At 57.2% G+C, this 57,671-nt stretch carries 51 protein-coding genes, 1 tRNA gene and 2 pseudogenes (1 of these 54 running past the window's edge); 43 read left to right on the forward strand and 11 right to left on the reverse strand.

What is annotated here, in order from left to right; all coding sequences use genetic code 11:
• Window positions 1–32 precede the first annotated feature (32 nt).
• The 8 genes from AC0L3N_RS03130 (at window position 33) to AC0L3N_RS03165 (ending at window position 7,624) form a co-directional block, all read left to right on the forward strand.
• Complete coding sequence (locus AC0L3N_RS03130; RefSeq protein ID WP_473545515.1) at window positions 33–305, forward strand: P27 family phage terminase small subunit; 273 nt, start codon at window positions 33–35, stop codon at window positions 303–305.
• Window positions 302–1,909 (forward strand): terminase large subunit, encoded by a 1,608-nt coding sequence (locus tag AC0L3N_RS03135; RefSeq protein ID WP_473545517.1) that lies wholly within the window; start codon window positions 302–304, stop codon window positions 1,907–1,909. The genes AC0L3N_RS03130 and AC0L3N_RS03135 overlap by 4 nt, the downstream gene beginning before the upstream one ends.
• A 10-nt stretch (window positions 1,910–1,919) precedes the next feature.
• A complete protein-coding gene (locus AC0L3N_RS03140) occupies window positions 1,920–3,947 on the forward strand; it encodes a hypothetical protein (protein ID WP_473545519.1) in 2,028 nt (675 codons plus the stop codon).
• Between the two features lie 715 nt (window positions 3,948–4,662).
• Entirely contained in the window at window positions 4,663–4,902 is a 240-nt protein-coding gene (locus AC0L3N_RS03145) for a hypothetical protein (protein ID WP_473545521.1), read from the forward strand.
• 290 nt (window positions 4,903–5,192) lie between these two features.
• Window positions 5,193–5,369 carry a hypothetical protein gene (locus AC0L3N_RS03150; protein WP_473545523.1) on the forward strand — a complete coding sequence of 59 codons (177 nt, stop codon included), beginning with the start codon at window positions 5,193–5,195 and terminating at the stop codon, window positions 5,367–5,369.
• A gap of 303 nt (window positions 5,370–5,672) precedes the next feature.
• Window positions 5,673–6,461, forward strand: a complete 789-nt coding sequence (locus AC0L3N_RS03155; protein WP_473545524.1) for a DUF3102 domain-containing protein — start codon at window positions 5,673–5,675, stop codon at window positions 6,459–6,461.
• Window positions 6,458–6,655, forward strand: coding sequence for a hypothetical protein (locus AC0L3N_RS03160; protein ID WP_473545526.1), 198 nt, complete (start codon window positions 6,458–6,460; stop codon window positions 6,653–6,655). The genes AC0L3N_RS03155 and AC0L3N_RS03160 overlap by 4 nt, the downstream gene beginning before the upstream one ends.
• 738 nt (window positions 6,656–7,393) lie before the next feature.
• A complete protein-coding gene (locus tag AC0L3N_RS03165; RefSeq protein WP_473545527.1) occupies window positions 7,394–7,624 on the forward strand; it encodes a hypothetical protein in 231 nt (76 codons plus the stop codon).
• Window positions 7,625–7,949: 325 nt separating this feature from the next.
• Here the strand turns inward: AC0L3N_RS03165 and AC0L3N_RS03170 are convergent, their stop codons facing one another.
• Complete coding sequence (locus AC0L3N_RS03170; RefSeq protein WP_473545529.1) at window positions 7,950–8,864, reverse strand: hypothetical protein; 915 nt, start codon at window positions 8,862–8,864, stop codon at window positions 7,950–7,952.
• A gap of 161 nt (window positions 8,865–9,025) precedes the next feature.
• Here AC0L3N_RS03170 and AC0L3N_RS03175 point away from each other — a divergent pair, with 161 nt between their 5' ends.
• Window positions 9,026–9,475 (forward strand): hypothetical protein, encoded by a 450-nt coding sequence (locus AC0L3N_RS03175; RefSeq protein WP_473545531.1) that lies wholly within the window; start codon window positions 9,026–9,028, stop codon window positions 9,473–9,475.
• Between the two features lie 590 nt (window positions 9,476–10,065).
• Here AC0L3N_RS03175 and AC0L3N_RS03180 read toward each other — a convergent pair.
• From AC0L3N_RS03180 to AC0L3N_RS03190, 3 genes and pseudogenes are all read right to left on the reverse strand, one after another.
• Window positions 10,066–10,140, reverse strand: a tRNA-Gln gene (locus tag AC0L3N_RS03180).
• 143 nt (window positions 10,141–10,283) lie between these two features.
• Window positions 10,284–10,529 (reverse strand): annotated as a pseudogene (locus AC0L3N_RS03185) (VOC family protein); the annotation flags it as partial.
• Between the two features lie 109 nt (window positions 10,530–10,638).
• A pseudogene (locus AC0L3N_RS03190) lies at window positions 10,639–10,731 on the reverse strand (VOC family protein); the annotation flags it as partial.
• A 212-nt stretch (window positions 10,732–10,943) separates the two neighbouring features.
• Here AC0L3N_RS03190 and ppdK point away from each other — a divergent pair.
• Window positions 10,944–13,622 carry a pyruvate, phosphate dikinase gene (ppdK, locus tag AC0L3N_RS03195; RefSeq protein WP_473545533.1) on the forward strand — a complete coding sequence of 893 codons (2,679 nt, stop codon included), beginning with the start codon at window positions 10,944–10,946 and terminating at the stop codon, window positions 13,620–13,622.
• Between the two features lie 67 nt (window positions 13,623–13,689).
• Here ppdK and AC0L3N_RS03200 read toward each other — a convergent pair whose 3' ends face one another.
• Window positions 13,690–14,079: a DUF427 domain-containing protein gene (locus tag AC0L3N_RS03200; RefSeq protein WP_473545535.1), complete on the reverse strand. Its 390-nt coding sequence runs from the start codon at window positions 14,077–14,079 to the stop codon at window positions 13,690–13,692.
• Window positions 14,080–14,360: 281 nt separating this feature from the next.
• Window positions 14,361–14,717 (reverse strand): hypothetical protein, encoded by a 357-nt coding sequence (locus tag AC0L3N_RS03205; RefSeq protein ID WP_473545845.1) that lies wholly within the window; start codon window positions 14,715–14,717, stop codon window positions 14,361–14,363.
• A 179-nt stretch (window positions 14,718–14,896) separates the two neighbouring features.
• On the opposite strand from AC0L3N_RS03205, the gene AC0L3N_RS03210 reads away from it, so the two are divergent.
• Window positions 14,897–16,525, forward strand: coding sequence for a fatty-acid--CoA ligase (locus tag AC0L3N_RS03210; RefSeq protein ID WP_473545536.1), 1,629 nt, complete (start codon window positions 14,897–14,899; stop codon window positions 16,523–16,525).
• Between the two features lie 76 nt (window positions 16,526–16,601).
• Complete coding sequence (locus AC0L3N_RS03215) at window positions 16,602–17,387, forward strand: DUF1499 domain-containing protein (protein WP_473545847.1); 786 nt, start codon at window positions 16,602–16,604, stop codon at window positions 17,385–17,387.
• A gap of 104 nt (window positions 17,388–17,491) precedes the next feature.
• Here the strand turns inward: AC0L3N_RS03215 and AC0L3N_RS03220 are convergent, their stop codons facing one another.
• The gene (locus AC0L3N_RS03220) at window positions 17,492–18,541 is read right to left on the reverse strand and encodes a LacI family DNA-binding transcriptional regulator (protein ID WP_473545538.1); all 1,050 of its coding nucleotides are present in this window, start codon (window positions 18,539–18,541) and stop codon (window positions 17,492–17,494) included.
• A 42-nt stretch (window positions 18,542–18,583) separates the two neighbouring features.
• On the opposite strand from AC0L3N_RS03220, the gene AC0L3N_RS03225 reads away from it, so the two are divergent.
• Genes AC0L3N_RS03225 through AC0L3N_RS03245 form a run of 5 tightly spaced genes read left to right on the forward strand, consistent with a single transcriptional unit; the run spans window position 18,584 to window position 23,385 of the window.
• Window positions 18,584–19,729, forward strand: coding sequence for an ABC transporter substrate-binding protein (locus AC0L3N_RS03225; RefSeq protein WP_473545540.1), 1,146 nt, complete (start codon window positions 18,584–18,586; stop codon window positions 19,727–19,729).
• A gap of 27 nt (window positions 19,730–19,756) precedes the next feature.
• Entirely contained in the window at window positions 19,757–20,794 is a 1,038-nt protein-coding gene (locus AC0L3N_RS03230) for an ABC transporter ATP-binding protein (protein ID WP_473545542.1), read from the forward strand.
• Window positions 20,791–21,678: an ABC transporter permease gene (locus tag AC0L3N_RS03235; protein WP_473545544.1), complete on the forward strand. Its 888-nt coding sequence runs from the start codon at window positions 20,791–20,793 to the stop codon at window positions 21,676–21,678. Before AC0L3N_RS03230 ends, AC0L3N_RS03235 begins: the two co-directional genes overlap by 4 nt.
• Window positions 21,671–22,462, forward strand: a complete 792-nt coding sequence (locus AC0L3N_RS03240; protein ID WP_473545546.1) for an ABC transporter permease — start codon at window positions 21,671–21,673, stop codon at window positions 22,460–22,462. The genes AC0L3N_RS03235 and AC0L3N_RS03240 overlap by 8 nt, the downstream gene beginning before the upstream one ends.
• Window positions 22,463–22,476: 14 nt before the next feature.
• Complete coding sequence (locus tag AC0L3N_RS03245) at window positions 22,477–23,385, forward strand: phosphorylase family protein (RefSeq protein WP_473545548.1); 909 nt, start codon at window positions 22,477–22,479, stop codon at window positions 23,383–23,385.
• Between the two features lie 68 nt (window positions 23,386–23,453).
• Here AC0L3N_RS03245 and AC0L3N_RS03250 read toward each other — a convergent pair whose 3' ends face one another.
• The gene (locus AC0L3N_RS03250; RefSeq protein WP_473545549.1) at window positions 23,454–23,660 is read right to left on the reverse strand and encodes a hypothetical protein; all 207 of its coding nucleotides are present in this window, start codon (window positions 23,658–23,660) and stop codon (window positions 23,454–23,456) included.
• 8 nt (window positions 23,661–23,668) lie between these two features.
• Window positions 23,669–24,577, reverse strand: coding sequence for an MBL fold metallo-hydrolase (locus tag AC0L3N_RS03255; RefSeq protein WP_473545551.1), 909 nt, complete (start codon window positions 24,575–24,577; stop codon window positions 23,669–23,671).
• Between the two features lie 243 nt (window positions 24,578–24,820).
• Between AC0L3N_RS03255 and AC0L3N_RS03260 the strand changes: the two genes are divergently transcribed.
• The 15 genes from AC0L3N_RS03260 (at window position 24,821) to AC0L3N_RS03330 (ending at window position 41,947) form a co-directional block, all read left to right on the forward strand.
• Entirely contained in the window at window positions 24,821–25,405 is a 585-nt protein-coding gene (locus AC0L3N_RS03260; RefSeq protein ID WP_473545553.1) for a biotin transporter BioY, read from the forward strand.
• A 425-nt stretch (window positions 25,406–25,830) separates the two neighbouring features.
• Window positions 25,831–26,394, forward strand: coding sequence for a transcription termination/antitermination protein NusG (gene nusG, locus AC0L3N_RS03265; protein ID WP_473545555.1), 564 nt, complete (start codon window positions 25,831–25,833; stop codon window positions 26,392–26,394).
• A 146-nt stretch (window positions 26,395–26,540) separates the two neighbouring features.
• Window positions 26,541–27,839, forward strand: coding sequence for a sugar transferase (locus AC0L3N_RS03270; protein WP_473545556.1), 1,299 nt, complete (start codon window positions 26,541–26,543; stop codon window positions 27,837–27,839).
• A 149-nt stretch (window positions 27,840–27,988) separates the two neighbouring features.
• On the forward strand, window positions 27,989–29,083 hold the full coding sequence (gmd, locus tag AC0L3N_RS03275) for a GDP-mannose 4,6-dehydratase (RefSeq protein ID WP_473545558.1): 1,095 nt from the start codon (window positions 27,989–27,991) through the stop codon (window positions 29,081–29,083).
• 21 nt (window positions 29,084–29,104) lie between these two features.
• A complete protein-coding gene (locus tag AC0L3N_RS03280; RefSeq protein WP_473545560.1) occupies window positions 29,105–29,893 on the forward strand; it encodes a glycosyltransferase family 2 protein in 789 nt (262 codons plus the stop codon).
• Window positions 29,894–30,346: 453 nt separating this feature from the next.
• A complete protein-coding gene (locus AC0L3N_RS03285; RefSeq protein ID WP_473545562.1) occupies window positions 30,347–30,964 on the forward strand; it encodes a hypothetical protein in 618 nt (205 codons plus the stop codon).
• Window positions 30,965–31,061: 97 nt separating this feature from the next.
• On the forward strand, window positions 31,062–32,228 hold the full coding sequence (locus AC0L3N_RS03290) for a glycosyltransferase family 4 protein (protein WP_473545564.1): 1,167 nt from the start codon (window positions 31,062–31,064) through the stop codon (window positions 32,226–32,228).
• The gene (locus tag AC0L3N_RS03295) at window positions 32,225–32,833 is read left to right on the forward strand and encodes a DapH/DapD/GlmU-related protein (RefSeq protein ID WP_473545566.1); all 609 of its coding nucleotides are present in this window, start codon (window positions 32,225–32,227) and stop codon (window positions 32,831–32,833) included. The genes AC0L3N_RS03290 and AC0L3N_RS03295 overlap by 4 nt, the downstream gene beginning before the upstream one ends.
• A 478-nt stretch (window positions 32,834–33,311) precedes the next feature.
• Entirely contained in the window at window positions 33,312–34,754 is a 1,443-nt protein-coding gene (locus AC0L3N_RS03300) for a lipopolysaccharide biosynthesis protein (protein WP_473545567.1), read from the forward strand.
• 2 nt (window positions 34,755–34,756) lie between these two features.
• Complete coding sequence (locus tag AC0L3N_RS03305) at window positions 34,757–35,521, forward strand: class I SAM-dependent methyltransferase (protein WP_473545569.1); 765 nt, start codon at window positions 34,757–34,759, stop codon at window positions 35,519–35,521.
• The gene (locus tag AC0L3N_RS03310; RefSeq protein WP_473545571.1) at window positions 35,518–36,690 is read left to right on the forward strand and encodes a glycosyltransferase; all 1,173 of its coding nucleotides are present in this window, start codon (window positions 35,518–35,520) and stop codon (window positions 36,688–36,690) included. Before AC0L3N_RS03305 ends, AC0L3N_RS03310 begins: the two co-directional genes overlap by 4 nt.
• Window positions 36,687–37,439, forward strand: a complete 753-nt coding sequence (locus tag AC0L3N_RS03315) for a class I SAM-dependent methyltransferase (protein ID WP_473545573.1) — start codon at window positions 36,687–36,689, stop codon at window positions 37,437–37,439. Before AC0L3N_RS03310 ends, AC0L3N_RS03315 begins: the two co-directional genes overlap by 4 nt.
• 329 nt (window positions 37,440–37,768) lie before the next feature.
• The gene (locus AC0L3N_RS03320) at window positions 37,769–39,067 is read left to right on the forward strand and encodes an O-antigen ligase family protein (RefSeq protein ID WP_473545575.1); all 1,299 of its coding nucleotides are present in this window, start codon (window positions 37,769–37,771) and stop codon (window positions 39,065–39,067) included.
• Window positions 39,068–39,699: 632 nt separating this feature from the next.
• The gene (locus AC0L3N_RS03325; protein WP_473545576.1) at window positions 39,700–40,446 is read left to right on the forward strand and encodes a glycosyltransferase family 4 protein; all 747 of its coding nucleotides are present in this window, start codon (window positions 39,700–39,702) and stop codon (window positions 40,444–40,446) included.
• A 154-nt stretch (window positions 40,447–40,600) separates the two neighbouring features.
• Entirely contained in the window at window positions 40,601–41,947 is a 1,347-nt protein-coding gene (locus tag AC0L3N_RS03330) for a nucleotide sugar dehydrogenase (RefSeq protein WP_473545578.1), read from the forward strand.
• 44 nt (window positions 41,948–41,991) lie between these two features.
• Here the strand turns inward: AC0L3N_RS03330 and AC0L3N_RS03335 are convergent, their stop codons facing one another.
• Together AC0L3N_RS03335 and AC0L3N_RS03340 are read right to left on the reverse strand one after the other, a co-directional pair.
• Complete coding sequence (locus AC0L3N_RS03335) at window positions 41,992–42,867, reverse strand: hypothetical protein (protein ID WP_473545579.1); 876 nt, start codon at window positions 42,865–42,867, stop codon at window positions 41,992–41,994.
• 150 nt (window positions 42,868–43,017) lie between these two features.
• Window positions 43,018–43,191, reverse strand: a complete 174-nt coding sequence (locus tag AC0L3N_RS03340; RefSeq protein WP_473545581.1) for a hypothetical protein — start codon at window positions 43,189–43,191, stop codon at window positions 43,018–43,020.
• A 93-nt stretch (window positions 43,192–43,284) separates the two neighbouring features.
• Between AC0L3N_RS03340 and AC0L3N_RS03345 the strand changes: the two genes are divergently transcribed.
• The 11 genes from AC0L3N_RS03345 to cysN all read left to right on the forward strand — a co-directional run.
• Window positions 43,285–44,097 (forward strand): class I SAM-dependent methyltransferase, encoded by an 813-nt coding sequence (locus AC0L3N_RS03345; RefSeq protein WP_473545583.1) that lies wholly within the window; start codon window positions 43,285–43,287, stop codon window positions 44,095–44,097.
• A gap of 80 nt (window positions 44,098–44,177) precedes the next feature.
• Window positions 44,178–45,299: a glycosyltransferase gene (locus tag AC0L3N_RS03350; RefSeq protein WP_473545584.1), complete on the forward strand. Its 1,122-nt coding sequence runs from the start codon at window positions 44,178–44,180 to the stop codon at window positions 45,297–45,299.
• Window positions 45,296–47,536, forward strand: coding sequence for a mannose-1-phosphate guanylyltransferase/mannose-6-phosphate isomerase (locus tag AC0L3N_RS03355; protein WP_473545585.1), 2,241 nt, complete (start codon window positions 45,296–45,298; stop codon window positions 47,534–47,536). Before AC0L3N_RS03350 ends, AC0L3N_RS03355 begins: the two co-directional genes overlap by 4 nt.
• Before the next feature lie 416 nt (window positions 47,537–47,952).
• The gene (locus AC0L3N_RS03360) at window positions 47,953–48,606 is read left to right on the forward strand and encodes a hypothetical protein (RefSeq protein ID WP_473545587.1); all 654 of its coding nucleotides are present in this window, start codon (window positions 47,953–47,955) and stop codon (window positions 48,604–48,606) included.
• Between the two features lie 311 nt (window positions 48,607–48,917).
• Window positions 48,918–49,727: a tyrosine-protein phosphatase gene (locus AC0L3N_RS03365; RefSeq protein ID WP_473545588.1), complete on the forward strand. Its 810-nt coding sequence runs from the start codon at window positions 48,918–48,920 to the stop codon at window positions 49,725–49,727.
• The gene (locus tag AC0L3N_RS03370) at window positions 49,727–50,515 is read left to right on the forward strand and encodes a polysaccharide biosynthesis/export family protein (RefSeq protein ID WP_473545590.1); all 789 of its coding nucleotides are present in this window, start codon (window positions 49,727–49,729) and stop codon (window positions 50,513–50,515) included. The genes AC0L3N_RS03365 and AC0L3N_RS03370 overlap by 1 nt, the downstream gene beginning before the upstream one ends.
• 53 nt (window positions 50,516–50,568) lie before the next feature.
• On the forward strand, window positions 50,569–52,944 hold the full coding sequence (locus AC0L3N_RS03375; RefSeq protein WP_473545592.1) for a GumC family protein: 2,376 nt from the start codon (window positions 50,569–50,571) through the stop codon (window positions 52,942–52,944).
• The gene (locus AC0L3N_RS03380) at window positions 52,832–54,091 is read left to right on the forward strand and encodes a tetratricopeptide repeat protein (protein ID WP_473545594.1); all 1,260 of its coding nucleotides are present in this window, start codon (window positions 52,832–52,834) and stop codon (window positions 54,089–54,091) included. The genes AC0L3N_RS03375 and AC0L3N_RS03380 overlap by 113 nt, the downstream gene beginning before the upstream one ends.
• Window positions 54,088–55,407 carry an O-antigen ligase family protein gene (locus AC0L3N_RS03385; protein WP_473545596.1) on the forward strand — a complete coding sequence of 440 codons (1,320 nt, stop codon included), beginning with the start codon at window positions 54,088–54,090 and terminating at the stop codon, window positions 55,405–55,407. The genes AC0L3N_RS03380 and AC0L3N_RS03385 overlap by 4 nt, the downstream gene beginning before the upstream one ends.
• A gap of 397 nt (window positions 55,408–55,804) precedes the next feature.
• Window positions 55,805–56,710 (forward strand): sulfate adenylyltransferase subunit CysD, encoded by a 906-nt coding sequence (gene cysD, locus AC0L3N_RS03390; RefSeq protein WP_473545598.1) that lies wholly within the window; start codon window positions 55,805–55,807, stop codon window positions 56,708–56,710.
• Window positions 56,711–56,712: 2 nt separating this feature from the next.
• Window positions 56,713–57,671: the 5' portion of a sulfate adenylyltransferase subunit CysN gene (gene cysN / locus AC0L3N_RS03395; protein WP_473545600.1), read on the forward strand. It continues 979 nt past the right edge of the window; 959 of the gene's 1,938 nt are visible here — the first part of the coding sequence; it begins with the start codon at window positions 56,713–56,715; its stop codon lies off the right edge, out of view.

Raw genomic sequence — 57,671 nt, forward strand, 5'->3', positions numbered from 1 at the left:
GCGCGTTCGCTAAGGCCGAATGGGCGCGCGTCATGCCCCGCCTTATCGAAGATCGGATCATCACCAAGGCCGATCTTGGCGGCGTCGAGGATTTCTGTTTGGCGCGCGGTCTCGTTCGCGAGATCGACGCCATCATGCGCGACGATAGCGGCGCGATCGACCTGAAGCTTGTGCGAGCACAAGACAAGGCCATGCAGACGGCCCGGCAGCTTGCCGCCGAATATGGGCTGTCGCCCACGTCGCGGGCGCGCGTCGGTGGTCGCGACGATGACGACGACGACACAAACCCGCTGGACGTCAGATGACCGCCAGCACCTATCCCGAATGGATATTCGACGGCTCGCCGATAGACGACCCGCTCGGCTATGGCGACCGCGCCGTGCGGTTCCTGAGAAGCCTGAAGCATCCGAACAGCACCGCACCCGGTGGCGCATTCCAGCTTCACGATTGGCAGGAACGCATCGTAAGGCGGATCTATGGCCCGCGTCATCCAGACGGCCGGCGCATGGTCGAAACCGTGTTCTGGTTGATCCCCCGCGGTAACCGGAAAACCAGTCTCGCCGCGGCGCTGGCTCTGCTCCACACCATCGGTCCTGAGAAAGTCCCGGCCGGGCAGGTGATCTTTGCCGCGTCCGATCGCGAGCAAGCCGGGCTCGGCTTCAAAGAGGCCGCGAATATCATCCGCATGGACCGTCGGCTGATAGCCGCCACCAAGATTTACGACGCGCACAACAGCGTCAAAAAGATCGTCTACAAAAAGCAGGACGTATCGCTTCAGGCCATTTCGAGCGATGGCGCATCGCAGCACGGCAAGACGCCCGCGTTCATCCTGGTCGATGAGATACACGTCTGGAAAGGCCGCGACCTCTGGGAAGCGCTAAAGTCCGGTTTGGTCAAGACGCCCGGCACCCTTTTGGTGATCGCCACGACGGCCGGCCGTGGTTCGGAAAACATCGGTTTCGAGCAGTATGACTATGCCCGCAAGATCGCGCTCGGCACCGTCGACAACCCGGCTTTCCTGCCGATCATCTTCGAAGCTGCCAGTGACAACGGTTGGCAGGACGAAGCCCTATGGCATCGCGTCAACCCCGGCCTGAAGCATGGCTTCCCGAGCCTCAATGCCTTGCGCACGGCGGCAAAGGAAGCCGAACACCGGCCGGCGGAACGCCACGCCTTCAAGCAATTCAATCTCAATATCTGGCAAGCGCATAGCCGGACGCCGCTGTTTGACATGGCCGTCTATGACGAGGGCCGGTTCGAGTTCGAGCTTTCCGAGCTTGAAGATTTGCCGTGCTTCATTGGTGTTGATTTGTCTGTCAGTGGCGACCTAACCGCGATTGTCGCGGCTTGGCGACATGACGATGGCCGGATCACGGTTTACCCTTGGTTCTTCCTTCCCGACGACGACCTTGCCGGCCGTGCGGAACGCGATCGCGTTCCCTACGTCGAGTGGAAAGCCGACGGTCACCTTCAGACTAGCGCCGGCCCGATCGTTGAGCCGGAAGACATCGAAGCTCATATCCGCGAGTTGTGCGCCACCTACAACGTGCTTGAAGTCGCCTTCGATCCGCATCTTGCACGGATGGTGATGCAACGGCTTCACAACGAAGGCATCCCGGTCTTTGAGATGCGTCAAGGTCCGCTCTCCATGGGACCGGCGATCGGCGACCTGGAGCGCACCGTCAACGGTCGCAAACTTCGCCATAGCGGTCACCCGATCCTTCGACATCACTTCGATAGCGTCGTGGCATCTACGGGCGATACCGGCATCACGCGCATGCACAAGGCGTCGAACACTGACCGCATCGACGGCGCCGTTGCCGCCGCTATGGCGGTCAGCCGTGCGGCCGCCAACGACAACTCCCGCTCAATCTACGACCGAGACGATCTAGAAGAGCTATTTGCATAGGAAACGCCCCATGGCCGATGATCAGATTCTAGCCGTTGACCTTGTCGCTCGAGATAGCGATTTCCGGCGCACCTTCGAACGCGCTCGCCGTTCGGCCGTGTCGGACTTCGACAAGATCGAGCAGCGCGCCAAGACCATGACCACGCGCCTGGACGCATCCTTCGCCAAGATCGGCGGCGGACTGAAGGGGGGCTTGGTTGGCATGTTTACGGGTGTCGGTGTTGCCGCGACGGCCGCGCTGGCACCACTTGCGCTATTCAACAAAGCACTCGACACGATCGATATGGCTTCGCACTTGGTCGACACCGCCGACCGCATTGGCCTGTCGACAACTGCCTTACAGGAACTGGGCTTCGGCTTTGCACAGGCCGGCGTGGAGCAGTCCGAATTTGAAACTGGAATGGAGCAGTTTTCGAAGCGGATCGGCGAGGCAGCGATAAAGGGCGGGCGGCTTGCTGACATCCTGAAGGCGAACGGCATCGCCATTCGCGACAGCAACGGGCAGATAAGATCGTCGGAGCAGTTGCTAGGCAGCTATGCCGACCTGATTCAGAACGCGACGTCTGAGCAGGAAAAGATGCTCCTCGTAACCGAAGCATTCGGCCGGGGCGGCGGCGCAATGCTGGTCGGACTGAACGACGGCGCGCAAGGCATTCTCAACATGAAGAAAGCCGCCGAAGATGCCGGCGGCGTCATTGATGAGCAGCTGTTGCGCCGTGCCGAAGAGATGGGCGACCGATGGGACGCGGCCTGGCACCGCTTCACGGTAAGCTCGCAGTCCGCGATCCTGACTGCCGTCGAAGGCCTGGACAGCCTCAACGGCCGTATGGTCGAGTTTCTTAAGAACCGACAGGCTGCCGAAATGGGCAGCATGGCCGGCTCACTTGTCGGCAAGCCCGGCGACGTGCTTACCGGCCCGGGCAAGGGCGACAAGCCGGACGCCATCGATACGCGTATTGCACAGGCCTTCGGCGGCGAGATCACCAAGGCCGACGACAAGCTAGTTGAGCACCTTAAGGCCCGATACGGCAACGCAACGCGCCGGGCTACCATCATTCCCGGCGAGTCCAGCACCAGCGACAAGGCCGGCGGCACAGCGGCTAAGTCTTCAGCGCCAGACCGTCTTGAACGTGAGATCGCGCAAGCGGAAAGGCGCACAGCCGTCCTACGGGCTGAGACGGCAGCGCAAGCCGGACTGAATCCCCTGGTCGATGACTACGGCGCTGCGCTTACTGTTGCCCGCACGAAGCAAGACCTTCTCAACGCCGCACAGGAGGCCGGCAAGGCGATCACGCCGGAATTGGCGGCAACGATCGACCGGATAGCCAGCGCCTACGGTAGCGCCTCTGTAGAGGCGCAAAAGCTCGCCGATGATCAGGATGAAGCGAGGGAAGCCGCACAAGAGTGGTCCGGCCTTGGCCGTGACGTTCTCGGCGGCTTCATTTCGGATTTGCGCGCCGGCGCGTCGGCATCTGAGATGCTGGTCAATGCCCTCAACAAAGTCGCCGACAAGCTTGTCGACATCGCGATGAACGCCCTGTTCAACTCGTCGGGCGGCGGTGGCATTCTAGGAATGCTTGGAAGCCTGTTCGGCGGCACGTCGGCGTTTGCTCCTGGCATCATGTCGGGCTCGCTCGTTGGACTGTTTGCTAACGGCGGCCATGTTCGCGGCCCCGGCACGGCCACGTCGGACAGCATCCCGGCCCGGTTGAGCAATGGCGAGTTTGTCGTCCGGGCTAAGCAAGCAAGTAAGCACCGGGCGCTACTTGAAGCTGTGAACGACAACCGACTTCCCGGCTTCGCCGAGGGCGGGATTGTCGGCGGTGGCGCGCCTGTATTCGCCGGCAATAACAACCGCGCGCAACAGATCGCCATCAGCGCACCGATCACAGTCAATGGGAGTGCGGGAACACCCGAACAAAATGATGATCTGGCGAAAAAGATGGGCAGGCAGCTAGAGTCGACCATGCGCGGTGTTGTGGCCGATGAGCTAAGGCGGTCGACGCGTCCCGGAAACCCACTATCTAGGCGGCGATAGAACTTATTTAGGCATCTCGGCTTCGAGACTGCTATATTGTAATGCCTCGAATATTCGCAGCAGAAAAATGCCTGCCTCGTTGAGATTTCGTTAGGTGAACCGCCACCTTACGCGTATACTTTTGTGATCCGACCCGCTTGTCGTGACCATAGTTGCCAACATAGTTACATCGAAACACAAACCAAAGCTTGTTTGCGGATGGAGTTTCGACCAGGCATCACCAATTTGACCCTAAGCAGGCGCTGAGCTAATTGCCTCAACTTGCTACGAGACCCGGAATTGAAGGTAAGTTCCCTCTTGTGCATCTGCCTCGGCAGATAACCCTTACGTATGCGGCGAAGGCCGCTGGATTCGGACGATGATGATATGGCTAGGACGTGGCCGTGTCGCCCTTGAGCAAGGCAGTCGTCTCTCCCACCTGTTAAACGGTAACAGACAATCCCCCGGTTGAGGAACAGTCAGGCAGCCCATCGTCTTTCTTCGAATGGTTCATACAGCGCTTCTAGCGCCTATCGTTCGTTAAGTTCCTCAACCGGGGGATAGTCCTATTGCCGGTGTTGATTGGTTAAGCCTTCAAGAAACAACAACCCGGTCAAGAAAACAAAGACGACCGCGCGAAGCGCGGGCAAGGCCGAAGGCCGCGCAGGGAGGGCCGAAGGCCCGAGTAGACGTGCTTACCCCTTGACGGTAACGTTACCGTAGACCATACCGCGCTATGGCACTTACACCGGCAGAAAAGCAGGCACGTTACCGCGAACGACAGAAGCTGAAGCTTTCGGCTTTGGCTGAGGGTAACGTTACCGACATCTCATTGACGATCAAATCAGCGTCCGTCGAATGGCTCGAAACAACGCGGGCGATGATCGACGCCGAACTGGCCGGCCGTGGTAACGTCACCAGGGCGAAGCGCCAGCGCACAAGAATTGAGGATCATCCGGACTTCGGCCGGTTCTAGACGGTAACGTTACCTCGCCGGCTCCCGCCAAATCGCCGTGATAGGACTATTTACCTATTTTTCTCAACATCCCGGTTCAGAGTCTGCTATAATGTAATCAGTGGGGATTGGTCCTCTTCACTGGTCTACGACAAGCGTCAAACCGTCGGGGTTCTACTCCGGCGGTTTTTCTTTGGTGATAAGTCATCGATGACTTAGGCTAAGTATTTGAAATTATTGCGTTATATGTCTTGCGCGCCTTCGCGATATGACTCATACCTAGCGGGCAAACCGACCAATGGAGAACCCGCTTGGAAAACGTTTACATCGCTAACGACACTTACGCCCGGCTCACCCAGGCACTCGCCGTGATCGAGCCTTGCCCATTTACCGGCAAGCGGGAGCCATACCAGATGGTCGACGCGCTTATGGCGGTTTGGATTTGGCCGGCGAGCGTCCAGGCGGAAAACGCTAAGCCGTTGATCTAATTCAAGTTCATAAATAACCGCTTTTATTCACTTGTGATCCATCATCACATGTGACGGATAGGTATTCCCCGCAGCAATTACTGCCCCGGCCTGACGGCGCTCACACCGCTGTCAGGCTTCAGGCGGTTGGAGAACCAGCACATGACCGACCTACAGCTTAGCGACCCTTACGCGATTGACGAGCTTGACCTTGCCCGTGGCGCTATCCACGTCATTGACGACCTTGAACTTATCCGTGTCGCAATCGACGCCATCGATATTCCTGATACCAAGCCGGCCCCGGTTCCGGCTCTCGTCCAACCGGTGCTTGACGGCGAGGTGATCGTGCCGGTGCTTGACGGCGAGGTGATCGTGCCGGTGCTTGACGGCGAGGTGATTGTGCCGGCGACCGATGCCGAACTCGCCGACGCAGCCGACCGCATCCACAAACTATTCGACGGTATCGGTGGCAGCATGTTTGAGATCGGCGAGGAGCTGGTCGCGATCAAGGCCAAGCTCGATCATGGCGAGTTTGGCAAATGGATTAAAGCCTCCTCGTTCCCTATCACCGATAGGACAGCGCAACGCTATATGAGCGTTGTCGAGAAGTTCGACGGTGGGAAATACGACACAGTGTCGGTTTTGCCGATAACCCTCATTCAGAAGCTCGCCGCCCCGACCGTGCCGGACGTGCTTCGCGACCAAGTGCTCGCAGAGATCGGCGCAGGCAACACGCCGGCGCCGAAAGATATCTTGTTCCGGATCGCCGACGCCAAGGACAAACAGGAAAAAGAAAAAGCCGAAGCGGACAAGATCGCGCGGAAAACCGAAGGCAAGACGCCAGAGCATGCGGCCAAGATCAAGGCGAAGTTGAAGGCTAACAAGGCAAGCCAGATCGCAGCCGATACGGCCTTGAGGGAGAAGCACGAGCAGCAACAGAAGGACTGCGAGCAGGCCGCCAGTGACGCCGTCGTGTTCCTGCAGCAGCATCTCGGCGTGGAGTTCCTGAAGTTCCGGAAACTCTACAGGAAGTCCAGTTATTTCTTTATCCACGCCATGAACAAAGCGGCGAGCATGAAGGCCGAGAATGAGCTTGTGAGTGAGGCGGCGTGATCCACACCATCGAACTCGAAACCGCCTATGGGCGTGTCAAGGCTACTTGGCAGCAAGTCGGGCGCGTGATCGTGGTGCGCTACGGCGAGCGCGAGGAGAAAGCCAAGGCCGGCGTATCGGACGCAACGAATGAGTTTGTTGCGCGAAACGTCGTGCAAGGCTGGATCGCAGCCGACATGCGGGAAGGCGAGTAGCCTTCGACGGGCCGGACAGCCAGATGAAAAGGGCGCGGATCACACCGCGCCGTTTTGACCTGGGCGCGCCGACAGACCGCCAAGGGGTGCTGAATGCGTTATTGTATGGCCCTCTTGATCGTCACGGGGATACATTCAATGCGACTGGGCATATCAAACGGGGGATGGATTACGCTTCCATCGTTCCCGCAAGAACCAGTTAGATAAAAATCATCTCCCATCTTGATGCTTAAGCAATTGCGAAAGTCTCCGGCAACTGCGCAAGCTTGGCGGGCCTCGCCGTATTCGGTGCAGAGCGCCGACAAGTTACACAGGACATTTGTTCGCTCAGCTCTCTCCGCCGCTTTCTGAGAGGCGGCTAGCTGTTCATCGAGACGTCGTTGGGCCTGTTCCGCAGTTTCTATCGGTGGAGGTTTGTAGGTAGCCACTTGGTAGATCGTTTGACCCGCCCAAACGAAAATTCCAAACAACAAAACGAGCCAAAAAAAGTGAGCTTGGGAAAAACGGGCGAGCTTGGCAAAAGCAAAGTAAATGACCAAGCCAATAGGGTCCTTAGCGGGCGTGGGAGGCGGCGTTGGTGGTGCTTCGTTGCTCATTGACTTGAGTATTGCACCGAGATTTAGCAAAAGACCAGTGGGTCTATCTATGCGGCTAATGCGTCTAGATACGGCAAGGCCCTATCACGTCGCGATGCGACCGGGACTTGACTCTGGAGTTCCCTTTTTGTTCTCATAACGCATGGTGAAGCGTAGTGGCAGGCCGTCGCCGGTGCGGGCGTCCTGTCGGTGCTCAAAGTATCAGGAAGAACCGTCTCGCGGCATCATTCCGCTTCAGCCGCTTGAAATCGACTCGCGTAGCGCGCTGATCTACGAAGTTGCCGAGATCATTACCTGGGCACTCACCGGGCCGGCTATCTGCGTGTTGGAACTTGCCGAGATGATCGTGGACACGGTGCAGGAAGCAGCCTAGCCGCCTGACCCTCTCCGATCGACCACAAGGCCCCGGCTATTTCTTGCCGGGGCCTTTTTTTTCATCCTGCCCAAGGGCGGATGCAGAAACCCGTTTAATCTCGGAAGACGTTAGCTTGCCTGTCCGCAAACCCTTGGATGCAACTGACGAGACGCTTTGACTCGTCTGCTTGTGTCCACCGCCGCTCTTTTTTGGAGCCATCACAAAATCTCCTTTGTTGCCCGACTCACATTCAAGCACTCAAGAAGTGTATCCCTTTTGTTCTGCGCGTCAACGCGCCCCATTGACCGACCGGGAGCCCGCCGCTCACCCGGTGGGTTTTTCGTTATCGTGAGAACAGAGTAATCAGGATCAACGCCAGCAAAGCCAGAAATGTGTAGCGCTGATACTTCAAGAGCGCCTTGCCATGATCATGAGCGGCGACGCCCGCCTTTTCCTGACCGTCTATCCCTAGCATCTTGTCGATCACACTTGCGTCTTCGTCATTGTCGTCTTCGTTCAATTTCATCTCGCCGGTCGAAATGGCGATGGACTCAATCCGTGCATTGGCGCTGGCGATGCTGGAACCCTTCATAAGCAGACCGTAGTCGTGAGACATCCACGGTTCGGAAAGACTCGCCGACACTTCAGACTCGAACAATTCCGCCAGGATGCAGAGTTTCACGGACTTCAGGGGGCGAGGGCTGATCGAAATTGCGGTCACCAGCCTTGAGAACTTGTCTTCATCCAGAAACAGCGAGGCCATCAGTGATGCCTCATGCTTCTCGCCGCCTCCCGATTCCTCATACGCGGAAAGGAACGTGAGCGCTCCCGGCTCATCTTCCATCAAGCCGCCTTCAGGAACTTCCTTCGACGACATCCCTGAGAGACCTATTCCGTCGAAGACGGTCGCCTTGTTCTTCCCGCCGATTTGCCCCGGCGGAAGCGGCCTGATCGTCGCGTCGGTCACAGTCCGGTAAGATGCGATTTCGCCGCCTTCCATACTGAATACAATAATCTTGTCATGAAGATCGCCGGAAAACTTGATGTAGCTGCGATCAGCGTAGGCATCAGGCTTAGCCGCCCCATAGTTCGACGGCCATTCGACAAATCTAATTATCTCAAATGAGATGATTTCAACGTCTATCGTCTTCGGCACACATGTCCGCATGAACGGACGACCGCTGTTGAGCAGCTTGTCTTCATGGATTGTGAAGTCGTTGACCAACTTCCACTTAGGACTACCTGAAAAATCCCCCATATCCCCCCCGTCGGTTCAAGGCTCTCACAGTAGCGTATAGGCCAAAGGGCTTTGTCCGTTCTCGTTTGTTTATAGACTCGGCCCCTTTGCCGCCCTGACCTTTTCTTTACGTCGCCGATGCGTCAATCATAGATTCGGGAGCAGGGGGGATAACCATGCCAATGACACGTGAAGAAGCTATTGAAGTCCGGAAGCTGGCCTATGATGATTACCAGAAAAGCAAGCGCCACGCGTATCAGTTGAACGCCGATTATGGGAAATGGCTGATAGCATCCCTCTTGTTGGTGCATGGCGCTGCCGTCGCCTTCCTCGCACAAAGCGACCGGCTATCTAAGACGGTGCTGCCCTCGGTGTTCTGGTGGCACATTGCCGGGCTACTTCTGGCCTTTCTGTGCGGCTTTCTGGTTTGGGCGAATTGGAGCTTTCACGCTCGCATCTATGAAGCCGTGAACCCCGGCATGATCTACGATGATGAGCATTGGCCGAATTTCGATGATGGCACAAACCGATGGATTAACTGGACCCATTGGACCGGCATCGGTGCGGGCGTCCTGTCGGTGCTTTGTATCCTGGCGTCGTCGCTCGCGGCTTATCGTTTGATGACGCCGTGATCCTCGCGAATAGCGTCTTGGCTGGTCGTGATGTTGTAGAAGTTGCGCATGCAAAGAGGCTTACTCGTCTTTGGTGGACGTGACTCTGATAGATTCGAGCACCTTAATCAGCTTAGATTTCGATCCGACCAACCATCTAAGTGCACTTGGGTCGGGATAACCTTCCATTTCTTCCAAATCGTCTATCACGTCGCAAATGTCATTTACCTCCTTGGAGAGAGATGAAACGAATTCACTACTATGGGATAGGTCTTCGAATTCAATTCTGCTATAATTGTATTCAGAATCGGTCACGTTAAAAGATGTTCCGTTATTTGGCTCATTCAAGTATGCAGAGCAAGCTGCGTCTACTGCGTCGTAAGCGAGGATCGTTTGAACTTTCTTTGATTTGACGTTCTCGACATGAAACGGCTTCAACATTGCTTCCGACCCCGGCAGATAGGCCCGCGATTAATAAGCCAGATTTGTGCTAGAGACCAGAGTCGTCCGGCGCATCCCCGCAGCGTGCCACGTGGATCATCCGCTTGGCTGTAACACTTAGCGTTCTCTAATGTTATCTAAGCGGTTGAAAAATCAGCAAAAAAGAAGCGTGGCTGGGGCGCCAGGATTCGAACCTGGGATTGTCGGTACCAAAAACCGATGCCTTACCACTTGGCTACGCCCCAGCAACGGGAACATGCCCGTTGCGCGCGCGGCCTTATAGGACGAGCCGACGGAAAGCTCAATGCCGAGAATAGCGCTATGTGAAACTGGACCGTAGCCAGCGTTTCGGTCCGTCCATCATCGTCCTGGATGGGGAACTCTGTCGCTATTCACCCCAGACGGCCATTTCATTGCCGGCCGGATCGATGAAATGGAACCGCCTGCCACCAGGGAATGAGAAGATCGGCTTGACGATCGTGCCGCCGGCATTTTCGACGGCGCCCAGGGTTTCTTCCAGGTGCTCGGAGTAAAGCACGGGAAGCGGCTTGGCGGGCGCTTCGCCGGCATCAGCCTGGAAGCCTCCGTCAAGACCTTCTGAAAACGCCGAATAGGTCGGCCCGTAGTCGGTGAACGCCTAATGCATGTCGCGCAAAAGTGTGCAGCGGTTTTCCGATAACGACATGCATAAAACAACAACCTAAAGCGAGTCGCGTGAGGTCGGTCGAACGCGACGCGCTTTAGGAAAAGGCGGCGCTGTAGAAAGCCTTGAGCATATCCAGCGTTCCACCAGTTGCCGGCATTTCCAGATAATCGAGTTTTCCGGTCAGTCTCATGGCGTTACCCCTTGGTTCCTGTTATGTTCTACTTAAATTGCCATCGGAGCCGCAAGTCTTTTTGGCATCGCTTTTTCTTAATCGATTGTAGAAGCCGGCTGGCTTTGCCGACGCCTTGCCTTTCGCACTGCAGCATCATATCGCTCGTGTAGGGACACGATGGAACTTCGGCTTCGTCAATCTTTTCAATCTCCTGCAACCGGAGAGCAAGCATGACCAAATGGGTCTACACCTTTGGCGACGGCGCTGCGGAAGGCCGTGCCGGCGATAGGAACCTCCTGGGCGGCAAGGGCGCCAATCTGGCCGAAATGTGCAGCCTGGGCCTGCCCGTGCCTCCGGGGTTCACCATCACCACCGAGGTCTGCAACGCCTACTACGCCAACGGCCGCACTTACCCGGCCTCGCTGGAGGCGGACGTCGCGGTTGCGCTTGACCATGTCGGCCGGCTGACCGGGCGCCGTTTCGGCGATCCCTCGAAACTGCTTTTGGTGTCGGTGCGTTCCGGTGGCCGCGCCTCGATGCCCGGCATGATGGACACCGTGCTCAATCTCGGTCTGAACGACGAGACGGTCGAGGCGCTGGCCGCCGATTCAGGCGATGCGCGCTTTGCCTATGACAGTTACCGGCGTTTCATCCAGATGTATTCCGATGTCGTCATGGGCCTCGACCATGAGGTGTTCGAGGAAATCCTCGAGGACCAGAAAGGCGGGCTCGGCCATGAACTCGACACCGAACTGACGGCCATCGAATGGCAGGGCGTGATCGCACTCTACAAGGCCAAGGTCGAGGAGGAACTCGGCAAGCCGTTTCCGCAAGATCCGAACGAGCAGCTCTGGGGCGCAATCGGCGCCGTCTTTTCGAGCTGGATGAACAACCGCGCCATCACCTATCGGCGCCTGCACGACATTCCCGAAAGCTGGGGCACCGCGGTCAACGTCCAGGCCATGGTCTTCGGCAATATGGGTGAGACTTCGGCCACCGGTGTCGCCTTCACCCGCAACCCGTCGACCGGCGAAAAGATGCTCTATGGCGAGTTCCTGGTGAATGCGCAGGGCGAGGATGTCGTAGCCGGCATCCGCACGCCGCAAAACATCACCGAGGCGGCGCGCATCGCCGCCGGCTCCGACAAGCCTTCGCTGCAGAAGCTGATGCCGGATGCCTTCCAGTCTTTCGTCACCATCTCCGACCGTCTGGAAAAGCACTACCGCGATATGCAGGATCTCGAATTCACCATCGAGCGCGGCAAATTGTGGATGCTGCAGACGAGGTCCGGCAAGCGTACCGCCAAGGCGGCGCTCAAAATCGCCGTCGAGATGGCGCGGGACAAGCTCATTTCAAAGGAGGAGGCCGTCGCCCGCATCGATCCGGCCTCGCTCGACCAGTTGCTGCATCCGACCATCGATCCGACGGCGGCGCGCGATGTGATCGGCATCGGCCTGCCCGCATCTCCGGGGGCTGCCACCGGCGAGATCGTCTTTTCCTCCAATGACGCCGAGGAGCTCAAGACGCAAGGCCGCAAGGCGATTCTCGTGCGCATCGAGACCAGTCCCGAGGACATCCACGGCATGCATGCGGCGGAAGGCATCCTGACCACGCGTGGCGGCATGACCAGCCACGCCGCGGTGGTGGCGCGCGGCATGGGCAAGCCCTGTGTGTCGGGCGCGGGCTCGCTGCGCGTCGACTACAGAGCCGGCACCCTGATGGCGATGGGATCGACGTTCCGCAAGGGCGACATCATCACCATCGACGGCGGTAACGGCCAGGTGCTGAAAGGCGCCGTTCCGATGCTGCAGCCGGAGCTCTCGGGCGATTTCGCCGCCATCATGGAATGGGCCGATGCCGTGCGCCGCATGAAGGTGCGCACCAATGCCGAAACGCCGCTCGACGCGCGCATGGCGCGTTCCTTCGGCGCCGAAGGTATCGGGCTTTGCCGCACCGAGCACATGTTCTTCGAGGGCGACCGTATCGTTGCCATGCGCGAGATGATCCTGGCCGACACCGAAAAGGGCCGGCGAACGGCGCTCGCAAAACTCTTGCCCATGCAGCGCTCGGATTTTCTCGAACTGTTCGAGATCATGGCCGGCCTGCCGGTGACGATCCGCTTGCTCGATCCGCCGCTGCATGAATTCCTGCCCAAGACCGAGGAAGAGGTGGCCGAAGTCGCCGCCGCCATGGACGTGTCGCCCGACAAGCTCAGGCAGCGCACCGAGGCCCTGCACGAGTTCAACCCGATGCTTGGCCATCGCGGCTGCCGGCTTGCGGTTTCCTATCCCGAAATCGCCGAGATGCAGGCGCGCGCCATTTTCGAGGCGGCCGTCGAAGCCGGCAGAAAGGCCGGCGCGCTGGTGGTTCCGGAAATCATGGTGCCGCTGGTCGGTCTGGTGAAGGAGCTCGACTATGTCAAGGCGCGGATCGACGCCGTCGCCAAGAGCGTGATGGAGGAAACCGGCGTCAAGATCACCTATCTTACCGGCACCATGATCGAACTGCCGCGCGCCGCGATCCGCGCTCATGTCATCGCCGAGGCCGCCGAATTCTTCTCTTTCGGCACCAATGATCTGACCCAGACCACCTTCGGCATCTCACGCGACGATGCGGCCTCGTTCCTGGAGACCTACCGCCAAAAGGGCATCATCGAGCAGGATCCGTTCGTGTCGCTCGACATCGAGGGCGTCGGCCAACTGGTGCGGATGGCGGCCGAAAAAGGCCGGGCAACGCGGCCGGAGATCAAGCTCGGCATTTGCGGCGAACATGGCGGCGACCCGGCGTCGATCCATTTCTGCGAGGAGGTCGGCCTCGACTACGTGTCGTGCTCGCCCTACCGCGTGCCGATCGCCAGGCTGGCTGCCGCGCAGGCGGCGGTACAGCCTGCAAAGAATGGCCGCAGGTAAGGGGGCACGATGTCGGCCATGACCGCATCACCGACTGATCGGCAGGACAGGTCTCGAGCCGTCCCTCTCAGGCTGGTTTGGCTTCGATCGTCACCTTGTTGGGATAGAACGCGCCGTGATCGCGGATTTCGATCATCTCGTCGAAAGGCTGCTCATACGCCCACATCGCATTCTTGCCTGCTTCCGCGGCGGGCAGCACGCTCCAATAGCTCGCATCGCCCTTGTAAGGGCAGTGGGTCGACAGTTCCGTCTTGCGTAGCTGATCGAAATTGATGTCTTCGAATGGAATGTAGAAGACCCGGGGGTAGGGGGATTCGGTCAACACCTTGGCCCTCGTGGACGAGGCAATGACCGCGTCGCCAGCGCGTACGGTCACAGTTCCGATGTAGGGCTCGACAGTGATCACTTTACCCGGGTTGCGTTGAAAGCCGGGTGACGGATTGGCGATCTGGTCCATGACGGGTTCTCCTTGCGTCGACCTAAGAGACTGTTTCGAAATTCGCTCTGGCGAGTCATGTGGTGGTGGTTTCGAGAACCGGCGCGCAGCGGACATTTGGGTCCGTGAGCACCGGAAGCGCAGAAAACGCCATCAGATGGCCGCCAGAGTAGAGTTTCCAAACGGTCTCTAAGGTGTGTCGGGCGTGCGCGCCACGCAAGGCCGCCGTCGAAGCGGGCTCGAAAAACAATCGCCTTTGGCGTTGCCAGGTCTCTCGTCAAATCGGCCCTGCCGATGACCAATCAGGCGGCAGCCTGAAACGCGTCCATCAGCCCGGCATAGGCGGCGGCGATACCGGCGACCGGATTGGTGCTTCGCGACGCGGTTTCGACCTTGAGCGCACCACCACCGGTCGGCAAGGTAAGAAGCAGGAACTGGCGGTTGCCGCCGTCGCCGACGCATGCCGCGGCAACGTGCTGGCCTTCGCCTTCGTTCTGAACGCACATCTTGAACAGCAGCGTGCCGCCAACCGCCTCAAGGGCGCCGCCGACAACTTCGACAAATTCGTCCTCGGAAACGGTTTTGGCGTCCGGCACCAAATCGGCCAGGCTTTCGGCAAGCGAATCTTCGAGAGTTTTGTCGTCGAGCTGCGCGTCCATGCGAACCTCTTTCATTCGCCAATCACACCCCTGCCCATTAATCAAAGTTAACGCCGACGATGGCCGGATTGTGGCGGTTTTCCCTGACTTTTCGAACAATGCGCTGCTTCTGCCCGGTCATGGCTGGACAATCCGCTTGTTCGTCCCACAATGGAACGAAAACCAATGGGAGGAGAAGCATGCTCGGACTGATGCAGGAATGGCCGCTGCTTTGCCACAAGCTCATCGACAACGCAGCCAGGCAGCACGGCGAACGCGAGATCGTATCGCGCTCGATCGAGGGCCCGATCGTCCGGACCACTTACGCGGAAATTCATCGCCGCGCCTTGCAGGTCGCCGAGCGGCTGGAGCGGGATGGCTTTGGCCTTGGCGACCGCATCGCCACATTGGCCTGGAATACGGCGCGCCACATCGAAGCCTGGTACGGCATCATGGGTGTCGGTGCGATCTATCACACGCTTAATCCGCGCCTGTTTCCCGAGCAGATCGTCTGGATCATGAACGATGCCGAGGATAAGGCGATCTTTGTCGATCTGACATTCATGCCGCTGCTTGAAAAGATCGCCGGCGCGGTCAAATCGCTCAAGCAGGTGATCGTGCTGACCGACAGGGCGCACATGCCGCAGACGGCGCTGCCGAATGCCGTTGCCTACGAAGAATGGCTTGGCGAAGCCGACGGCGCCTTCACCTGGAAGACGTTCGATGAAAATACCGCCGCCGGCATGTGCTACACCTCGGGCACGACAGGCGATCCGAAAGGCGTCCTCTATAGCCATCGCTCGAACGTGCTGCACGCCATGATAGCGGCGATGCCCGACGCGATGGGCCTCTCGTCGCGCGACACCATACTGCCTGTCGTGCCGATGTTCCACGCCAACGCCTGGGGCCTTGGCCAGAGCGCGCCGATGATCGGCGCCAAGCTGGTCATGCCTGGCTGCAAGATGGACGGCGCCTCGATCTACGAATTGCTCGACACCGAAAAGGTGACGTTCAGCGCCGCCGTGCCGACAGTGTGGCTGATGCTGCTCCAGCATCTGGAGGAGACCGGCAAGGAACTTCCCTATCTGAAGAAGGTCGTCATCGGCGGCTCATCCTGCCCGCGCGCGATCACGACGAAGTTCCAGGACAATTACGATGTTGAGGTCATCCATGCATGGGGCATGACCGAAATGTCGCCGCTCGGCACCTTGTGCACCTTGAAGCCGGGCTATGCCGGGCTTGAAGGCGAAGCCAGGCTCGACGTCCAGGGCAAGCAGGGCTATCCGCCTTTCGGCGTTGAAATGAAGGTGACGGACGATGACAACGAGGAGCAGCCGTGGGACGGCAAGACATTCGGACGCTTGAAGGTGCGCGGACCGGCTGTCGCGCGCGCCTATTATGGCGGCGTCGGATCCGAACAGTTCGATGAGGAAGGCTGGTTCGATACCGGTGATGTCGCCCATATCGACCCGAGCGGCTATATGCAGATCACCGATCGCGCCAAGGACGTCATCAAATCGGGCGGCGAATGGATTTCGACCATCGAGCTCGAGAACCTCGCGGTCGGTCATCCCGATGTGGCGGAGGCGGCCGCTATCGGCATCCAACATTCGAAATGGGGCGAACGGCCGTTGCTTGTCGTCGTCCGCAAGCCGGGCCGGGAGCCGACCAAGACGGATATCCTCGCTTTCATGGACGGCAAGGTGGCGAAGTGGTGGATGCCGGATGACGTCGCCTTCGTCGGCGAAATTCCCCACACCGCTACCGGCAAGATCCAGAAGACCACCTTGCGCCAGCAGTTCAGGGACTATCGTCTGCCGACGGATTGACGGAGATGACGTCTTTCGCCTTAAAGCCGCCGCTAAACGGCTCAACGCGCCCGTTCGGGGTGGAGCAGTGCTGAAAATAAAGGAAAATCCCGAGCGACAGACGTCGAAGGCGGCCGGCTGGTCGCGGCGGGCAGGCGCTTTTTCGGCGGTCCTGCTGCTGACCGTTCTCGTCGGCCACCGATACGAGCTTGTTGAAACGCCGGCTTTCCTTTGGGTGCTCGGCATTGTCGCTCTGCTTGCCGCCTTTGCGCTGCTGTTCGCCGGATTTGCCTTTTCGAGATTTTGGAATTTCGGCGACCGTGGCGGTCGCGATCTCACCGTCGGCACGTTGCTGGCGCTGCTTGTGCTTGCTCCCTTTGGTATCGCTGCCTACTGGGCAGCGACTTCTCCGCCGCTCAGGGACATCTCGACGGATTTCGACGATCCGCCGATGCTCGACACCAGCACCCGGACCGGGGATATGAACGCGCTTTCGCCACCGACCCCGGGCGAGCAGCGCCTGCAGACCGAGACCTATCCGCTTGTCACCGGACGCAGCTACAATCTGCCTTTCGATCGGGTCCTGGAAGCAGTCGCAACCGTGCTCGACCGTCGGGATTGGCAGCTAACGGCGCCGTTTCCCCGTGCGATCGGGCAAAGCGAGGTGACGATCAACGCCCTGGCCAAGAGCTTCCTCCTCAGCCTTCCCGCCGACGTCGCCATCCGTGTGACCGACGATGGCGATGCAGTCATTGTCGATATGCGTTCGGCCTCCCGTTATGGCCGCTACGACCTTGGCGACAATGCGGCCCGCATCGTGGATTTCCTCACCGAGCTGGATCAGGAAGTCGCCGGCCAGGTCGGCACGGCCCCGGCCGAGTGATGTCCAGAGCATTTTACGGCCAAGCGGTATCGCTCGGCGCCACAGAAAATGCGGCTGATACAATCAGAGGTTGCCGGGTCTATTCCCTTCGGTCCGCGGGCAGACTATTCGCCAGGGTCGAATTCACCCTTGAGCAACATTGTCTCCACCGGCCCAAGCGGATTGATGATCCGGTTCTCCAGGACTTCGATAAGTTTGCGTCCGACACCCGCCATATCCACGGAATGAATTCCGATCTTTGCCGGCAGGAAGCGTGCCAGCCGCGTGCTGTCACGAGTGACAATGTGGACGTCGCTCCCCGGCACAAGACCTCTTCTGCCAAGAGCGTGTAACGCCCCTAGAAGGCCCAGTTCGTTGGCGCATGCCAGGCCTGTCGGCGGATCTGAACAAGCCAGCAAGCGATCGAACCAGGCTGCGCTCGATTCCATGGTGAACATGCCATGACCGATCAGCGATTGGTCGATCGGAATACCGGCCTCGGCCATTGCCCTTCCATAGCCGGAAAGACGCATGGCACTTGCCTGATCCTCCGGAACCAGAAGTTGCAGTGCAATGCGTCGACAGCCCTTATCCATGAGCCGTCGGGTTGCCTCGTAGGCAATCTGTTCATTGTCGACATCGACATACGGATACGCGGTATCCAGGTCGGTTCTTCCAAACGCGACGAATGGCATGCGTTTGTCCAGCAGCAGCTTGACGCGCGGATCACCCGACACCAAGCGCGTGATGATCAGTCCGTCTGTGCTGCGCGCCTGAAGTTGCCGCTGCACACTCTCGACGGGATCATCGTCGGGAGTGGTGGAATAGATGGACAGACTATAACCGGCTTGCCGCGCCGCCAGCGTCATGCCTTCGATTAAAGGAAGCTTCAACAGATCGGACAGATGGTCTCGTGTCTCCATCGGGAGTACGGCCGTCAGCGTCAGCGTTCGACCGGTTTTGAGCGCACGACCATAATGATTTGGTAGATAGCCGACCCGCTTAGCCGCCTCCTTGACGCGGGCTATGGTCGAGGGCTGCACTTCCGGCCCATCCTTCAGAGCGCGGGACACCGTGGTCACCGAGAGGGAAAGTTCCGCCGCGATCTGCTTTAGATTGGCCATTGTTCGCCCGACTTCATTTGCGAAAGCGCCGGCTGGTTTGCTGACCGCCATAACGTTACCGGATTCGGCATCCCGGTCAATCCAAACGCCCATATGAAGCAGCTTGACTCTGGCCCAATCAGATGCAATCGTAACGTTACGATTACAAAAATATGGCCATTTCGAGCAACATTTGATAAAAGTTGGGGAGGAGAACCTATGTCCTGGCTACGCATTTCCTTAACAGCATTCGCAATCTCGGCTGCCTTGCCCGTCCATGCGCAAACAGTCACCATAACGACCGCAGGTGGCGATTATGGCAACGCTATGAAAGAGGCCATGTGGGGCCTTGCTGCAAAAGAGCTTGGCTATGATGTCCTCGAGGAGACGCTAAGCGACGGCCTGGCCGCCTTGAAGATGCAGGTCACCTCGGGTGCGGTCACCACCGACGTCATTCACCTGGGCTCACCGGAAGGCGCCCAGGCGGCCGCTCAATCGCTGCTGGAGCCGCTCGACTACAAGATCATCGATCCCAAATCCGTGCCGGACGGCGCAAAGTCCGACTACTGCTATCCGTTCGATTCCTATGGCACCGTCATGTCGTGGAACACCAAGACCTATGGCGAGAACCCGCCGAAGACCTGGGCGGAATTCTGGGACGTTGCCAAATTCTCGGGCCGCCGCGCGTTGCGCGCCAATGCGCAAGACTCGATCGAGATCGCGCTTCTCTCCGATGGCGTAGCGCCGGCGGACGTCTATTCCGTGCTCAGCACGCCGGAAGGTCTGGAGCGCGCCATCAAGCGGCTTGAAGCAATCAAGCCAAATGTCGCCGTGTGGTGGACCTCGGGAGCTCAGTCCGCGCAGTTGCTGAAGGACGGTGAGGCGGATCTGGTCGTTACCTGGAACGGACGGGCCCAAACCGTGAAAGCAGACGGGGGTGCTGCCGACTACACGTTCAAGGGTTCGGTTATCGGCACGGACTGCCTTGGGGTGCCGAAGGGAGCGCCGAACAAGGAAGCCGCGATGAAGCTCATCGCAGCGATGACGCAGCCCGCGCGTGTTGCGAAACTGACCGATTTCATCGCCTACGGCCCGGTCAACCCTGCGGCATATGAAGGTGGCCTGATTCCCGAGGATCGCCTGAAGACGCTTGCGACCGCGCCCGAAAATGCCGGCACTTCGGTGTTTTCGAATTCAGAATGGTGGGTCAAGAACGGCGAGGCTGCCCAAAAAGCCTTCGATGAGATGATGGCCCGCTGAGTCTCAGCTGTAGGGCTGGAGCAGATGATGAAGTCGCTCCCGATCACCATCGACAGCGTTAGCAAGGCTTACGGGACCTACGTCGCGCTGGATGATGTTTCGCTCGACATTCAAGCTGGCGAATTCCTCACCCTGCTCGGGCCATCGGGATCGGGCAAGACCACGTTACTCATGGCTCTGGCCGGTTTTGTCCGGCCGGATTCCGGTAAGCTCTTGTTGGGCGATCGCGACATCACTCGCCTGGCGCCCAACAAACGGGACATCGGCATCGTATTCCAGAATTACGCCTTGTTTCCCCACATGAATGTCCTGGCGAATGTCACGTATCCGCTGGCGCTGCGCAAGACGCCGAGGGCGGAGGCGCGTCAGCGGGCGCTTGCCACCCTGGCCCGCGTGAAGCTGGACGGTCTGGCGGAGCGCAATGTTGCCGCACTGTCCGGCGGCCAGCGCCAACGGGTGGCATTGGCGCGGGCTATCGTCTTCGAACCACGCGTGATGCTGATGGACGAACCGCTGTCGGCGCTCGACAAGAATCTGCGCGAAACCATGCAGTACGAGATCCGGCGTCTGCACGACGATCTGGGGATCACCACAATCTACGTGACCCATGACCAGCGCGAAGCGCTGATTATGTCTGACCGGATTGCGGTGATGAACGCCGGCCGCATCCAGCAGATCGATACGCCGCAGCGGATTTATGATCGTCCATCGACTCGCTTCGTCGCGGAGTTCATGGGCGAGGCTAACATTGTGGCTCCAGGCTCGGCGCGCAGGATCGATGGCGCCGAAGCGTCACGCGAGACTTTGATGATCCGCGCGGAAAGCCTCCATCTTGATGCGAAGCTCGTCGGGCAAGACGGAGTGGCGCTCGAAGGGATACTGCGCGCCAAGGCGTTTCGCGGCGAAAACTGGCTTTTGACGCTCGCGCTCGACGGTGGGCAAGAGGTTCTTGTCTGCATTCCATCAGCGTTGGCCGGCGGCTGCGCCGAGCTTGCCGCCGGCCAGCGGATGACCGCATATGCACCAGCAGCGAAGGTTCACGCGATACCGGGAGCGACAGCGTGACCGTCACTGTGGATCCTGTGCTCGCCGCAGATGCGCGACGCGAGCGGCGGTTCTTCCTTTCGCTTTCGCTCCCGGCGCTGTTCATCGTTGGACTGGCGGCGATACTGCCCATCCTTTGGATCATCCGACAATCTTTCCTGACCACAGGGGGTGAGTACACTGTTGGCAACTACGCGAAAGTGCTTTCGAGCGGACTGACATGGTCGGCGCTCGTCACAACCCTTGAACTGTCCCTCGGCACGCTGGCGATCTGCATTCTTCTAGGCACCCCGCTGGCACTCGCTCTGGCCAGCGTCAGACCAAGGGTGGCCAACGTACTGATGGCCTTCGTCATGCTGCCGTTGTGGACCGCTATCCTGGTGCGCACCTATGGCTGGCTCGTGCTCTTGCGGCGTGATGGCCTGATCAACGCGGCTTTGACAGGTTCGGGCCTGACGGCGGAGCCTTTGCCGCTGGTCTATAACTTCACCGGAACGCTGATCGGCATGGTTCACTACATGCTGCCGCTCTTTCTGCTGCCCGTTTATGCCGCGATGCGCGATATCGACCAAAACCTCATTCGCGCGGCAGCGAGCATGGGAGCCACACTCGGGCAGGTGATCCGCACAGTCATAATGCCACTTTCGGCGGGCGGCATCTTCTCGGGTTCGATCATCGTTCTCATCTATTCCATAGGTTTTTTCATCACGCCGGCGGTGCTTGGCGGCGGCAAGGTAAATCCTCTCTCTACCCGGATCGAGCGTACGCTATCGACCTTTCAGGATTGGGGGTCGGCGAGCGTCCTGGGCATTCTGCTCCTCGTTGTGATGGCGTTGATCGGTGTGATGTTGCTGGCGGCACGGCGCCTGCTGGCCCAGAACACAGTGGGTGCCCCCCATGCTTGAAGCCTATCCGCACAACAGGCTGGCCCGCATGGTCCTCTGGGGCTTTGCCGCTCTTGTCATGGCATTTCTGATGTTGCCGACGCTCGTGGTGGTGCCGCTTTCCTTCTCGGCGTCGAATCTTCTCGAGTTTCCGCCGCACGCCTTCTCGTTGCGTTGGTACGAGAACTTCTTCGGCTCGGCGACGTGGATGGCTGCACTCAGGACGAGCCTGATCCTTGGGACATTGACGGCGCTGATCGCGGTACCTTTTGCGCTGCTCGCCTGCATCTCGATGAATCGGCTGGGCGGGAAGACTGCTGCGGCCATCCAGAGCGTCCTGCTCACCCCCTCGATCACCCCGGGAATCCTGCTTGCGATCGGCCTCTTTTTTGTGCTGGCGGCACAACGTCTGGTTGGAACCTTGTTCGGTGTGCTGGTCGGGCATGTGGTGCTGGCCGTTCCGGTGGCGTGCATTGTGTTGTTGCCCGCCCTGGCTCGCTTCGACTGGAACCAGGTTCAGGCGGCGCGTAGCCTCGGTGCGAACTGGGCCAGAGCTATTGGCGGAATAATCGTTCCGCAACTTCGGATCAGTCTGTTGTCGGCGACATTGATGGCCTTCCTGACGTCGCTCGACGAGTCTGTGATTTCGATCTTCGTCGCAAGTGGTCGCAACAGCACGATGCCGAAGCTCATGTTCGTGTCGCTGCGCGATCAGATCGACCCGACCATTGCAGCGATCTCGACATTGTGGACCGCTATTGTTGTGGTCGTCGTTCTGATCGTAGCCCTTCGCCAAAAATCCTGACCGAGACTGAAAGCATGCCTGCCAATCATCACGCAGCCGACGATATGACGGATATACCTCAGGTAGGGTTGGCCATCATCACCGGGTCGGCAAACTGGGGGCTTGCCTTCCCGGAAGATGTCGAATTCGATGGCGTGCGCACGTTGCGGCGCGACATGAGTTTTGAAACGCCTTTCGGTCGCAGCGACAACTGGAAGTTGCTCGAGTTCGATGCCTCGATTACAGCCGAAGGGAGAGCGAAGCGGGCGCTGTGCATGTATTCGCACGGCAACCCCCGCGATCATATCGACCATTCCTGCCATCGCCGCGCGTTCTGGGTATTGATGCGGGCGGGTGTACGGCAAGTTCTCGCCTGCTCGACCGTTGGCGCCGTCAACAAGGCGATCCAGCCCGGCGACATGGTGGTGACCGCCGATATCATTGAACTGACGCAGACCCCGTTTTCACTGCTTCCGGACCGCCAGAGTTTTGACTGTTCGGGCAAGCAGATCGTATGTCCAAGATGTGCGGCGGTTCTGGTCGAAACGGCCCGCCGTCATTGGCCGGCCGAATGCCGCGTTCATGGCATCGAACAGCAGTTGGTGGCTGCCCATTGTTATGGGCCGCGACTGACAACCCCAGCCGAGGCTTTGGCGTATCGCGGCATGGGGGCGGATGTGCTCAACCATTCCATCGCCCCTGAGGCCACCTTGGCGCGCGAGATCGGCGCTTGCTTCGTGCCCTGTGCGTTCGTCACGGCGGGCTTCAACGACTATATGGACCGCAATCGCCGGAAATTGCTGCAGGAGGACGTGCTGCCCAATCTCTCCATGACAGCCTCGCGGGTTGCGCTGGAGACCGCCGCACGACTTCCGGCCAATCCGCAATGCTCTTGCCAGGGTCTGAAGTCGCCTCAACCAGAAGAGCGTTCCAGCCGGTTCTGAGCTTTCAGGAGCGTAGTGTGAGTTCGTGGCTGGATCTTAGAGACTGTTTCGAAATTCGCTCTGGCGAGTCATATGGTGGTGGTTTCGAGAACCGGCGCGCAGCGGACATTAGAGCGCTGCGCGTCCAATTGGACGCGCAAAGGACGCTCTAACACTTTGCATTTGCGCATGATCCTTTCCGGGAAACCGAAATCGGTTTCCGGGGTCATGCGCTGGTCCGTGAGCACCGGAAGCGCAGAAAACGCCATCAGATGGCCGCCAGAGTAGAGTTCCAAACGGTCTCTTAGCCAGGCGGCCTGAATATGCCGTCGATCGCCGGCTCGCCGTCGGTGGTGATGAGGCCGCGAGCCACCAGGTCCTCGAGATGGGCAAGCACCGACAAGCCGGCCGCGCCGTGCAGGCGCGGATCGGTATCCCTGTAGATCGCCGCGACCATCTCCTTGATCGTCCGGTCTCCGCTTCTGATCCGCTCCAGGATCGCTTGTTCGCGCATCCTGCGATGCGTCTTCAACTCGCGCATGAAGCTGCGCGGCGCGGTCACCGGCCCGCCATGGCCGGGCAGCAGCAGGCGATCGTCGCGCTCGATCAGCCGATCCAGCGAGGCCATATAGTCGGCCATGGCGCCGTCCGGCGGCGCGACGATGGAGGTCGCCCAAGCCATGACGTGATCGGCCGAGAACAGGATACCGGTTCCTTCCAGCGCAAAAGCCGCGTGATTGGCGCAATGGCCCGGCGTCAGTACCGTTCTGATCGCCCAGCCGTCGCCGTCGATCACCGTATCGTCGGCAAGCGCGATATCCGGATTGAAGGCGGTGTCGGCGCTGGCGTCGAGCGGATTGACCTCGCCTATGCGCAGCGGCCTCGCCGGCCGATGTGGACCTTCGGCCAGGACGATTGCGCCGGTGTGCTGCTTCAGCCGCGCTGCCAGCGGAGAATGGTCGCGATGCGTGTGGCTGACGAAAATGTGGCTGACCGGCCTGTCTCCGATCACCTCGAGCAGTGTCTTGAGATGCGCATCGTCATCCGGCCCCGGATCGATCACCGCCAGCGTCTTGCGTCCGACGATATAGCTGTTGGTGCCGTAAAATGTGAACGGGCTGGGATTTTCCGCGGTAATCCGGAGCACGTCGGGCGCAACGGCCACGCCCTGGCCATAGGACGGGTCGAAGTCTGTGTCGAATTTCAGCGCCATGGCGAATGTCGTTCAGCTCTGTTCCAATGCATGTCGCGCAAAAGCATGCCCTCGGGCCTGACCCGAGTGTGCAGCGGTTTTGCGATAACGACATGCATAAACAACAACCTAAAGCCGCGTCGCATGAGGCCGGTCAAACGCGACGCGCTTTAGAGACGGCAAAACCGATTGCCGCATAACACGGAAGCCAATATAGGAAAACGCAAGGCCGCGATCTGCGGCAGTCCGGAAATGAGGAAGACCATGGCAATTGCAACGACGCCGCTTGTTACTCTCGCTCTGCCTGAAAAGGGCGCGGCCCGCCTGGCGACGCAGCTTCTGCTGGCGATCGTTGGAACGCTGGTGCTGACCTTGTCGGCCAAGACCAGAGTTCTGCTCGGACCGGTCGACATCTCGATGCAGACCCTGGCCGTCTGTCTGATCGCCGCAGCATTCGGCATGCGCCTCGGCATCGCCACGCTGCTTCTCTACATGGCGGAGGGCGCCATGGGCTTGCCGGTCTTCCAGGGCACGCCGGAAAAGGGCATCGGCATCGCTTACATGCTCGGCTCGACCGGCGGCTATCTTGCCGGCTTCGTGGTCATGGCGGCAATCGTCGGCTGGGCCGCCGATCGCGGTTGGGATCGCCATCCGATCAAGCTCTTCAACGCGATGCTGGTTGCCGAAATCGTCATGATGGCGATGGGCTTTGCCTGGCTGGCACTGCTCATCGGCCCGGAAAAGTCATGGCAGTTCGGCGTCCTGCCCTTCATCGTCGGCGACCTGATCAAGGTCGGCCTGGCGGCGAGCCTTGTGCCAGCCGTCTGGTCGCTGCTCAAACGCCCCTGAACCCTGGTCGACAGATCGGCGGCACTGATCGAGTCCACGCAACCACAGATCGTGGAATGGTCCCGTTTCAGCGACGGCCCGTCGAGACTTCTCGTCAAAGCAGGCCACCGCCAAGCGGTCGGTAACGCTTTGCTAACGATAACGTCACACTATGTTCAAATCGACCGATTAAGGACCAGAAGAGCCAGCGGTTCGTCGCGAGTCAGCGTAACCAGGCAGCTACATATCGACGCAATTGATCGATACCGCTGCTGGATAGCTAAGAAAGAAGCGGCGCGATGACTATTAGGCGCAGCTAAAGTAGTGGACAATTAACAGGATTCGACCAACCGCATCGATTCTCGCGACATGGTTGCTTGCTGGTATCTTCGCGCTGTCGTAACGCTTGCCGTCAACCATGCCGAGAACCGCCGAGAGCGAGACGCGTGACCAGCCCGGAAAAAACAACTGTTAAGGCGACTGTATTGTCGCAACGGCCCGCAACCGGCGCCGCAGCACGCTGGTATGCCGCCAGCGTATTTCCGGGAAAAGAAGACGTCGCCGAGCGGCATCTCCGGATACAGGGGTTTCACCCGTTTACGCCTCGCTGCGAGAAGACCACACGTCATGCCCGGCGCATCGAGACGCGTCCGGCGGCCTATTTTCCAGGTTACATGTTCATCGCCCTCGATGTCGCGCTGCAGCGGTGGCGCTCGGTCAATGGAACGTTCGGTGTGCGCTCACTCATCATGCAGGGCGAACGGCCATTGCCGGTCCCGTCGGGGCTGGTGGAGCGGTTCATTGCCCTGACTGGCAGGGATGGCCTGCTTGATTTCAGCGGAGGCCTCGCTGCGGGCGCATCGGTTCGGATTCTTTCAGGTCCTTTCGCGGAGATGATCGGTCGCCTTGACCGGCTCGATCCAGCCGGAAGGGCCCGGGTCCTGGTTGCCATCATGAATGGCGAGATCCCTGTTGACATGGATTCAAGGGAACTCGTCGCGATCGCATAATTGACGCTCGGTTATGCGATGCAAGCTGCTGCAAAGTCGGCTCTCGGGTTTCACCCGGGAGTGCGGTAGCCATTATTGGAGCCGAAGCATGCCGGTAGACGTGGCAATGCAGAGCTGTTGGTTGCCTTCGCGGATGATCAGTTAAATTGGTTAATGGCTTCACGAATTTGAACACCTCCACTATCAAACTGCCCAGCCAGAGGCATCTTCTGCTTCGGATGCGCTTTCAGCTGCTTGGCGGATTGACGTTCGCGATCCTGGTCCCCGCGATGGTCCGCATGTCGTTCGATCAACAAGTAATCTGGTCAACGAACATGCAAGCTACGATTCTTGCTGCCTTCATGGCTCACACGTCGGGTTACCTGCTTTACAAGCGCATCGGCAATTTTCCGGGTGTGGCGGCAGCTGGTTACATCCTGCCCACCTTCGCCCTGACTTACGGCCTCGTATTCATGGCCATCTTCTTTTTCAGGTTCGACTATAGCCGCTTCCAGGCCGCGGCGAGTCTCTTTCAGTCGACATTGTGGTATTTTGGTCTGAGCTTGGCCACGCGACGGCTCGACCCATACCGGTTGGCAGTAATCCCCGGTGGAGATGTCGATAGGCTGCAAAGCATACCAGGCGTCAGTTGGCACCGGATTCAGTCGCCCGAGACGATTGTCGAACATGCCAGCGGTGTGGTGGCCGATCTTCGAGCCGATCTTTCGGATGAATGGGAACGGTATATTGCCGATCGCGCGCTCTCGGGAACGCCGGTCTACCATGTCAAACAAATCAGCGAATCGCTTACAGGCCGAGTGGAAATACAACATCTTTCCGAAAATACCTTGGGATCTCTGAACCCTAACCAGGCATATTTAAAGATCAAACAGGCGGCTGACTGGATTGCGGCACTAGTTATTCTTGTTGGTTTTTCACCATTGCTCTTGTTCGTAGCGGCAGCGATAAAATTTGACTCAGCTGGTCCGGCCTTATTCAAGCAAAAAAGAATGGGGTACAGAGGAAAGATCTACGAGGTTTACAAATTTCGGACGATGAAACTCGGCGCCGCGGTTGTCGATGAAAAGGAAGAGGCCATCACAAAGGCCGGCGATGCGCGCATTACACGCCTTGGGCAGTTCTTGAGAAAATCCAGGATCGATGAATTGCCGCAAGCCTTCAACATCCTGCGCGGCGAAATGAGCTGGATCGGACCGCGCCCGGAGGCACTCGTACTCTCCAAGTGGTATGAGGCGGAGCTGCCATTCTATCGGTACCGCCACATCGTGCGGCCTGGCATTACCGGTTGGGCTCAAGTCAACCAGGGCCACGTTGCGGCCGTGGGCGACGTTCTGGAAAAACTCCACTACGACTTCTACTACATCAAGAATTTTTCGCCTTGGCTCGACGTGCTGATTGTGTTTCGTACCATCCGAACCATGCTGACAGGATTTGGCGCGCGTTGACAATGCGGCAAAGATCGGTAGCCGGTGTAGCCAAGCCGCCGCGCTCGAATCTCACAACGTTGGGATAGCCACCAGCTTTTTGAAATGGGCATTAAACCCACGCTGACTAGCGTTGAGAAATATCGTCGTATCGACCTCGGAGAAGCACTATGACTAGGAAGACCGCCCTCATTACCGGCATCACCGGCCAGGATGGCGCCTATCTGGCGGAACTTCTCTTGGCAAAGGGTTATGACGTCCATGGCATCAAGCGGCGTTCCTCGTCGTTCAACACCGGTCGCATCGATAATCTCTACCAGGACCCGCATGAGAAGGACGTAAGGCTGTCGCTGCATTATGGCGACATGACCGACGCCACCAACCTGATCCGTATCGTCCAGGAGGTGCAGCCGGACGAGATCTACAATCTCGCCGCACAATCGCATGTCCAGGTGAGCTTCGAGACCGCGGAATATACCGCGAACGCCGACGCGATCGGCACATTGCGTCTCCTCGAAGCCATCCGGCTGCTTGGCCTGACAAAAAAGGCGCGCTTTTACCAGGCGTCGACTTCCGAGCTCTACGGCAAGGTGCAGGAGATCCCGCAACGGGAGACGACGCCTTTCTATCCTCGGTCGCCATATGCGGCGGCAAAGATTTATGCCTACTGGATCACCGTGAATTACCGCGAAGCTTACGATATCCATGCGTCCAACGGCATCCTGTTCAATCACGAAAGCCCGATGCGCGGCGAGACGTTCGTCACCCGCAAGATCACGCGCGCGGCGGCTGCAATCAGCCTCGGCCTTCAGGACAAGCTCTACCTCGGCAATCTGTCGGCTGAACGGGATTGGGGCCATGCACGCGACTACGTCGAAGGCATGTGGAGAATCCTTCAGCATGAAGTGCCGGACGACTACGTCCTTGCAACCGGCATAAAGCATTCGGTCCGCCGCTTTGTCGAGCTTGCATTCAGCGAGGTCGGCATCGAGATCGAGTGGGTCGGTTCCGGTATCGACGAAAAAGGCGTCGATGCAAAATCAGGCGCTGTCCTGATCGAGGTGGATCCGCGCTATTTCAGGCCGACCGAAGTTGAGCTGCTGATCGGCGATCCTTCGAAAGCGGAGCGCGTTCTCGGGTGGAAGGCAACAACCTCGCTCGATGCGATGGTCCAGGAAATGGTTCAGTCCGATCTCGAAACGGTAAGACGGGAATCCGAGCACCGTCGCCTGGACGAGGACCGCATTCGCGTTGCGGCACAGTAAGCAACGTTGGGCCGGGTCGACATGAAAATCTCGGTCTTGACCGTCTGTTGGAACTCCGCGGCGACAATCAGGCATACGATCGATAGCTTTTTTGCCCAGGATCATCAGGACAAAGAACTGGTGATCGTCGACGGCAATTCGTCGGACGAGACGTTGTCAATTGTCCGGTCCTACCCACCGGACCAGATCCGGCTGATCAGCGAGCCCGACAGCGGAATGTATGATGCGCTCAACAAGGGGCTGCGCCTCTATACTGGAGACGCGGTGGGCGTGCTGAATTCCGACGATTGTTTCCATGACCATACTGTGCTGACGCGAATTTCGGCAGAACTCGAACAGGCCGACATCGTGCATGGCGATCTGGATTTTGTTGAAAATCATTTCAGCAAGCGGGTCATCCGGCGATGGCGTGCCGCCCCCAGACCCGCCAAGGGTTTCCGGACTGGTTGGATGCCGGCCCATCCAACGTTTTATGTCAGGCGGAAGGTGGCGGAGACGGTCGGCACGTTCGACCTCAGTCTCAAAGTGGCATCGGATTACGATTGGATGCTGAGAGCGGTTGAGCTTCATGGATTCGGGTCCGCTACCACCAACCATGTGTTGGTAGATATGATGGTTGGCGGGGCCAGCACACGGAGCCTCGGCTCCTATATCGGGCACAATTTTGAGGCCCTGCGGTCGCGACGCCAATGGCTGCGCTCCGGTCCAATCGACTACGCGCTTGTTGCGAAGCCAATGCGCAAGCTGGGGCAGTTTTTCGGCATCGACAGTGCCGGAACCGCGAAGCAAAGCCGGCATGGAGTACGCTGAATCGTGGCTTCGGTAGGTGATATCCAGGCCTCGAAGGTCGGCCCAGAGGTGAAGCGCAACTACGTTCACGTGTCTGCGTCCAGCGGCCACCGCCAATTCTATCAGGATCTCTTTGCCGGCCTATTTGGCCTCGTCCCGGTAACGGGACGCATTGGGCCTCGACTGTGGCTTGACCTTGTTAGGGCCCGCCACCTCCTGTTTGGCACCATAGACGATGACTACGCTGGTTTTATAGCAGTTGCGTTGGCAAGATCGTTGATTGGACGGCGGACGGTTGGGCTTTTTCTCAGGCCGTCCAAATGCTTCGAGAGCGGACGGCTCGTTTACCGCCTCAAAAGATGGACTTTCCGGTGCTTGCGGCATTTGCCTCACCTGTCGCTCTTTACGATTCTGCCGTTCAAATTTGATCGTCGATTTGCCCAGGTCGCGCACGGGTGGGTACACGACCCTCAGATGTGGGACATGCATGACGGCGCGGCGCTTACCGAAACTAGCCAACTGTCACGCGACGTGCTGGCCGCAGCCGGCGGGCGCGCCATTTTGTGTTTCCTGGGCAGCGTAAGAAAGGTGAAGGGCTTCGAATTCCTAGTCAACATTCTCTCCGACCATCCAGATCTCGCGAAAGATGTTTTTGTGGTGGCTGTCGGGCGCGTCGATCCGGCCTCTGGCGGGGACTGCGCTCGCCTGATTTCTGCCGGCGGAATGGTGGTCGACCGGTTCGTTTCGGACGACGAACTTCTAAGCCTGTACAAAACCTGCGATTTTGCCTGGTGCTGCTACGAGCCGGACTACGACCAGGCATCCGGCATATTCGGACGCAGCGTCCAATTGGGTACACGTCCTATCATCCGTAAGGGCGCGTTTCTTGAGAAATATGCGCAGGAAGGTGCAGTTGCGCCGGTGTGTTTAATTTACGGCGATACCCATGACGCTGCCGCCCATATTGCAGCCGCAGCAGCCAATCGACCCAACGAGGTGGTGGATAATCAATCCGACAAAGCGGTTCGGCTGGGCGAAATCGTCGGTAGCTGGCGGTCCGATTTTATTCAGAAAATCCGTGCGGTCCTTTGACCCGCAGGCACACATCCATCAAATACAGCTGGCAGTCAGTTTCGGGTGCCTGCAAGGCATGGTTCGAAAGTATGGTCGGTTCCGAGTGTATCCGATAGTGAAGAAAGTGTTGTATTTTCATCATGCGACGGGCTTGGGTGGGGCGCCACGTAGCCTTTCCTTGCTCATCCGGGGGCTTGATCGCGCGCGATTCCAGCCAATCGTAGCTATGCCTAGGCGGGAGGGTAATGGTGCGGTAAGGGCCTTATTTCGCGAAGCTGGTGCCGAGGTCCTCGAAGAAAGAGATATACGGCCGTTCAATGGCTCCTCAGTAGCCCGCAATGACGCATTAAAAGATCGTGCCTATGCGATCGCTTCGTATCCACTCACTGTAAGGTGTGCGAAGCGTTTAGTTAATGATGTTCGTCCCGATCTGGTGCATCTGAATTCAACCTGTCTAGTAGCCGCCGCCGCGGGGGCGCACATGGCGTCGCCAAAATTGCCAGTGATCGCTCATGTACGCGAGCCTCTGCTCTCCAATAGGTGGGGTCGGGCGCTGGCCAGTCTTAATAGAAGGCACGTGAATGCCTTTATTAGCATTGACGAAGCTGGTTTGCGGACGCTCGGAAGCGAAGATGTAGATGGGACAGTTGTATACAATTTCGTCGACGACGAAGCGTTTCATTCCGATCCTGAATCGGGTGAAAAATATAGGCGCATGCAGGCTTGGGATGCTGACGATGTCGTTTTCCTATTCTTGGCTCGTGTTGCTCCGTCAAATGGCCCCTTAGAGTTAGTGAGGTTGATCGATGCGAACGCGCAAAAGTTGCATCCGTCTGCTCGATTTGTTGTTGCCGGATTCCCAAAAAGCAAGACCGGCTACGCTTTGGCTGCGTACGAAGCTGCAGGACGGAGCGCCCGATGTGTAGCAGTCGATTTCGCAGAAGATCCGGTCCCCTTGATGTTGGCTTCCGATGTCATCATCGCTCCGTTCACTGAGCCCCACAGTGCGAGAAGTGTATTCGAAGGCGCTGCATTGGGCAAACCGGGCTTGGTCTCCGATGTTCCACACTTGGTAGAACTGGTAAAGGACGGTCACACTGGCACAGTGTTCAGCTGGGAAAAGCCAAACACCTTTGTGTCTGCTGTTAACGATTTATGTAACAATGATAAGCGAAGTGAAATGGGGCGAGCTTCTCTAGAATTCGCTAAGGTAAACTTCTGCAGTAAGACAGGTATCGAAAAAACGATGTCCGTGTATGACAAACTGCTAGAGAATAAATGATCATACGAATTGGATATCTGTATAACGCGATAAGCCGCTTCTACTGGTCCCTGAGAGCTCGCGTGCAACTGTGCATCCGCGGAGTCACTTTCCCAAAAGGCTTTGTGGTACTTGGTCCGCTAGGATTAAGCGCGCGCGGTCAAATCCTTATTGGTGAAAACGTCACAATCGTAAACAGCTCACGTTTTAATCGAGCTGGTATCAATCATCCAACACAGATGGTGGCCGGACAGGGAGCAACACTGACGATTGGTGACAATACCGGCATCTCAGGAGCAGCAATATTTTGCTCCGAATCGATCACGATCGGAAACCATGTGCTTATCGGCGCGAATTGCAGGATTTATGATACAGACTTCCATCCAATAGATTTTATGGCGCGACGCGAGGGAAGACCATGCAATACTGCGCCAGTAGTTATTGAAGATGATGTTTGGCTGGGTGCAGGCGTTGCCGTTTTGAAAGGGGTGAGGATTGGTGCGCGCTCCGTCATCGCGGCGGGAAGCGTCGTCACTTCCGACATTCCGCCGGATTGCCTGGCCGCCGGCGTGCCTTGCAAGGTCATACGGTTCCTGGCACCCACGCATGTCGCGTCGATTGAATGACGACTTATTTCCTCGATGGCGCCTGGATGACGGCCAACACCGTCATTGCCCGGGTTCTGGGCCTTCTGGTCATAATATTCGCCGCGCGACATCTGGGGCCCGAAGTTGCGATGCCGCCGGTCAGCGCCGTGCTGGGTAGCTGGTTCTGCTCGCGCGTCGAGGCGTGCTGTGCCGTCGTTTCCAAGTTAGCCGGTGTAGTGTGGGGGGAGGAGGTTCAAGGTGGGTGCCGTTGGAGTGATTTTGGGCGTTGGATAGCGTCTAGCATGGCATTTCACGACGTTGGAAAGAGCTCGCGCCGAAGATCGCGACAGGTGCCAAATAGCTACGTGCGTGGCCCTGTGATCAACCGACAAGAGCGCGGTGGAATGCTATTGTGACGAAAGCTCCGTCCGGTCGTTCTGACACATCAAGAGGCTCGGTGCTAAGCAGTGAGCATCTGACGCGCGATCTCGGGAGACGCACGGCATCCGGTGGGATCATGGCCATTGGCGCGCAGGTTTTGATTCTCCTCATGCAACTCGGCTACATGGCAGTGATGGCGCGCCTGCTCGATCCCGATGATTTCGGCCTCGTAGCCATGGCGACGACTGTCACCGCATTCGTCGGCGTTTTTGCCGACGTCGGTCTGTCTATGGCAACTATCCACAGCAAGAAGCTTGATCAGGACACCGTCAGTGCGTTGCTGATCCTCAATCTCGCCGCCGGTTTGGTTCTCCTGGTGGTGGCGTGGCTGATGGCGCCGCTCGCTGCTTGGTCTTTCAATGATCCTCGCGTTTTTTACCTTGTCCTAGTTCTTGCGCTCGCCATCCCGATCACTGCGGCCGGTGCGCAGCACAAGGCGCTATTGATTCGCAACATGCGTTGGATGTCGCTGCACGGTGTGAATCTTGGCAGTCTCTTGTGTGGATTCGCTGTCGGTATTGCAATGGCATGGGGCTGGGACTTCAACTACTGGTCGCTCGCGATCGCTACGCTCACCACGGCACTTTTGGGCACGCTTGGGCAATGGTTGCTGTCGTCCTGGCGCCCGAGCCGCGTCGGCAATTGGAAGGGCACCCGGTCGGCCATAAATTTCGGCGGTAATTTCAGTGCTTTCAATGCCATCAATTATTTTCACCGCCAGGCCGACAATATTCTGATCGGCTATTATCTGGGAAGCGCTCAGCTAGGCTTCTATACGCGCGCCTATTCGATTTTCATGCTGCCTATTTCACTTGTGAATGGTCCCCTTACAACGGCCTTCATACCGGCTCTGTCGCGACTACAAACCGAGGCCAGCCAATGGAGAAAAGCCTTTCTTGATATGCTGGCGCTTGTCACAATCATTGGATCGGCCGTTGGCGCATCGTTGTATGTACTTGCCGCGCCACTGGTCACGTTGTTGCTTGGCCCCTCTTGGGCCGCTTCATCTGAGATTTTGAATTACCTCTCGTTGTCGATATTCGTCTCAACCCCCCTGTCGGCAATGGGGTGGATTTATATTTCTCTAGGTCAAACAAACCGGATGTTTTATTGGTCAATATTTGCGACAACGGTGATTTTAGCCGCGTTTACCATTGGATTGTCCGGCGGCGCTTCGGGTGTTGCTCTTGCCTATTCTGTCGTCATCTACGTCCTGGCGCTGCCATCGTTTTGGTACGCGTCAAGAAAGGCTCCCGTATCCATGGGAGACATCTCGAAGACGGTATTTCCTATTGTGGTAGCCGGAATTGTATCTACAACCGTACTTTGGTTGCCACCATACTGGAGCAGTTCGAGCGTTTCTGAATCGCCTGTTGACGCGATTAGCTTTGTGTTCGTGAAGTTCCCGATCGTTGCCGGGCTCTATTGCGTGTTGGTTGGCTTAGTTTGCATCGTCAGCCCCCACCATAGAAGCCTTGTCTTGCGCGTTATCCCGTTGCTTTCAAGAAATAGAGGCTAAATATGGCAGATGAAGCGGTAAAGCAATTCTATGACGAATTTCTGCCCAAACGGATGGTCAGCTACAGAATTCGCGGCCCGAACGGCAGACTCAGGGCAGCAATTGCATTCGTGAAACCACTCGTGAAGAGCAGGAGTGTGGTCGCAGACATTGGATGCGGAATTGGGATTGTTACCGAGGCAATGGCAAAGCAATGCCAGGGCGGCCACGTCTATGGTATCGACATCTCTGCGGCGAATATTGAATACGCTCGCCGAACTTGCTCTGAACCAAATCTGACGTTTATTTCCGCCAGCGTGACAGATCAATTCGAGAAACTGGAACAAGTTGCGAAAAAGCCGTTCGAACTCATCACTTTGATCGATGTTATCGAGCACGTGCCCGAGGGCGATAGAACAAAGCTGTTTTCTGACTTAGCCAGCATTTCGGCCCAATCCTGTTGTCTGGCAGTCACCTACCCTTCGCCCGAATATCTTGACTTCCTGCGCGCAAACAAGCCTGAAGAGATCCAAATCATAGATAACTCTATCCCTCTATCGGTGCTCATCGACGAAGCGGAAGCTGGTGGTTGGCGAGTGTACTCAACGAAACACGTCTTGGGTAACAAATACATCCACGCGGTCTTCGTGCGGGAAGTGAGCCTCGACCCTCATTCAGCTCCCCCTTCCTTGCTTCGCAAGATAGCTACGAAAATCGACGCATCTTTGTTTGAGCCTCGTCGAAAAATCAAATATGGCGTCAAACCGTTTGAAGGCTGGCCAGAATGATTGCGGTCATTTCGCAATTCTTCAACACGCCTTCTGAGACATTTATCCGAGATCATGTTCGCCATCTCGCGCCCGGTAGCACTGTGCTCATCTGCCAGAAGCACGATGGTGCCGATCAATTCGGTTATCCCGTTCTTTCCGGGATTCCTGGGCCGTCACGGCTTAGCCAACTACCTAGCCACATTTCCATTCCGGCACGCCTAGCCTGGCTCGCCTATGTCCGTGAGGGAATGTCTAGGAGCGACGAGGACAGGGTCGTCGAATTCTTGAAGGCCCACAACGTGGATGCCGCCCTTGTCGAGTATCTTACGATGGGTGCGCTGTTCGCTCCTGCTTGTCGCCGCGCCGGCGTGCGGTTGTATGCCCACGCCCATGGGGCGGATTCAACCGTGATGCCTAGGAAACAGACATGGCGACGTCGCTATCGGCGTCTCTTCGCCAGCGCCGACGGGATCATCGCGCCATCACGTTTCATCGCCAATCGTCTGGTTCAAATCGGCTGCCCGAGTGAGAAACTCCACGTCAGTCCGTGTGGAGTTTTGCCCGAGCGCTTCACACCATCAAAGCGCGATAGCGGTCGGCTCCTTTTCGTTGGGCGGTTCGTTGAAAAGAAATCACCGCACCTTGCGATCGAGGCGTTCGCCCGGATCGCTTCAAGGTTTCCCGAGGCGCGACTTGATTTTGTTGGGGATGGGCCCTTGATGGCGCGATCCAAGGCGTTGGTGGAGCAGGAGAACCTGTCGGATCGTGTCATTTTTCACGGCTCTCGAAGCACAGAATGTGTTCAGGGCATGATGCAAGACGCTGCAATTTTCGTGCAGCATTCAGTGACGGCTCGCAATGGAGATATGGAAGGCCTGCCGGTATCCATCCTGGAGGCAATGGCGAGCGCACTCCCCGTTGTGGCGACACGTCACAGCGGCATTCCAGAGGCCGTTGTCGATGGTGAGACCGGCCTGCTTGTGGAAGAGCACGATATCGAAAGCATGGCAGAGGCGCTTGCCAGTCTCCTGACGGAGCCGCAACGTGCTGCCAAGATGGGGGATGCCGGCCGGCAGCGTGTACTGGATCATTTCACGCAACGGCACACGCGCGATCGCCTTCGACGTGCCATGGTGCTGCCGGCCATAGCGGAACCTCTCGACATCGAAGAGCGCCAAGTTCAATGAAGAATGCCGACCAGTGGAAGCCCACTAAGTTCGAACGGACCAGCAAGGGCGTTTGGCGCTCGAACCGCAACGAGGTACCGGCGCGGTCGCGGTTGATTGCTGATCGACTGGCATCCGTCTATGCCGCTGCGATCGCTACTCATGCTAAGGGCCGTCTCGCCGATCTGGGCTGTGGCGCCGTTCCGCTTTACGAGATCTACCGCGACCATGTCAGTGATGTGTTCTGCGTCGATTGGCCGGGCAGCACCCATGGCGCCGCCTACGTCGACCTGTTCGCGGACCTGAACGAGCAGTTGACCTTGGAAGAAGGGAGCTTCGACACGGTCATCGCAAGCGATGTTATCGAACATCTGCATACACCGCAGGCCTTGTTCGACAGTGCAGCCCGGGCCCTGAGGCCTGGAGGTAAATTGATAATCGGCGTCCCGTTTTTTTACTGGCTACACGAGATACCCCACGATTATCATCGCTACACCCGCTTTGCATTGGAGCGGATGACGATGAAGGCGGGACTAAGCACAATCGAGCTGTCATCCTACGGCGGCGCCACAGATGTACTTTCCGATCTTGCCACGAAGGCGGTGGCGTCTCGGCCCTGGATTGCCAATTCGGTCTATTGGCTCACCACGCTCATGCGTGCATTGCCTCCTGCCAAGAAATTGGGGCTTGCGACTCGCGAGAGCATGCCGATGGGCTATCTTCTAGTGGCTGAAAAAGTATCGGCCCCACCGTCTTCGGTGGGAGGCTAAAATGCAGGGCCGCCGAATGTTGCGCCTTCAACTAGTGTCGTCGATTGCTGTCTGGCGCGACTTCATCATCGGCGGCATAGAAGAGAGACACAACAAGACTCCGTGCCGTTCTTCCGGCGTCGTGGAATCGAATTGCCGAGAGGCGCCAACTTCACCGGGCTTTCTGACACAGCATTTGTCGGCGCGGACCAAAGTTGTCCGCCCCCTTCGGCCCAACAATCTGGACCGACTTCTTCGGCATCGGATTTCTTTTCTATTTTTCCATAGAGAACATAGCCCGCGGTATCCACGGCGTGGCACACTTCACCGTGTGAGGTGCGGCTAGTCCCATGACTCAGAGAGCCAATATTCATTACGACAGATCGGCCGATTTCGCTCGAGGCGGAGCTGGCCGCCGATTTGCGCATTTGAGAGGTTACGTTGACCGACGCATTTTGTTCTCTCCTGCGGCAGCCCTCGCTCTTGCAATTTGTGGCTTCTATGCTTTTTCCGGTTTTGTAAACAAGTTTTACCCAGAAGGCAGTACCGGGTCGATCTTGGTAAGAGTAGCCATTGTTATGATCACCGCCGCCTCATATATACTCCTTCCAGCAAAGTTGAGATCGTCAACGCCTGCTCTTCTTCCGATGAAGATATTTTTCATAATATATCTATCTAGACTTATAGAGAACATTTACATATCTTCTATATACATCACACCTGGTCCTGCAATGATATTTAGTATTTTCATGGTGACCAGTGTCGGGTCTACGCTTCTTATAGCGTCGATGGATAGGGCGATAAGAAACACAGATCTGATCCTTGTTATGAATGCTCTTTGCGTTATTTTTATCGTTGGACTTTATCTAAACAGGGATGTGCTGTTCTGGAGCCAGGACGAAAGGATGTCTCTCGACAAAATCAACCCGATAGCAATGGGGCATACGGCTTTCGCATTTTTGATATTCTTTTTCCTTGTCTTGGGAAAGACAAAAAAATTAACGATCCAATCCATGATACTTGGTCCGATACTATTGTTGGTTGTGGTATTTTCCAGGTCTCGCGGTGCATACATTGCTGGCGCGGGGTCTCTATTGGTCTACATACTGTTGCTTAAAGGCTCAAAGAGAGTGTTCGCCATATTGGGAGCATTGGTTGTCGCCATGGCAATTTTGGCGACCAGCGGCGTGGAGCTAATCGATGTTGTCATTGCGAGACTTCGGACGATCGATGCGAATGCCGATCAATCAACAATGATCCGCAGTCAATTGTTTGCTGGCGCCTGGAGGCAGTTTCTAGAAAGCCCGGTGATCGGGCGTTATGCGGTCGAGATGCAGTTCAATTTCTATCCCCACAACATTTATCTTGAATCCCTGATGTCGGTGGGGGTGCTCGGATCATTGCCGTTTGCGGCTCACATAACTTTGGCACTCAGATCGGCGGTCGGTATCATTCGGTCCGGCAAATTCCCGCTCGCTGCGGTGCTGGCTGCGGTGCTATTCATCAGGGAAGCGATCGCCGGCATGGCAAGCGGCAGCCTATGGGGAAATTCGCTCTTCTGGGTTAGTTCTGCTCTGACGATATCGTTTTGGTATGGGTATCAAGGCTTTCTTGATAGAAGCCGTAAAATGGAAAATAAGGCCCATTAGATATCGAAGTGTACGGGTTGCGACCGACGCCTGGCGGAGGTTTGAACACGGCTCTCGATAGGCCCCGGGCTCATGATCCGCTCTCGATCATCGGCAAGAACGATCCAGGCGACTTTTCAAATGTCTGCAATCGCCGCCACTGGCGGCTCATTGAGATGCTCGAGGCGGACCGCGAGTGCAACAGAGGCGCCAGGGTGGCCTGGCGCAGGAGCGGGTAGGTGATGTCAAGGAAGTGTGATGCTGAGGTGCTTTGGGATGGGAAGATTATCCTAGTGCAGCCCGTCGTTCCAACATATCGGGTAGGATTTTTCAGCCGCCTTGCAGAAATGTACGGAACACGTTTCACCGTTTTCGCGTCGGCCACAGATATGGGAGTCTTGACGTCGGCGCGGAAACGACCCGCTTGGGAGGCGAGGCTTGGGCCTATTCGTCGTGTATTTCCTGGTTTGGAGTGGCAGCAAGGATCCTTTGCAATTCAAATCAGACCTGAAGATATAGTTGTGGTGTCAGGAGCGCCCAGATGTCTCTCTAATATGGCGCTGCTAGTGAAAGCCAAGTGTAAAGGCGCCCGAACTGTATGGTGGGGGCATTATTGGTCGTCAACCAGCAAGTGGTGGCGTGCGGCGTTACGCATGGCTCTGATGAATTTGGCCGATAGCGTAATCTTTTATACCGAGCACGAGGTCGCTGAGTATCGGCTCCGCTTTCCGGGAAAGGCAGATAGAGCGATTTTTGCGCTAAACAATGGCATTGAGACGTCGGAGCTCGTCAACTTTCGTACGCGATATGATGTGTCGAAACGCACGCGTGACTTGCTCTTCATAGGCCGGCTTGTTGAGAAGGCGGAATTGGAAACATTGTTCCTTGCACTCGCTGATCCGCTTGGTTCAACTCTGACGCTCGATATTATAGGGGGAGGGGAGGCGGAGTCGGGGTGGAGATTGCTAGCAACTCGGCTCGGGATAAGCGATCGCATCGTTTGGCATGGCGGAATTTCCAACGAACAAGAGATAGCGACGATAGCTAATCGCTGTAGGCTGTTTGTGTATCCTGGGCCGGTGGGGCTTAGCCTTATTCATGCATTTAGCTACGGGCTGCCGGCGGTTGTTCACGATGATCGATGGACGCATGGGCCTGAATTCGCGGCGCTAAAAGTGGGAAGCAACGGCTATACATTTGTAAAGGGTAGCTCGGCGTCGTTGGCCCAAGTGTTGAATGACACCTTTTCCGACGCCGCTCGGCTCCCGGACATGTCTGCCGCCGCACTCGAAACGACCGCGGCTAGTTACAACGCAGAGGATATGGCAAAGCGATTTTCTGCAGCCATCAGTTCACTCAAGCCCTCCGGAAATAGCAAAGATCTGGTGGCTGCGAAGTGAGAAGTTAATCGATCCGGAACCGGAGCCTTCGAAAACGGTCTTAGTCGGCGTCCATGTTATGTGAACTAAAGTGCGATGTTCGTTGAAGAGGACCTCCACCCGCTTCGGCGCCTGCCCCGCATCGTTGTGCCTGGGCGAAAAAAGGACGAAACAGATGAATGACGCGACAGAACCGGGCGTAGCAAGGCTCATCGACAAATTGACTGCCAAGACTGCCGTTGCCGGCATCATTGGGCTCGGATACGTAGGATTACCGCTCGCCGCTGCTTCAGCGCGGCGTGGCTTCCGAACCCTAGGCTTCGACGTGGACGAACACAAGGTCGTTCGCCTCAATGCCGGAGCATCCTATATCGATGCAGTGAGTTCATCAGAACTCGCTAAGCATGTAGCCTCTGGCTCCTTCCGCGCTAGCGCCGACTTCGCCGAGCTTGCAGACTGTGATGTTGTCATAATCTGTGTGCCAACGCCGCTTACAAAGCACCGGGAACCGGATTTGCGCTACATTGTGGAGACTGCTGAAACTATCGCTCTCCATCTGCGTCACGGGCATCTCGTCGTTTTGGAATCGACCACCTATCCAGGCACGACTGAAGAGGTGGTGAAGCCGATTCTGGAGCGAGCGGGATTGAGAAGTGGCGTTGATTTCTTTTTAGGCTTCTCGCCTGAACGAGAAGATCCTGGCAACGCGAAATTTAGTACCGCGACTATCCCTAAAGTCGTAGCGGGGGAGGGCCTGGAGGCATCAATAGCGGTGGAAACCTATTATAAAGCGATAGTAGAAAAAGTAGTTGTCGTCTCTTCCCCGAAGGTCGCTGAGGCCGTGAAAATTACCGAAAACGTGTTTCGTGCGGTGAACATTGCCCTCGTAAATGAACTGAAGATAATTTACGACGTTATGGGCATCGATGTTTGGGAGGTCATTGATGCCGCAGCCACAAAGCCTTTTGGTTTCATGCCATTTTATCCAGGGCCAGGCCTCGGTGGCCATTGCATCCCAATCGATCCTTTCTACTTGACCTGGAAATCACGCGAGTATGGTATGTCCACCCGCTTTATTGAACTCGCTGGCGAAATTAATGTCTCGATGCCGCGTTATGTCATCGGAAAGCTTGAGCTTGCGCTGGACCAATTTCAGCAGACTTCACTAGGTTCAGCCAACATACTTGTCATCGGACTAGCTTATAAAAAGAATGTCTCGGACATACGCGAGAGCCCAGCTTTCGAGCTCATGGAACTTCTTGAGAAACGCGGATGCACCTTTGAGTACCATGACCCGCATGTGCCCATAATACCTGTCACACGCGAACATGCGAAATTCGCCGACCGGAAATCCATAGATCTCAGCGCTGAATCTGTGAAGAGCTTCAATGCTGTTCTCATTGCAACAGATCATGATGTCGTCGACTATAGTGTTTTGGCTAAAAACGCTCGGCTGATAATGGACACTAGAAATGCATTCTCTAGGAGGGGCCTGACATCGCCCTACATCATTAAAACTTGATGCTTCCATCGAAGCAGAATAAGCCTTGGATGCCTTTTCTGGCCCTACTCAGCGAATCTTATTTGGGGCGTACTCAACGTTTCAAGAAACGCGAGCGTCGCTTGCCACCACTCGGCTTGTGGATCCCATTTCGCAGGGCGATAGGGCGAACTGACGCGGATAGTACCCCAGATTACGATACCGTCCGCCAGTGTCCTGCAGGTGTCCAGTTGGGCACGCCAGAGGTCGCCCGGCAGAAAAGCAAGAGTCTTGTGAAACTGCGGCCACAGAAAACAGTAGACTGGCTTTCCCTGCGCGATTCTTCGCGCTTCCCCGATGTTGGCTCGCGCATAGGCCACCCAAGCGTCCTTGTCGCCGTAAAATGTATAGAGGGACGGGTATAGCGCATCGACATAAGGGATGAGGGAGGACCCGATGTTGGTGTTTTGCTGCTTCCAGTCGTCCAGCGCAACGGACCCCTCGTGGCCAATCGCTCTCCAATAGTCCCTGACCGGGAGGACGCCATAAAGACCGAGCTTGATGCTCGGATCTGCCTTTCTGAACGCGCTAAGCGTGTTCTGGTAATTAGCAATTGAGGATGCCACATCCAGACCATTCAACGGCCAGCTTTCGATGTCGATAGCAAGGTATTGATTGCTCCTCGGCAGCTCCAGAGCTTTCCGCACTTGGCCGGCGTGAGGAACGCCAGTCCCAAGGGCATGGGAATCCGCTATGGTGAGATGGTCGAGTCCGAACGATTGGAAATCAGGCTCGTCTTCGAACGTCAGAGCCTCGAAAAGCCTGAACGGTGGCCGCGTCTGCGCCGCCGCCGACCATGGGCCGGCCAGAAGGCATACTATGCAGAATACCGCCTTGAGAAAGGCGATGCTCGCTGTCCGGTATCGCTTACAGCTGAATTTTTGCGCGACTGACATCCGCATGGTTCGAATTCCTTATAGAGTCTACTTGATGAGTCATACAACAACGCTTTGACCAGAACGTGACCGATGATGCTGTAAAGAGGGCAGCGACGTCAGAATGCGTCAGGATCGGCAGGAGTTGGGCGCTGTTGCAGGGGGGGCTCAATGCCGTCAGTCGGGCTTGTGGCCAATCAGTGTGGCAAGAGTGGTGTGACGTTCAACGAGGAGACGCCGGATCGCCAGCACCCTACTATCGTCACGCTGCTTGCTGACGGCCAATCGCCTCACTGGAATGTTACATGCGGCGACCGGCACCACGGCTGCAACATTCGACCCTGTCGACATGGCCCGAGCCCTTCTGCTCAGTAGATCATCGCCAGCTAAAGGTAAACCGCTTCTTCAGTTTATAACGCTCTTTAATGATTCGGAGTTGAGAGAATGCATGAAGCCGAGTTCGATGCTTATTTGGAAGGAAAGCGTCTATATGGAGACGATTTCTCTTTGGAGCAGATTGAGCAGTGGTACAGAGACGAGGCTGAAGGTTACTCGTCACTTCTCGACGGCCCTCTCAAGCAATACCAATACTCATATCATGCGCTCAATAATCGCCATGGATTTTCGAAATTACCTGATTTGCGTTTTTCGCACGCTATGGGCTTGGGGAGTGCGTTTGGTTATGAATTTCGCCCGATAATTGGCAAGCTGGGCCGGATTACGATACTTGATCCAAGCGAGAAATTCGTGACGAGCAATCTGGACGGGATTCCCGTTGAATATCGGAAGCCTAGCGTTTCAGGGGCTATCCCCGTCGACGACTACTCCGTGGATCTTGTAACGTGCTTTGGAACGCTACATCACATTCCAAACGTGAGCTATGTTGTCAGCGAAATCGGGCGGGTGTTAGTGCGCGGTGGTTACGCTTTGGTGCGGGAGCCCGTGGTAAATATGGGCGACTGGCGCAAGCCGCGTGGGGGTTTAACTAAAAGGGAGCGAGGAATTCCTAAGGGGTTTATGGAGTACGCTTTTAAGGAAGCGGGTTTGCGGATCGTGCATCAGGCCCCGTGTATGTTTCCAATTACGCCTCGAGTGGCATCATTGTTGAAAGTATCACCAGCATACAATTCGAGTATAATGTCTGCGTTGGACGCTGTATTAAGTAGCGCTCTAGCATGGAATATGGCTTATAACAGGAAGAATTTGTATACGAAATTTGCCCCCACCTGTATGTTTTGGATAACCCAAAAGATATAGTAATGAGATAGTTTCAAAGAGAACGCCAGGATAGGATGCTACATTCTTCGAGCTGGCGGAAGTCGCGGAGGCGGCCAATCATGTTTCAAGCCATGCGATCTTCGATCAAAGTCGCTCTTTGGTCCGCGGATTATTCGCAGGTCACAGGGCAAGCGCTGGTCACCGCGCGTGTGGTGCGACACCAGCCTCAAATTACGTGGAGCGAGTACGTTTACAGCGGCTCTGGCCTTCGCTCGGTGGTCTCGTGGGCTGCATTGGTGTTAGCGCTGTGGGGCGCCGTGGCTCGTGGGCAGGTGAGAACCATCTATCTAGTCTGCTCACGCTCGGATTGGGGTTTTTTGCGCGACGTTCCTGCTCTCTTGACAGCGCTGGCTGGAGTGCGTGTCGTCGTGCACTCTCATGGTTCTGACATCGTCGACTTACTGGTGGCGCGATCGCTGTCCCCACTGGCTCGTGCTCTCTACAAGCGATGCGAGATCATCGTACCTTCGGCGCACTTACTGGAACCGCTGCGCAAAATGACAAACATGCCGCTCCACCTTTGTGAGAATTATTTTATGTTAGCGGCCTCTGCCGGCGATGACACTTCACTAGCCAATGCCGATTCCGACATGCTCACGGTGCTTTGGAACTCCAATATCATGAGCAGCAAAGGCTTTTTTCTTCTTGCGGAAGCGGTGAATAGGATGTCGGCTGAAGGGAGTTCGGTGCGTTTAGTTTCGATCGGCAGACCGATTGGCGATAATGAGCTAAATGAGGAAGGAGCAGCCGCTCGCCTAGCTGTTCTCAGGTCCATGAGTTGGTTTGATTATCGGGGCCATGTGAATCCTGATACTGCCAACGCCTTGGTAACCAGTGCCGATGTCGTCGCTCTTCCGTCTGGCTATAGTAGCGAGTGTCAGCCATTGGCTGTCATCCAAGCCATGTGTGCAGGCAAGGCGATCATCGTTTCAGACATCCCAGCTTTGCGGGAGACACTCGGCGATTACCCGGCGCATTTCGTATCCGCGGGTTCAATCACGGCCATATTAGATGCCTTGGAACATCTGCGGCAGGAAAAGCAATCTGACCCGGACGGCTTTGCATCCTGTAGACAAGCCCCTGCGGCTGCTGCCAAAAGGCGGTTCGCGATCAGCCGGTTCGATAACAAAATGGCGGCGATCCTCGCGGATATTGACAATGTCAGAGGTGTCACCCCATGACCGAGCGGATCGTCAGTTTTGTCATGAGCGGCGGCGTTGGCTCACGGCTGTGGCCGCTGTCGCGCGAGGACAATCCCAAGCAGTTTCATGATTTTTCGGGCGATGGCTCGATGCTGGTCAAGACGCTGCGCCGGCTGACGGCGCGGCCGAAGGGCGAAACGCCGGTCTTCCTGATTGCATCGGAGCGGCACGCCGACCGCGTCCACGCCGATCTCGCCGGCCTCGACCTTTCCGGCGGCGGTCCGTTGTTCGAACCGACCGGCCGCAATACTGCCGCCGCCGTTGCCCTGGCGACGCTGCGCACCTTGTCCGAATTTGGCGACAGCCTGGTGCTGGTGGTGCCGTCCGATCATGAGATCACGACCGCACGGCAATTCTGGCAGAGCGTGGAAAACGGCACCGGTGCTGCGCGTGCCGGCCGGCTGGTGGTGTTCGGCATCAAGCCTGGCCAGCCGGAGACCGGCTACGGCTATATCGAGGTCGCCGGCGAGAAGGATGGCATCTACGATGTCTCGCGTTTCGTCGAGAAACCAGACCTCGCAACGGCGCAGAGCTATTTGGCGGCCGGCAATTTCTACTGGAACACCGGCATCTTCCTGTTTCGCGCCAGCGCCATGCGCGACGCCTTCACGGCTTTCGAGCCCGAAATCTGGAAGGCCACCGAACTTGCCTACCAGGCGGCGACGTCAGATCTTTCCGGTCTCTACATGCCTCTGGAACTCTACGCCGCCATTCCTTCGACGTCGATCGACTATGCGATCATGGAGCGCGCCGCCGACATCGCCATGGTGCCGGCCGGCTTCCGCTGGAACGATCTCGGTTCATGGCAATCACTGCTCGATGTCGGTCCGTCCGACAATGACGGCAACGTCATCGTCGGCGATGTCGTCGCCATCGACTGCGAGAACTCCTATATCCGCAGCGACAGTCGCTTGCTCTCTGCCATCGGCTTGAAGGACGTTGCCATCGTTTCGACCGCCGATGCCACCTTCGTCGCCCCGGTCAGCCGCAGCCAGAACGTCAAGAAGATCGTCGAGCAGCTCGAAAAGAGCGGCCGGCTGGAAACCAGGTTCACGCCCGCCGGCGACCGTGTGATCGAAAGCGGCGCCTGGCGGCGCCGTGTTCATCACTGGCTGTTCGAAGAGACGGTGCCGCTGTGGTCCACGGTCGGGGTCGATGAGCGCCATGGCGGCTTCCACGAAGCGCTCGGCTTTGACGCCACACCGCTGAAGAAGCCCAAGCGCATGCGCACCATGGCCAGGCAAGTCTACGCCTTCGCTGTCGCCAAGGCCCGCGGCTGGGACGGGCCTGCCCACCGGTTGATCAGCCACGGCATCGAATTCATGAACAGGAACGGCCGCACCGACAATGGCGGCTGGGTGCGCACGCTCAATGTCGACGGCACGGTCGCCGACCCCACCGAGGATGCCTACGATCATTCCTGCGTGCTCCTGGCGCTGGCGCATGCCCACATGGTCGGCAATCCTGATGCATTGCGGCTTGCCGAAGAAACGTTTTCGTTTCTCGACGCGCATCTCGAGGATCACCGCATGACCGGCTTTCTCGAAACGTCGAGCGGCGCGGGCGAACGCCGTTCCAACCCGCACATGCATCTGCTCGAGGCTTTTCTGGCCTGGCATCAAGCGACCGGCGAACTCGCCTATCTTCGCCGCGCCGCGCGCATCGTCGATCTGTTTCGCAGCCATTTCTTCGATCCGGAAAGCTGGACGCTGGGCGAATATTTCGATGGCGAGTGGAGGCCGGCGGAGGGCGAGAAAGGTACATGGACGGAACCCGGCCACCATTTCGAATGGGCCTCGCTGCTGGTCGACTTCACCGGGCGCAGCGGCCAAAGTGACCTGACCGGCTTTGCCAGAAAGCTCTATGCCTCGGCCATCGCCAATGGCCTCAATCGCGCCACCGGCCTTGCCTATGGCGCCGTCTCGCGGCAAGGCCTGCCACTCGACCTTGTCTCGCGCAGTTGGCCGCAGGCCGAAGCGATCAAGGCGGCGATTGCACTGGATGGTTCAGGCGGTCCCGATCTCAAGCCCGAGATCGAAGCGCGTGTCGGTCGCCTGTTCCGTTGGCACATCAATCCGGCACCACTCGGCCTGTGGATAGACCGGATCGACGAGCGGGGCCGCTCGCTGGCGACCGATGTGCCGGCAAGCATTTTTTATCATCTGGTTTGCGCGCTGACCCAATATCTCGACAGCACCGCCGGCGAGCCTCAGTAGAGCGCCCCGTTTGGACACGCAAAGACGCTCTAACTTTTTGGCTCTGCGCATGACCCTTTCTGGAAAACCGATTCCGATTTCCGGGCGGTAAGGCGGAATAGAAAATCTCTTGATTGAAATAGGCCGCTTGTGCGGACAACCCGCGCAAGTGGGTTCGACCTGCAAATCTTGCTTATCGGGTTCGTAACTCACGGCTTCGCCAACTGCCCTCGCGGCCGTCACTCCTACGAGTCGGATGTCATAAAGCGAAGGCAGGGATGTGCGATAACGTCAAACAGAGTCGACCATAATCCTGTACGAAGCACGGCGCGATGGCGGCCATCAAAGGCCACGAAATAGACCTGACTTTCCGACAATTTCCAGAGGGGCCGGCAGCAAAAAATGCTAAGTTCAAAGCTGCCATGTGAGTGTGTCCAATGAAACACAGCGGAAGCCAAAAATTCATCTCGCAAATGCCAAACAGGTTGGAATCAAAGCAAAAAGCTGTTACGCGCTTGGTCAATTCCTTGGTACTTGGGCGGGGCCGAGGTGCGGCGGGACAAAAAGGATCGAAACGAATGAACGTTATAGTTAAAAGTGCGTTGGCCGGATTTGTCGCCTCGATCGGTTTCGGCCCGGTTTCATCTTTCGCCCAGGACACGCCATGCACTTGTACGACTCCCTATCAGGGAGCGGCGAATTCGATTGGTTCCATCGGGCGCGCCAATGGCGACGTCATGGTTTCGCAAGCCGCCGGCTATGGCCCGGCCAAAGCGGGAAGTGCCCTGGATTTCGGCAGCCGCATAGTGGTCGGTGCCAGGGGATCGGCTTCCGTCAATGTCGGTGGCTGCAACCTGGATGTGCCGGCGAATTCAAGCCTCGACATTTCCCGTGTCGAGAACAATATCTGCCTGAAGGTCGTGGGCTCTGAGCAGACGGCTGCCGTTGGTGTGAGCCCTGAGCATACGGGGCAGATTGCCCCGGGCGCGGCCGCCAACTCCCGCCTTCCGCTTTTTATTTTTGGGGGCATGGCTGGCACGGCTGGTGTTTTTTCCGCAACGCAGGATGACGGCGACGGCGTCAGCCCTTAAGCCGCCGCCCAGTGGGTAATATAGCAGTGGCGTGTGACTGCCCTGTTGTATAGCGATGCCTCTGTGCATCAGCCTTAGTGCGCCGGGTGGAGCCGGAGATGCTGATGAAATTCATTAACCATACCGCTCACTTTAGTTGAAGCTGAATGCGCTTCGTCTTGGGCGATTTCATCCCATCTGTCAGCGAATAGCTTGAGTTCTACCGCACTGCATGGACTTGATGGATGCGTCATTCGCTATCGTGCGGGTGGCGCATTTACCTTTTATCCGGGAGAAGTTGCTACGTTGCTTCAATGTGGCCACAAACGCCAATGATCGACCTGCATTCCCATATCTTGCCCGGTCTTGATGACGGCTCGTCCAGTCTTCCTGAATCGCTGGAAATGGCGCGGCTGGCGGTGGCCGATGGAACGTCCCATATGGCGTGTACGCCGCATATCGTGCCAGGCATGTACGAAAACGGATCGGCAAATATTGCCCGTGCGGTTCAAGAGTTGGAGCAGGCGCTACGCCGCGCCGCAATACCGCTTGCTCTTTACGTCGGCGCCGACGTGCATATAGCGCCGGATCTTCCGGAGCAATTGGCGCTAGGTAGCGTGCCGACCTTGAACAGATCGCGTTATTTTCTATTCGAACCGCCGCATCATGTTCTACCGCCAAGACTGGAAGATCTTGCTCTGCGCCTCATAAACGCCGGGTTCATTCCGATTCTTACCCATCCTGAGCGGCTGACCTGGATCAAGACGAATTACGATGTTGTCGAGAGGTTGAATGCAATCGGCTGCCTTGTTCAGCTGACGGCAGACTCGATTGTCGGTGCTTTTGGACGCACAGCGCTTTACTATTCGGAAAGGCTGATTGACGAAGGCAGGGTGGATATTATCGCATCGGACACCCATGGCGCCACCCGCCGGCGACCTGGGCTTGCGCAGGCCGTCGCCGCGGCGGCGAAGCGATGTGGGGAAGACGAGGCGCGCAACATGGTGTTGAAACGTCCAGGCGAAATATTGGCGAACCGGACTCTCGAGCCGGTCGGAAAGGCACGCTCGAAAAAGCCAAGCCCCGGCAACGCCGGTCGCTTCGCGGGATTGGGTCGCTTGTTGAAGGGTGGGACAGCGTGATGGGCGTTTTTCATTTCGCAAAAAGCCATACAGGGACGATGGTTGTCTTGCTCGCTTCGCTCTCTTTGTCTGCCTGCACGAGCACCTCGTCGACGACATCGTCTTCGCCGACTTCGGTCGATGCGCTGCAACTGACGTCATCGTCGGCGCCGCTCTCGGGCGGCGGTGCCCTGCAGGTCGTAAAGGAACTGCCTGCGCCGCAGAACACCCAGAACGGCAATGAGCAGCCTTTGTCGCCGAACGATGTGCTCGAGGTGAATGTGTTCCAGGTCGACAATCTGAACAGAACCGTTCAAGTCGACGCCGGCGGGCAAATTTCGCTTCCACTTATCGGGACCGTCACCGCGGCAGGAAAGACCGTGCGTCAGCTTGAGCAGGAAATCGAAACGGCCTACGGCGCCAACTATCTGCAGTCACCCGATGTGTCGGTCTACATCAAGGAATCGATCGGACAGCGCGTTACCGTCGATGGCGAAGTCACCAGGGCCGGTATCTTTCCGGTGTCGAGTAATTCCTCCCTCATCGACGCGGTCGCCCTTGCCGGAGGGTTCAATGCCGTTGGCGATGCAAAAAAGGTGTTTGTTTACCGCAATATCGGCCCAAACACATTGGTCGCAAATTACGATGTGGAGCAGATTCGCGCCGGCAAGAGCCGCAATCCACGCATCTATGGCGGCGACAAGGTTGTCGTCTTCGCCTCGAAATCGAAAATTGCGATGAACAATCTCAAGGACGCTCTCGGTGTCGCCTCGAGTGCGGCGAGACTTGCCGTGGTCCCCGGATTGTAAGTCACGGCCGGTCAGAATTACGCACAGAGACAAACCCAAGGTTGCCACGCACCATGCTCGATCGTAACAGGCAGCATCAAATCGCCGGCCCAGGGCATGGCCAAGCCTTGTCCCCCGACCTGTATTATGACGGTGCGCAAAACTATAGCGCGTATGGTCGCGATTACGCGGAGCAGGACGAGGGCTTCAATCCGCTCAGGCTGTTTTTTTACGCTGTCCAGTATCGGTGGCTGATCGTCATGATGGTCGCGGGCGGACTTGTCGCCGGCATCGTCGTTACCATGATGCAGACGCCAAAATATCGGGCAACAGCGCAATTGGAAGTGCTGGTTCCTTCGGCCAAGGTCTTCAAGGACATTGAAGTGGTCTCTGAAGCCGGCGACGACTATCTGGTCTTTGAAACCGCCCGGGAAAAGCTGAAAAGCCGGGCTTTGGCGCAGCGCGTGGTGTTCCAGCTAGGGCTTAGCGAAAAGCCGGATTTCCTGTTTCCGACGCCGGACTTCTCGCTTAGCAATATTTTCTATCGTGCGTTCGGAATTTCCAAATCACCTGCCATTGAAGAGACAACCCCGGAGGAACGTGAGGCGATTGCAATCGGTCGCGTTCGAGCTGACCTCATAGTCAATTTGGTCCCCAACACCAGCCTGCTGTCGATTACGTTTGCCGACCAGAATCCGAAATATGCAAGCGATATAGCCAATCAGGTTGCGCAAAGTTTTATCGACCAGCGCCTCGATCAGACCAGCGAAACCTCAGACCTGGCACGGCAATTCATCCAGGAACAGGTTTTGCAGGTAAAGCAAAAGCTGCAGAAGTCGGAGGAGGAACTCGTCGCTTACGCAAAGGATGCGGGCATTACGATAACCGGCGACGACAAATCGCTGATTGGGTCGAATATCGAGGCTCTGAACACTGCGCTCGCGACAGCAATCCAGGAACGTCTCGATGCCGGCCGGGTGGTGGAACAAATCGACAAAGGTCGCGGCGCGAGCCTTGGCCCAGTCCTGGAGAGCGAAGGTCTGCAGAAGCTCAGCGACAAGCTGGCCGATTTGACCAGCCAGTATCAACAGAAATTGGGCATATTGAAGCCTGGTTTTCCGGAGATGCAGCAGCTTCAGTCGCAGATCAAGGAATTGCAACGGCTTTATAACAATGGCGTTTTGACTATAACCGATTCGCTGCGACAGAAATACCAGGAAGCTCAGAACAAGGAGGCCGACCTCAAGTCAAAGCTCACCGAGATGGAGATGCAGCAGGTTATCTTCAACGACAAAAACATCAAATACACGATCCTGAAGCGCGAGGTTGATTCCAATAGGTCGCAGTATGACAGCCTTATTGCCAAGCTGAACGAGGTTGGCGTCAGCTCAGAGCTCAAGTCACAAAGTGCCGCAATCGTTGATTTAGCAACACAGCCTGGCAGCCCTTATTCTCCGCGATTGATCATCAATGTTGCGATCGCTCTGTTTCTTTTCATGGCTCTGAGCGCATCAATTATCTATATCATCGAGTTGTTGAACAACACCTTCACCAATCCTGAGCAGGTCGAAAAGGAATTGGGATTGGCGATGCTCGGCATCCTGCCGCTTGTCGATGACCGGGAACTCATAGCCAGCATCGCCGATCAGAAATCAGGACTGTCCGAAGCCTACCGTTCGCTTCGAACGTCATTGCAGTTCTCCGGCGCCGAAGGGGCGCCGCGATCGCTGCTGGTCACGAGTTCGGAACCCTCGGAAGGCAAGTCGACCACGTCGTTCAAGCTCGGGCAGGATTTTGCAGCGCTCGGTGCAAGGGTTCTCATTGTCGACGGCGATCTGCGAAAGCCAAACCTTCACCGGCTGTTTGGCCTCGACAACACAATCGGATTGAGCAATCTGCTGACAAACACCGTCCGCAAGGAGGATCTGGCAAGCATCTTCAGGGCGACGAAATATCCTAATGTGACCGTTCTGACTTCCGGAACGATCCCGCCGAACCCCGCCGACCTGCTCTCTTCGCCGAAGATGGCGCTGATCATCACGAATCTCGGCAAGCGCTTCGATCTTGTCATAATCGATGCCCCGCCGATCGTCGGCCTTTCAGATGCGCCGATTCTCAGCCGGCTTGCCGAGGGAACATTGATGGTCATCTCTACCAACCAGGTGACGCGCAAGTCGGCGAAGACGGCGTTGAAGCGTCTGCGAGCTGCCGGCGCGAATGTGGTGGGAGCCGCGATGTCGAAGTTTGCGGTGAACAAGTTCGATTACAACTACGCCTACAAGTATATGAATTACCAGTATTACGACTACGGCACCCCGAAAATTGAGGGCAAAGTCGATGACGGAGCAGATCAGCCCGCTTATGCAAAATCTCCGGCGTTCAAGCGTTTGGTTCGTCGCATCCGTTCTAGCGTTGGCGGCTTCGTCGATCGGGCTAAGTCGATTTCTTGAAACCGAAACGCCAACCGTTTCCCTCGCGCTGGATCCGTTGAACGTCAATGCCTTGACGGGCGAGATTACCGACGACCTGAACGATACAAGCAATGCTCCGGATCTCGACGCATTGCTTGCCAAGGCCGAAAGCGCGCTTCGCTTTGACCTTGCGGATGCACGTCTCTATAGCCTGATCGGCGAAATCAAGTACCGGCAGGGCGCAAAAGACCAAGCCTACGAATTTTTCGATCAAGCTCGAAAATTATCCAAGACCGAGATCCACGCGCTCCAGAGGTCGATAGGCCGCTCGATCGAAACGGGCGATCTGTCAAAGGCCGTCGGCGAGATCGATATTTTGCTGCGGCGATGGCCAGATCAATTTCCTGAAATCGCCGAGGGGCTGCCGACAATCCTCTCGAACCCCGATGGATACCAGGCTGTGCTGGCAGCCATCTGGGCCGCGGCGCCCTGGAGGGCCAAACTGTTGGTCGCGCTGAGCAAAACCCCCGACGGGCTCGAATTCGCAAATCGGCTGCTGCTCGATTTAACCGGGTCAACTGCGCCACCAAACTCGAGCGAATTGTCCCATGTGATCCACGGCAATATTCGTCACAAAGAATATGAACAAGCGTACCGCTTGTTTCTTTTCAGCCTGTCCGATCAAGAACGGAAATTGGGCGGATATATTTTCAACAGCACATTCGAGCCTGTATCCAGCGGCAAGCCTTTTGATTGGCAGGCCGGCGATCAGTCGGGCCTGGAAGTTACGTTTGCAACATCCCAAGATGCGGTCAAAGGTGAGGGTGGAGCGACGGTCCGCTTCCTGAATACGCCCGTCAAGGACACAGCTCTTCAACAGTATATCCAACTGCCTACAGGCTCCTACAAGATTTCTCTGGCTGCGTCTGCAAGAAACCTGAAGCTTCCAAAGGAGTTGTTCTGGTCGATCAGGTGCGCGGGGTCGGGCAGCGAAATAGCGCGGTTCAATATTCCGGAGGGTACATACAATCGTCAGGCGCTCAGTCTGGATTTTTCGGTTGGACCGGCTGGGTGCCCCATGCAAGTATTGAAGCTGGAAACTGCCGCCATTGCCGAGAGCTGGCGCTTTCGATATGTCGGCACGTTGGTAATGCACAAATTGAGCATCGAGAGACTTTCATCTTGAGCAACCGGCCATCGGAATGGGAGAAATATCTCCTCGGATCGGTTCTGTTTATATCGCTGCTGATCGGCGGTGGCACTGCAAGCGGCCTTTACACGGACACGCTGATTGAGGTCGCGGCAATTGTCTCGGCGGCGGCGGTCTTTTCACAGACCTCTGGCAAAAGAATCCCCCATTCTGTTCTGTGGCTGCTTATGTTCGCTGTGGGGCTGGTGATTTTGCAAATCGTTCCGCTGCCTGCGGCTATATTCAGCGGATTGCGACCGGAGCCGTTGCTCGCAGATTCCGGGCTGGTTGGAGAAACCCGATTTCGTTTCGTCAGTGTCGGCGTTGGACGGACGATCGAATGTCTGTTGTATCTGGTGGCGTTGGCGGCGTTTTTTTTGAGCGTATTGCGTTTGCGCGTCGAGCAGGTCCGTGCGCTTCTGCCGTTCTTTTTTTTGGGTGTTATCTGCAACGGCTTGGCTGGCGCGATTCAATATTCGCTCTCGGATGACATCGCCATAGAGGGATTGTTGCCTTTCACGATCAACGCCGGGCTTTTTGCCAACGAGAATCATTTTGCGGCATTACTTTTTGTTTCTATCCCATTCGTCGCTTATTACGGTCTGTTCCGAGGACATCTTTTGTCCGGATCGCTCGGGCTGGCCACGCTTTTGCTGCTCCTTTTGGCCGCCGGTTCGCGTGCCGGCGTTCTGATCGGATTGGCGATCACCGTACTGTCGATAGTCTTTCTTTCAGCGCGTTCCAAGGTGAGCGGACTCAGCATCCTTGCCGTTTTCATAGGCCTTTCGGCCTATACGATAGGCGCATGGACGAAGATCGATGCCGAGGCGATCGATCCAGCTTTCGGGCGAGGCGAGTTTGCGCGCACCACCATTGAGGGGATCAAAGAGAATTGGGCAACTGGCATTGGGTTTGGAAATTTTCAAAAGGCCTACCAGATATATGAAAAGGAAGAGATGATTTTCAAGCAATATGTAAATCATGCTCACAATGAATATCTTGAAATAGCTTTCGAAGGCGGAGCTCTTGCTGTTTTGTTAATAGCGCTTTATTTCGTAATGCTTTTTATGGCGCTTACCAAAGTTCGTCGCGATCCCCTTCAAAAGGCGGCGTTTCTTTCCGTGTCGTTTCTTCTCATCCATTCACTCGTCGATTATCCATTGCGGACCGAGGCGCTTGCAATGACGTTCGCCTTTATGAACGCCATTATCTTCCACAAAGGATTTGCAGGCCGTTCGGCCCAGAAGAACGAATTGATCGAGATCGACCACAACGGTGGCAAGTTGTTTGTTCCGATCGGAGCTTCGTCATAGCGCCTCCTGGCGACGGCTCCGCTCTTCCATCAGGGTAGCGTCCTGACCCAGGATATGCCCTGAAACCAGGAAGATCATCAGGACTGCGTCCAGAAGAGGATTGCGATTGTCCCAGCGCCGCACAGGCTGATCTCGGCCCTTCAGGGATATTTTTCTTGGATCGCCAGCCCATCGCCCGCTGAGCAGGAATTTTCGGTTTCTGGTCCCCGCGTGGAAAATTCATTCCCGAACCACTCCAGGTCAGGCCTGTCTTGCATTGTTATAAACGATGGCGATCTGCTAGAAGGCCCGCACGAAGACACATTGTCCAGAAGTGAAGCTTGAACCGGGCCGCTGAAAATTGCGCCTGATGCATCGATGCAAGGTCTGGATTGGCACGAGAGAACGCTTACAGTCCATGAACATCGCGCTTACGCACCTTCAGCGGCTTGAGGCTGAATCCATCCATGTCTTTCGCGAGGTAGCGGCGGCCTTCGCCAAGCCGGTCATGCTCTATTCGGTCGGCAAGGATTCCTCCGTGCTGATGCATCTTGCGATGAAGGCGTTTTATCCGGCCAAGCCGCCCTTTCCCTTTCTCCACGTCGACACGACCTGGAAATTCCGCGAGATGATCGCCTTTCGCGATCAGATGGCGCAGAAGCTCGGCTTCGATCTCCTGGTGCATGTCAACGAGGATGGTGTGCGCGACAACATCAATCCCTTCGACCATGGCTCGAACACCCATACGCATGTGATGAAGACGGTGGCGCTGCGGCAGGCGCTCGACAAGTACGGCTTCGATGCAGCCTTTGGCGGTGCCCGTCGCGACGAGGAGAAGTCGCGCGCCAAGGAGCGGATCTTCTCCTTCCGCAACGCCCAGCACGTCTGGGATCCGAAGAACCAGCGGCCGGAGATGTGGAAGATATTCAACACCCGCATCGCGACCGGTGAATCGATCCGGGTATTTCCGTTATCGAACTGGACCGAACTCGATATCTGGCAGTATATTCTCCAGGAAGACATCCCGATCGTGCCGCTCTATTTCGCCAAGGAGCGACCGGTCGTCGAACGCGACGGCATGCTCATTCTCAGGGATGACGACCGTATGGAACTGCGTCCCGGCGAGACGGTGGAGAACCGGCTGGTGCGGTTCCGCACGCTCGGCTGCTATCCGCTGACCGGCGCGATCGAATCCGGCGCCGATACGCTGGAGGCCATTGTCGGCGAAATGCTGACGGCCCGCACCTCCGAACGGCAGGGCCGCCTGATCGACCGTGATGAAGCCGGCTCGATGGAAAAGAAGAAGCGCGAGGGGTATTTCTGAGCATGCGCCACATCACGGCCGAGAGCCTCGCGCCCACCGATGGCATTCGTGACTATCTGGCGGTGCAGGAGCAAAAGTCGCTGCTGCGCTTCCTGACCTGCGGTTCGGTGGACGACGGCAAGTCGACGCTGATCGGGCGCCTGCTTTCGGATACCAAGCAGATTTTCGAGGACCAGCTTGCCGCGCTCGAGCGTGATTCGCGCAAACACGGGACGACGGGCGACGACGTTGATTTCGCGCTGCTGGTCGATGGCCTCGAGGCCGAGCGCGAGCAGGGCATCACCATCGATGTCGCCTATCGCTTTTTCGCCACGCCGAAACGCAAATTCATCGTTGCCGACACGCCCGGCCACGAACAATACACGCGCAACATGGCGACGGGCGCATCGACCGCCGATCTGGCCATCGTTCTGATCGACGCCCGGCAGGGCGTGCTGCGCCAGACAAGGCGCCACTCGATCATCGCCTCGCTGTTGGGCATCCGGCACATCGTGCTCGCCGTCAACAAGTTCGATCTCGTCGGCTTCGACAAGGCCGTGTTCGAACGCATCATCGAGGACTATCGGCAATTTTCGCACAAGCTCGGCTTCGACACGATCGTGCCCATCCCGATGTCTGCCCGTTACGGCGACAATGTCACCAGCCGCTCGGACAAGACGGAATGGTATTCCGGCCCGACGCTGATCGAACATCTGGAAGCCGTGTCGGTCGATGAAGCCGTTGTCGAACTGCCGTTCCGCTTTCCGGTGCAGTATGTGAACCGCCCCAATCTCGATTTTCGCGGTTTTGCCGGCACGATTGCGTCCGGCTCCGTCTCACCAGGCGACGAGGTCGTTGTCGCCAAATCCGGCAAGTCCTCTCATGTCAGGCGCATCGTTTCGCATGGCGGCGATCTGAGCCAAGCGGTCGCCGGCCAGGCCATCACTCTTGTCCTCGACGACGAGGTAGAGGTCTCGCGCGG

It is taken from the genome of Mesorhizobium sp. WSM4807 (assembly GCF_055811615.1).

What these genes read in the sequence shown, in the direction of transcription:
- AC0L3N_RS03130 (WP_473545515.1), top strand. Translation starts at nt 33, where the DNA reads ATGCCCCGCCTTATCGAAGATCGGATCATCACCAAGGCCGATCTTGGC.
- AC0L3N_RS03135 (WP_473545517.1), top strand. Translation starts at nt 302, where the DNA reads ATGACCGCCAGCACCTATCCCGAATGGATATTCGACGGCTCGCCGATA.
- AC0L3N_RS03140 (WP_473545519.1), top strand. Translation starts at nt 1,920, where the DNA reads ATGGCCGATGATCAGATTCTAGCCGTTGACCTTGTCGCTCGAGATAGC.
- AC0L3N_RS03145 (WP_473545521.1), top strand. Translation starts at nt 4,663, where the DNA reads ATGGCACTTACACCGGCAGAAAAGCAGGCACGTTACCGCGAACGACAG.
- AC0L3N_RS03165 (WP_473545527.1), top strand. Translation starts at nt 7,394, where the DNA reads ATGGTGAAGCGTAGTGGCAGGCCGTCGCCGGTGCGGGCGTCCTGTCGG.
- AC0L3N_RS03170 (WP_473545529.1), bottom strand. Translation starts at nt 8,864, where the DNA reads ATGGGGGATTTTTCAGGTAGTCCTAAGTGGAAGTTGGTCAACGACTTC.
- AC0L3N_RS03175 (WP_473545531.1), top strand. Translation starts at nt 9,026, where the DNA reads ATGACACGTGAAGAAGCTATTGAAGTCCGGAAGCTGGCCTATGATGAT.
- ppdK (WP_473545533.1), top strand. Translation starts at nt 10,944, where the DNA reads ATGACCAAATGGGTCTACACCTTTGGCGACGGCGCTGCGGAAGGCCGT.
- AC0L3N_RS03200 (WP_473545535.1), bottom strand. Translation starts at nt 14,079, where the DNA reads ATGGACCAGATCGCCAATCCGTCACCCGGCTTTCAACGCAACCCGGGT.
- AC0L3N_RS03205 (WP_473545845.1), bottom strand. Translation starts at nt 14,717, where the DNA reads ATGGACGCGCAGCTCGACGACAAAACTCTCGAAGATTCGCTTGCCGAA.
- AC0L3N_RS03210 (WP_473545536.1), top strand. Translation starts at nt 14,897, where the DNA reads ATGCTCGGACTGATGCAGGAATGGCCGCTGCTTTGCCACAAGCTCATC.
- AC0L3N_RS03220 (WP_473545538.1), bottom strand. Translation starts at nt 18,541, where the DNA reads ATGGCGGTCAGCAAACCAGCCGGCGCTTTCGCAAATGAAGTCGGGCGA.
- AC0L3N_RS03225 (WP_473545540.1), top strand. Translation starts at nt 18,584, where the DNA reads ATGAAGCAGCTTGACTCTGGCCCAATCAGATGCAATCGTAACGTTACG.
- AC0L3N_RS03230 (WP_473545542.1), top strand. Translation starts at nt 19,757, where the DNA reads ATGAAGTCGCTCCCGATCACCATCGACAGCGTTAGCAAGGCTTACGGG.
- AC0L3N_RS03240 (WP_473545546.1), top strand. Translation starts at nt 21,671, where the DNA reads ATGCTTGAAGCCTATCCGCACAACAGGCTGGCCCGCATGGTCCTCTGG.
- AC0L3N_RS03245 (WP_473545548.1), top strand. Translation starts at nt 22,477, where the DNA reads ATGCCTGCCAATCATCACGCAGCCGACGATATGACGGATATACCTCAG.
- AC0L3N_RS03255 (WP_473545551.1), bottom strand. Translation starts at nt 24,577, where the DNA reads ATGGCGCTGAAATTCGACACAGACTTCGACCCGTCCTATGGCCAGGGC.
- AC0L3N_RS03260 (WP_473545553.1), top strand. Translation starts at nt 24,821, where the DNA reads ATGGCAATTGCAACGACGCCGCTTGTTACTCTCGCTCTGCCTGAAAAG.
- gmd (WP_473545558.1), top strand. Translation starts at nt 27,989, where the DNA reads ATGACTAGGAAGACCGCCCTCATTACCGGCATCACCGGCCAGGATGGC.
- AC0L3N_RS03280 (WP_473545560.1), top strand. Translation starts at nt 29,105, where the DNA reads ATGAAAATCTCGGTCTTGACCGTCTGTTGGAACTCCGCGGCGACAATC.
- AC0L3N_RS03285 (WP_473545562.1), top strand. Translation starts at nt 30,347, where the DNA reads ATGTGGGACATGCATGACGGCGCGGCGCTTACCGAAACTAGCCAACTG.
- AC0L3N_RS03295 (WP_473545566.1), top strand. Translation starts at nt 32,225, where the DNA reads ATGATCATACGAATTGGATATCTGTATAACGCGATAAGCCGCTTCTAC.
- AC0L3N_RS03300 (WP_473545567.1), top strand. Translation starts at nt 33,312, where the DNA reads ATGGCCATTGGCGCGCAGGTTTTGATTCTCCTCATGCAACTCGGCTAC.
- AC0L3N_RS03305 (WP_473545569.1), top strand. Translation starts at nt 34,757, where the DNA reads ATGGCAGATGAAGCGGTAAAGCAATTCTATGACGAATTTCTGCCCAAA.
- AC0L3N_RS03310 (WP_473545571.1), top strand. Translation starts at nt 35,518, where the DNA reads ATGATTGCGGTCATTTCGCAATTCTTCAACACGCCTTCTGAGACATTT.
- AC0L3N_RS03315 (WP_473545573.1), top strand. Translation starts at nt 36,687, where the DNA reads ATGAAGAATGCCGACCAGTGGAAGCCCACTAAGTTCGAACGGACCAGC.
- AC0L3N_RS03320 (WP_473545575.1), top strand. Translation starts at nt 37,769, where the DNA reads ATGACTCAGAGAGCCAATATTCATTACGACAGATCGGCCGATTTCGCT.
- AC0L3N_RS03325 (WP_473545576.1), top strand. Translation starts at nt 39,700, where the DNA reads ATGGCTCTGATGAATTTGGCCGATAGCGTAATCTTTTATACCGAGCAC.
- AC0L3N_RS03330 (WP_473545578.1), top strand. Translation starts at nt 40,601, where the DNA reads ATGAATGACGCGACAGAACCGGGCGTAGCAAGGCTCATCGACAAATTG.
- AC0L3N_RS03335 (WP_473545579.1), bottom strand. Translation starts at nt 42,867, where the DNA reads ATGCGGATGTCAGTCGCGCAAAAATTCAGCTGTAAGCGATACCGGACA.
- AC0L3N_RS03340 (WP_473545581.1), bottom strand. Translation starts at nt 43,191, where the DNA reads ATGTCGACAGGGTCGAATGTTGCAGCCGTGGTGCCGGTCGCCGCATGT.
- AC0L3N_RS03345 (WP_473545583.1), top strand. Translation starts at nt 43,285, where the DNA reads ATGCATGAAGCCGAGTTCGATGCTTATTTGGAAGGAAAGCGTCTATAT.
- AC0L3N_RS03350 (WP_473545584.1), top strand. Translation starts at nt 44,178, where the DNA reads ATGTTTCAAGCCATGCGATCTTCGATCAAAGTCGCTCTTTGGTCCGCG.
- AC0L3N_RS03355 (WP_473545585.1), top strand. Translation starts at nt 45,296, where the DNA reads ATGACCGAGCGGATCGTCAGTTTTGTCATGAGCGGCGGCGTTGGCTCA.
- AC0L3N_RS03360 (WP_473545587.1), top strand. Translation starts at nt 47,953, where the DNA reads ATGAAACACAGCGGAAGCCAAAAATTCATCTCGCAAATGCCAAACAGG.
- AC0L3N_RS03365 (WP_473545588.1), top strand. Translation starts at nt 48,918, where the DNA reads ATGATCGACCTGCATTCCCATATCTTGCCCGGTCTTGATGACGGCTCG.
- AC0L3N_RS03370 (WP_473545590.1), top strand. Translation starts at nt 49,727, where the DNA reads ATGGGCGTTTTTCATTTCGCAAAAAGCCATACAGGGACGATGGTTGTC.
- AC0L3N_RS03375 (WP_473545592.1), top strand. Translation starts at nt 50,569, where the DNA reads ATGCTCGATCGTAACAGGCAGCATCAAATCGCCGGCCCAGGGCATGGC.
- AC0L3N_RS03380 (WP_473545594.1), top strand. Translation starts at nt 52,832, where the DNA reads ATGACGGAGCAGATCAGCCCGCTTATGCAAAATCTCCGGCGTTCAAGC.
- cysD (WP_473545598.1), top strand. Translation starts at nt 55,805, where the DNA reads ATGAACATCGCGCTTACGCACCTTCAGCGGCTTGAGGCTGAATCCATC.